The 55,305-nt window shown below is 69.0% G+C and carries 54 protein-coding genes and 1 other RNA gene (2 of these 55 only partly in view); 22 read left to right on the plus strand and 33 right to left on the minus strand.

Going from position 1 to position 55,305, the window contains the following annotated elements; all coding sequences use genetic code 11:
• The 3 genes in view from yidC to J2X36_RS07915 are tightly spaced (at most 49 nt apart) and all read left to right on the plus strand, a layout consistent with a single transcriptional unit that may run on beyond the window.
• Positions 1 to 1,438, plus strand: partial view of a membrane protein insertase YidC gene (gene yidC, locus J2X36_RS07905; RefSeq protein ID WP_310348005.1) — the 3' portion only. The gene continues 407 nt to the left of window position 1, outside the view; the window shows 1,438 of its 1,845 coding nt (coding positions 408–1,845); its start codon lies beyond the left edge, outside the window; it ends in the stop codon at positions 1,436 to 1,438.
• Between the two features lie 49 nt (positions 1,439 to 1,487).
• Positions 1,488 to 2,141, plus strand: coding sequence for a ribosome biogenesis GTP-binding protein YihA/YsxC (gene yihA, locus J2X36_RS07910; protein ID WP_310348008.1), 654 nt, complete (start codon positions 1,488 to 1,490; stop codon positions 2,139 to 2,141).
• A gap of 12 nt (positions 2,142 to 2,153) precedes the next feature.
• Positions 2,154 to 2,537 (plus strand): DUF423 domain-containing protein, encoded by a 384-nt coding sequence (locus tag J2X36_RS07915; RefSeq protein ID WP_310348011.1) that lies wholly within the window; start codon positions 2,154 to 2,156, stop codon positions 2,535 to 2,537.
• 3 nt (positions 2,538 to 2,540) lie between these two features.
• Here the strand turns inward: J2X36_RS07915 and J2X36_RS07920 are convergent, their stop codons facing one another.
• The 3 genes from J2X36_RS07920 to J2X36_RS07930 form a co-directional block, all read right to left on the minus strand.
• Positions 2,541 to 4,448, minus strand: coding sequence for an EAL domain-containing protein (locus J2X36_RS07920; RefSeq protein ID WP_310348014.1), 1,908 nt, complete (start codon positions 4,446 to 4,448; stop codon positions 2,541 to 2,543).
• Between the two features lie 348 nt (positions 4,449 to 4,796).
• Positions 4,797 to 6,272: a TIGR00366 family protein gene (locus J2X36_RS07925; protein ID WP_310348017.1), complete on the minus strand. Its 1,476-nt coding sequence runs from the start codon at positions 6,270 to 6,272 to the stop codon at positions 4,797 to 4,799.
• A gap of 119 nt (positions 6,273 to 6,391) precedes the next feature.
• Positions 6,392 to 8,347: an EAL domain-containing protein gene (locus tag J2X36_RS07930; protein ID WP_310348020.1), complete on the minus strand. Its 1,956-nt coding sequence runs from the start codon at positions 8,345 to 8,347 to the stop codon at positions 6,392 to 6,394.
• 367 nt (positions 8,348 to 8,714) lie between these two features.
• On the opposite strand from J2X36_RS07930, the gene J2X36_RS07935 reads away from it, so the two are divergent.
• Positions 8,715 to 9,278, plus strand: coding sequence for a sugar O-acetyltransferase (locus J2X36_RS07935; RefSeq protein ID WP_310348023.1), 564 nt, complete (start codon positions 8,715 to 8,717; stop codon positions 9,276 to 9,278).
• Positions 9,279 to 9,303: 25 nt separating this feature from the next.
• Here J2X36_RS07935 and J2X36_RS07940 read toward each other — a convergent pair whose 3' ends face one another.
• The 3 genes from J2X36_RS07940 to clpB form a co-directional block, all read right to left on the minus strand.
• A complete protein-coding gene (locus J2X36_RS07940; protein ID WP_310348026.1) occupies positions 9,304 to 10,449 on the minus strand; it encodes an endo alpha-1,4 polygalactosaminidase in 1,146 nt (381 codons plus the stop codon).
• A gap of 233 nt (positions 10,450 to 10,682) precedes the next feature.
• Positions 10,683 to 11,366: a metallophosphoesterase family protein gene (locus tag J2X36_RS07945; RefSeq protein WP_310348030.1), complete on the minus strand. Its 684-nt coding sequence runs from the start codon at positions 11,364 to 11,366 to the stop codon at positions 10,683 to 10,685.
• Between the two features lie 79 nt (positions 11,367 to 11,445).
• On the minus strand, positions 11,446 to 14,076 hold the full coding sequence (gene clpB, locus J2X36_RS07950) for an ATP-dependent chaperone ClpB (protein WP_310348033.1): 2,631 nt from the start codon (positions 14,074 to 14,076) through the stop codon (positions 11,446 to 11,448).
• A gap of 199 nt (positions 14,077 to 14,275) precedes the next feature.
• Here clpB and J2X36_RS07955 point away from each other — a divergent pair, with 199 nt between their 5' ends.
• Positions 14,276 to 15,052, plus strand: coding sequence for an MOSC domain-containing protein (locus J2X36_RS07955; protein ID WP_310348035.1), 777 nt, complete (start codon positions 14,276 to 14,278; stop codon positions 15,050 to 15,052).
• A 27-nt stretch (positions 15,053 to 15,079) separates the two neighbouring features.
• Here J2X36_RS07955 and J2X36_RS26840 read toward each other — a convergent pair whose 3' ends face one another.
• The gene (locus J2X36_RS26840; protein ID WP_405029750.1) at positions 15,080 to 15,460 is read right to left on the minus strand and encodes a hypothetical protein; all 381 of its coding nucleotides are present in this window, start codon (positions 15,458 to 15,460) and stop codon (positions 15,080 to 15,082) included.
• Positions 15,461 to 15,503: 43 nt separating this feature from the next.
• Positions 15,504 to 15,713, minus strand: coding sequence for a hypothetical protein (locus tag J2X36_RS07965; RefSeq protein ID WP_310348038.1), 210 nt, complete (start codon positions 15,711 to 15,713; stop codon positions 15,504 to 15,506).
• A 365-nt stretch (positions 15,714 to 16,078) separates the two neighbouring features.
• Here J2X36_RS07965 and argB point away from each other — a divergent pair, with 365 nt between their 5' ends.
• The 3 genes from argB (at position 16,079) to J2X36_RS07980 (ending at position 18,244) form a co-directional block, all read left to right on the plus strand.
• Positions 16,079 to 16,972, plus strand: coding sequence for an acetylglutamate kinase (argB, locus tag J2X36_RS07970; RefSeq protein ID WP_132252991.1), 894 nt, complete (start codon positions 16,079 to 16,081; stop codon positions 16,970 to 16,972).
• Between the two features lie 121 nt (positions 16,973 to 17,093).
• Positions 17,094 to 17,837 (plus strand): pyrimidine 5'-nucleotidase, encoded by a 744-nt coding sequence (locus tag J2X36_RS07975; RefSeq protein ID WP_132252993.1) that lies wholly within the window; start codon positions 17,094 to 17,096, stop codon positions 17,835 to 17,837.
• Positions 17,834 to 18,244 (plus strand): metallopeptidase family protein, encoded by a 411-nt coding sequence (locus J2X36_RS07980; RefSeq protein ID WP_310348044.1) that lies wholly within the window; start codon positions 17,834 to 17,836, stop codon positions 18,242 to 18,244. The genes J2X36_RS07975 and J2X36_RS07980 overlap by 4 nt, the downstream gene beginning before the upstream one ends.
• A gap of 3 nt (positions 18,245 to 18,247) precedes the next feature.
• On the opposite strand, the gene J2X36_RS07985 is transcribed toward J2X36_RS07980, so the two are convergent.
• The 4 genes from J2X36_RS07985 to J2X36_RS08000 all read right to left on the minus strand — a co-directional run bounded on the left by J2X36_RS07985 (position 18,248) and on the right by J2X36_RS08000 (position 21,973).
• Positions 18,248 to 19,495 carry a peptide ABC transporter permease gene (locus J2X36_RS07985; protein ID WP_310348046.1) on the minus strand — a complete coding sequence of 416 codons (1,248 nt, stop codon included), beginning with the start codon at positions 19,493 to 19,495 and terminating at the stop codon, positions 18,248 to 18,250.
• 170 nt (positions 19,496 to 19,665) lie between these two features.
• Positions 19,666 to 20,190 (minus strand): DUF2937 family protein, encoded by a 525-nt coding sequence (locus J2X36_RS07990; protein WP_310348049.1) that lies wholly within the window; start codon positions 20,188 to 20,190, stop codon positions 19,666 to 19,668.
• 72 nt (positions 20,191 to 20,262) lie between these two features.
• On the minus strand, positions 20,263 to 21,273 hold the full coding sequence (locus J2X36_RS07995; protein WP_310348051.1) for a WD40 repeat domain-containing protein: 1,011 nt from the start codon (positions 21,271 to 21,273) through the stop codon (positions 20,263 to 20,265).
• A 37-nt stretch (positions 21,274 to 21,310) separates the two neighbouring features.
• Positions 21,311 to 21,973 (minus strand): YoaK family protein, encoded by a 663-nt coding sequence (locus J2X36_RS08000; RefSeq protein ID WP_310348053.1) that lies wholly within the window; start codon positions 21,971 to 21,973, stop codon positions 21,311 to 21,313.
• Positions 21,974 to 22,178: 205 nt separating this feature from the next.
• Here J2X36_RS08000 and J2X36_RS08005 point away from each other — a divergent pair, with 205 nt between their 5' ends.
• Positions 22,179 to 22,607 carry a response regulator gene (locus J2X36_RS08005; RefSeq protein ID WP_132253006.1) on the plus strand — a complete coding sequence of 143 codons (429 nt, stop codon included), beginning with the start codon at positions 22,179 to 22,181 and terminating at the stop codon, positions 22,605 to 22,607.
• Between the two features lie 36 nt (positions 22,608 to 22,643).
• Positions 22,644 to 23,015 (plus strand): photosystem reaction center subunit H, encoded by a 372-nt coding sequence (locus J2X36_RS08010; RefSeq protein ID WP_132253008.1) that lies wholly within the window; start codon positions 22,644 to 22,646, stop codon positions 23,013 to 23,015.
• 60 nt (positions 23,016 to 23,075) lie between these two features.
• Here the strand turns inward: J2X36_RS08010 and J2X36_RS08015 are convergent, their stop codons facing one another.
• From J2X36_RS08015 to J2X36_RS08085, 15 genes are all read right to left on the minus strand, one after another.
• A complete protein-coding gene (locus J2X36_RS08015) occupies positions 23,076 to 23,747 on the minus strand; it encodes a DUF2939 domain-containing protein (RefSeq protein WP_310348059.1) in 672 nt (223 codons plus the stop codon).
• A gap of 29 nt (positions 23,748 to 23,776) precedes the next feature.
• Complete coding sequence (locus J2X36_RS08020; protein WP_310348064.1) at positions 23,777 to 24,334, minus strand: RNA pyrophosphohydrolase; 558 nt, start codon at positions 24,332 to 24,334, stop codon at positions 23,777 to 23,779.
• A 60-nt stretch (positions 24,335 to 24,394) separates the two neighbouring features.
• The gene (locus tag J2X36_RS08025; protein WP_310348067.1) at positions 24,395 to 25,627 is read right to left on the minus strand and encodes a divergent polysaccharide deacetylase family protein; all 1,233 of its coding nucleotides are present in this window, start codon (positions 25,625 to 25,627) and stop codon (positions 24,395 to 24,397) included.
• 254 nt (positions 25,628 to 25,881) lie between these two features.
• Entirely contained in the window at positions 25,882 to 27,204 is a 1,323-nt protein-coding gene (locus J2X36_RS08030) for a S41 family peptidase (protein WP_310348069.1), read from the minus strand.
• The gene (locus J2X36_RS08035; RefSeq protein WP_405029751.1) at positions 27,204 to 28,559 is read right to left on the minus strand and encodes a murein hydrolase activator EnvC family protein; all 1,356 of its coding nucleotides are present in this window, start codon (positions 28,557 to 28,559) and stop codon (positions 27,204 to 27,206) included. The genes J2X36_RS08030 and J2X36_RS08035 overlap by 1 nt, the downstream gene beginning before the upstream one ends.
• Positions 28,560 to 28,575: 16 nt before the next feature.
• Complete coding sequence (gene rlmH / locus J2X36_RS08040) at positions 28,576 to 29,076, minus strand: 23S rRNA (pseudouridine(1915)-N(3))-methyltransferase RlmH (RefSeq protein ID WP_132256365.1); 501 nt, start codon at positions 29,074 to 29,076, stop codon at positions 28,576 to 28,578.
• A gap of 10 nt (positions 29,077 to 29,086) precedes the next feature.
• Positions 29,087 to 29,467, minus strand: coding sequence for a ribosome silencing factor (rsfS, locus tag J2X36_RS08045; RefSeq protein ID WP_132256367.1), 381 nt, complete (start codon positions 29,465 to 29,467; stop codon positions 29,087 to 29,089).
• Positions 29,468 to 29,622: 155 nt separating this feature from the next.
• A complete protein-coding gene (locus tag J2X36_RS08050) occupies positions 29,623 to 30,225 on the minus strand; it encodes a nicotinate-nucleotide adenylyltransferase (RefSeq protein ID WP_310348072.1) in 603 nt (200 codons plus the stop codon).
• A 27-nt stretch (positions 30,226 to 30,252) separates the two neighbouring features.
• A complete protein-coding gene (locus J2X36_RS08055; RefSeq protein WP_310348074.1) occupies positions 30,253 to 31,551 on the minus strand; it encodes a glutamate-5-semialdehyde dehydrogenase in 1,299 nt (432 codons plus the stop codon).
• A 116-nt stretch (positions 31,552 to 31,667) separates the two neighbouring features.
• On the minus strand, positions 31,668 to 32,789 hold the full coding sequence (proB, locus tag J2X36_RS08060) for a glutamate 5-kinase (RefSeq protein WP_310348077.1): 1,122 nt from the start codon (positions 32,787 to 32,789) through the stop codon (positions 31,668 to 31,670).
• 126 nt (positions 32,790 to 32,915) lie between these two features.
• Positions 32,916 to 33,953, minus strand: coding sequence for a GTPase ObgE (gene obgE, locus J2X36_RS08065; RefSeq protein WP_310348081.1), 1,038 nt, complete (start codon positions 33,951 to 33,953; stop codon positions 32,916 to 32,918).
• A 103-nt stretch (positions 33,954 to 34,056) separates the two neighbouring features.
• Positions 34,057 to 34,683, minus strand: coding sequence for a GNAT family N-acetyltransferase (locus J2X36_RS08070; RefSeq protein WP_310348084.1), 627 nt, complete (start codon positions 34,681 to 34,683; stop codon positions 34,057 to 34,059).
• A gap of 197 nt (positions 34,684 to 34,880) precedes the next feature.
• Positions 34,881 to 35,147 carry a 50S ribosomal protein L27 gene (gene rpmA / locus J2X36_RS08075; RefSeq protein ID WP_132256381.1) on the minus strand — a complete coding sequence of 89 codons (267 nt, stop codon included), beginning with the start codon at positions 35,145 to 35,147 and terminating at the stop codon, positions 34,881 to 34,883.
• A gap of 43 nt (positions 35,148 to 35,190) precedes the next feature.
• The gene (rplU, locus tag J2X36_RS08080) at positions 35,191 to 35,523 is read right to left on the minus strand and encodes a 50S ribosomal protein L21 (RefSeq protein ID WP_109891637.1); all 333 of its coding nucleotides are present in this window, start codon (positions 35,521 to 35,523) and stop codon (positions 35,191 to 35,193) included.
• A 192-nt stretch (positions 35,524 to 35,715) separates the two neighbouring features.
• Entirely contained in the window at positions 35,716 to 37,260 is a 1,545-nt protein-coding gene (locus J2X36_RS08085; RefSeq protein WP_310348090.1) for a helicase HerA-like domain-containing protein, read from the minus strand.
• Positions 37,261 to 37,401: 141 nt separating this feature from the next.
• Here J2X36_RS08085 and J2X36_RS08090 point away from each other — a divergent pair, with 141 nt between their 5' ends.
• Together J2X36_RS08090 and J2X36_RS08095 are read left to right on the plus strand one after the other, a co-directional pair.
• Complete coding sequence (locus J2X36_RS08090) at positions 37,402 to 37,788, plus strand: DUF2267 domain-containing protein (protein ID WP_132256387.1); 387 nt, start codon at positions 37,402 to 37,404, stop codon at positions 37,786 to 37,788.
• Between the two features lie 206 nt (positions 37,789 to 37,994).
• Positions 37,995 to 39,014: a GNAT family N-acetyltransferase gene (locus J2X36_RS08095; protein ID WP_132251953.1), complete on the plus strand. Its 1,020-nt coding sequence runs from the start codon at positions 37,995 to 37,997 to the stop codon at positions 39,012 to 39,014.
• A 3-nt stretch (positions 39,015 to 39,017) separates the two neighbouring features.
• On the opposite strand, the gene J2X36_RS08100 is transcribed toward J2X36_RS08095, so the two are convergent.
• The 3 genes from J2X36_RS08100 to J2X36_RS08110 are packed head-to-tail and all read right to left on the minus strand — an operon-like array spanning position 39,018 to position 41,742.
• Entirely contained in the window at positions 39,018 to 39,887 is an 870-nt protein-coding gene (locus tag J2X36_RS08100; protein WP_132251956.1) for an SDR family oxidoreductase, read from the minus strand.
• The gene (queG, locus tag J2X36_RS08105; protein WP_310348356.1) at positions 39,884 to 41,020 is read right to left on the minus strand and encodes a tRNA epoxyqueuosine(34) reductase QueG; all 1,137 of its coding nucleotides are present in this window, start codon (positions 41,018 to 41,020) and stop codon (positions 39,884 to 39,886) included. Before queG ends, J2X36_RS08100 begins: the two co-directional genes overlap by 4 nt.
• 29 nt (positions 41,021 to 41,049) lie before the next feature.
• Positions 41,050 to 41,742, minus strand: coding sequence for a glutathione S-transferase family protein (locus J2X36_RS08110; protein ID WP_132251958.1), 693 nt, complete (start codon positions 41,740 to 41,742; stop codon positions 41,050 to 41,052).
• A gap of 245 nt (positions 41,743 to 41,987) precedes the next feature.
• On the opposite strand from J2X36_RS08110, the gene J2X36_RS08115 reads away from it, so the two are divergent.
• The 4 genes from J2X36_RS08115 (at position 41,988) to J2X36_RS08130 (ending at position 45,941) form a co-directional block, all read left to right on the plus strand.
• Positions 41,988 to 42,791: an undecaprenyl-diphosphate phosphatase gene (locus J2X36_RS08115; protein ID WP_132252069.1), complete on the plus strand. Its 804-nt coding sequence runs from the start codon at positions 41,988 to 41,990 to the stop codon at positions 42,789 to 42,791.
• A gap of 134 nt (positions 42,792 to 42,925) precedes the next feature.
• The gene (locus J2X36_RS08120; RefSeq protein WP_310348095.1) at positions 42,926 to 44,794 is read left to right on the plus strand and encodes a methylmalonyl-CoA mutase subunit beta; all 1,869 of its coding nucleotides are present in this window, start codon (positions 42,926 to 42,928) and stop codon (positions 44,792 to 44,794) included.
• 143 nt (positions 44,795 to 44,937) lie between these two features.
• Complete coding sequence (locus J2X36_RS08125) at positions 44,938 to 45,318, plus strand: hypothetical protein (protein WP_310348097.1); 381 nt, start codon at positions 44,938 to 44,940, stop codon at positions 45,316 to 45,318.
• A gap of 191 nt (positions 45,319 to 45,509) precedes the next feature.
• Positions 45,510 to 45,941, plus strand: a complete 432-nt coding sequence (locus J2X36_RS08130) for a hypothetical protein (protein WP_310348101.1) — start codon at positions 45,510 to 45,512, stop codon at positions 45,939 to 45,941.
• A gap of 88 nt (positions 45,942 to 46,029) precedes the next feature.
• Here J2X36_RS08130 and J2X36_RS08135 read toward each other — a convergent pair whose 3' ends face one another.
• Positions 46,030 to 47,568: a YifB family Mg chelatase-like AAA ATPase gene (locus J2X36_RS08135; RefSeq protein WP_310348104.1), complete on the minus strand. Its 1,539-nt coding sequence runs from the start codon at positions 47,566 to 47,568 to the stop codon at positions 46,030 to 46,032.
• Between the two features lie 117 nt (positions 47,569 to 47,685).
• On the opposite strand from J2X36_RS08135, the gene J2X36_RS08140 reads away from it, so the two are divergent.
• The 5 genes from J2X36_RS08140 (at position 47,686) to J2X36_RS08160 (ending at position 52,352) form a co-directional block, all read left to right on the plus strand.
• Positions 47,686 to 47,946, plus strand: a complete 261-nt coding sequence (locus J2X36_RS08140; RefSeq protein WP_132251971.1) for a PepSY domain-containing protein — start codon at positions 47,686 to 47,688, stop codon at positions 47,944 to 47,946.
• Between the two features lie 52 nt (positions 47,947 to 47,998).
• Positions 47,999 to 48,094, plus strand: an RNA gene (ffs, locus tag J2X36_RS08145) — signal recognition particle sRNA small type.
• Between the two features lie 66 nt (positions 48,095 to 48,160).
• On the plus strand, positions 48,161 to 49,966 hold the full coding sequence (locus J2X36_RS08150) for a DNA polymerase III subunit gamma/tau (RefSeq protein WP_310348109.1): 1,806 nt from the start codon (positions 48,161 to 48,163) through the stop codon (positions 49,964 to 49,966).
• A gap of 60 nt (positions 49,967 to 50,026) precedes the next feature.
• Positions 50,027 to 50,350, plus strand: coding sequence for a YbaB/EbfC family nucleoid-associated protein (locus J2X36_RS08155; RefSeq protein ID WP_132251976.1), 324 nt, complete (start codon positions 50,027 to 50,029; stop codon positions 50,348 to 50,350).
• A gap of 88 nt (positions 50,351 to 50,438) precedes the next feature.
• Complete coding sequence (locus J2X36_RS08160) at positions 50,439 to 52,352, plus strand: CHASE3 domain-containing protein (protein WP_310348112.1); 1,914 nt, start codon at positions 50,439 to 50,441, stop codon at positions 52,350 to 52,352.
• A 54-nt stretch (positions 52,353 to 52,406) separates the two neighbouring features.
• Here the strand turns inward: J2X36_RS08160 and J2X36_RS08165 are convergent, their stop codons facing one another.
• On the minus strand, positions 52,407 to 54,026 hold the full coding sequence (locus tag J2X36_RS08165) for a phosphoenolpyruvate carboxykinase (RefSeq protein WP_310348116.1): 1,620 nt from the start codon (positions 54,024 to 54,026) through the stop codon (positions 52,407 to 52,409).
• A 411-nt stretch (positions 54,027 to 54,437) separates the two neighbouring features.
• On the opposite strand from J2X36_RS08165, the gene recR reads away from it, so the two are divergent.
• Positions 54,438 to 55,043: a recombination mediator RecR gene (gene recR / locus J2X36_RS08170; protein ID WP_132251982.1), complete on the plus strand. Its 606-nt coding sequence runs from the start codon at positions 54,438 to 54,440 to the stop codon at positions 55,041 to 55,043.
• 4 nt (positions 55,044 to 55,047) lie between these two features.
• Here the strand turns inward: recR and J2X36_RS08175 are convergent, their stop codons facing one another.
• Positions 55,048 to 55,305 carry the 3' portion of a GAF domain-containing protein gene (locus J2X36_RS08175; RefSeq protein ID WP_310348120.1) on the minus strand. The gene runs 252 nt beyond the window's last position, so only the last 258 of its 510 coding nucleotides appear in the window; the start codon falls outside the window, past its right edge — the gene reads right to left on this strand; its stop codon occupies positions 55,048 to 55,050.

Below are 55,305 nucleotides of genomic sequence, written 5' to 3' on the forward strand. Positions count from 1 at the left end.
AACCGAGACGCCCTACTATGCCGAGTTCGGATGGGTGGGCCAGAATGCGGGCGCGCTGCCGACGAACGAGACGGTTTGGAAGGCGGATGGGGAGGTGCTGTCTCCCGGCAAGCCCGTCACGCTCAACTGGGAGAACGGCGCCGGCCTCGTGTTCCGCCGCATCCTCGCCGTCGACGACAAGTTCATGTTCACGGTCCGCGACGAGGTCGAGAACAAGGGCGGGAATGCGCTGACCCTCTTTCCCTACAGCCTTGTCTCGCGCTGGGGTAAGCCGCACACCCAGGGCTATTACGTGCTGCACGAGGGCCTGATCGGCGTGCTCGGCGCTGATGGCCTGCAGGAATACACCTACGACCACCTTGCCAAGGAGCCCGCCTACGGTGGCCCGACCACGAAGGGCAAGGCGTGGGCAAACGTGACCGGTGGCTTCGTCGGCATCACCGACAAGTACTGGGCCGCCGCAGCGATCCCCGATCAGGCGACCGCCTATACCGGCGCCTTCACCGAGCGCTCGGAGGGCGCGACCAAGGTCTACCAGGCCAGCGTGCGCGCCGACGGCCGCAGCGTCGAGCCGGGCGCCACGGTCGCCTCGACCCAGCGCCTGTTCGCGGGCGCCAAGGAGGTCAACACCATCAATGCCTACGAGCGGGACCTGAGCATCAAGCAGTTCGATCTGATGATCGACTGGGGCTGGTTCCACTTCATCACGAAGCCGATGTTCCGGGCGTTGGACTTCTTCTTCCACCTCTTCGGCAATTTCGGTGTCTCGATCCTCGTCGTGACCCTGATCCTGAAGATCTTCTTCCTTCCGATTGCCAATCGCTCCTACGTCTCCATGGCCAAGATGAAGGCTGTCCAGCCGGAGATGCAGTCGATCCGCACGCGCTATGCGGACGACAAGATGAAGCAGCAGCAGGCGATGATGGAGCTCTACAAGAAGGAGAAGATCAACCCGGTCGCCGGTTGCTGGCCGGTCTTGATCCAGATCCCGGTCTTCTTCGCGCTCTACAAGGTCCTGTTCATAACGATCGAGATGCGGCACGCGCCGTTCTTCGGCTGGATCCAGGATCTTGCAGCACCCGATCCGACGAGCATCCTGAACCTCTTCGGCCTGCTCCCGTTCGCGGCGCCCGACTTCATCCATCTCGGCATCTGGCCCCTCATCATGGGTGTGACGATGTTCGTCCAGATGAAGATGAATCCCGCGCCGCCGGACCCGGTTCAGGCGCAGATCTTCACCTTCATGCCGATCATCTTCACGTTCATGCTGGGCTCGTTCCCGGCGGGTCTGGTGATCTACTGGGCCTGGAACAACCTCCTCTCGGTGATCCAGCAATACGTCATCATGCGCCGCAACGGCGTGAAGGTTGAGCTTTGGGACAATCTGAAGAGCACGTTCCGCCGCTCGTCATCCGAGAAGGCGGCGGCCAAGAGCTGACCGTGAGGGCATCCAGGGCCGCGGCGTGAGCCGCGGCCTCGCTAGCGACATGACAGATTCTTCCGAGATCGATCCCACCCTCATCGAGGCCGGCCGTCTGCTCTTCGCGGGTGCGGCCGACTTCTTCTCGGCCGCGCCCTCCCTGGGCAGCCTGCCCCCGATGAAGGGTGTCGAGATCGCCTTCGCCGGCCGCTCGAACGTCGGCAAGTCGAGCCTCGTGAACGCGCTGACCGGACGGACCACGCTCGCCCGCACGTCGCACACGCCGGGGCGCACGCAGCAGCTCAACTTTTTCGACATTGGCGGCCGCTTCACCCTCGTCGACATGCCGGGCTACGGCTTCGCCGCGGTCGAGAAGGCCAAGGTCGCCGCGTGGACGGAGCTGATCCACGCCTTTCTGCGCGGCCGGGCCAATCTCGCCCGGGTCTTCATGCTGATCGACAGCCGCCACGGCCTCAAGGCGATCGACACCGATGTCCTCGACGGCCTCGACAAGGCGGCGGTGAGTTATCAGATCGTGCTGACGAAGGGCGACGAGCTCAAGAAGTCGGAGGTCGAGGCGCGCATCCGCGGCACCGAGGCTGCGATCGCCCGCCGTCCGGCCGCCTATCCCGACGTGCTCCTGACCTCGAGCCGTGATTCCCGCGGGATTCCCGAGCTGCGGGCGAGCATCGCTCGGCTGATCGCCGAGCATGGCGGCTGAGGCGTCCGCGCGATGACGCCGAGCCTTGCCGATCGCCTCCTCCTTGCCCTCGGCGCGTCCGCGGGACTGCTCGGCGTCGTTGGCAGTGCAGCGGCCGCGCACAGGCCGACGGAGGGCGATTCGCTGCGCATCGCGGCGCAGTTCCTCCTCTTCCATGCGCCCGCCATTCTCGCGATCGTCGGCCTCGGTCGCGCCGGCTTGATGGGTCCGCTCGTCGCGCGAGCCGCCGCGGCGATCCTGCTCCTCGGCCTCGCCCTCTTCTGTGGGGACCTTGCCTTGCGGGCGCTCGCGCAAGTCCCCCTGTTCCCTAAAGCGGCGCCGAGCGGCGGCATCCTGCTGATGCTCGGCTGGCTCCTGGCTGCTCTCGCTCCGCTGCTGCCTCGCCGCGGACGCTGAGGATCAGGCCGCCGGGATGACTTCGGTGCGCACTCCGGAGCCGGGGGCGCGCGGTGTCCGCGCGAGGCAGGCCGCCTCCTCGGCGGGCATCGGCTTCGCGAAGTAGAAGCCTTGCATGCTGCGGCAGCCGAGGCGACCGAGCAGCATCATCTGCGTGTGGGTCTCCACGCCTTCCGCAACGCAGTCGATCCCGAGTTGCTGGCACAGTCCGATCACCGACCGCACGATGTCGCGGCAGGTGCGGTTCGTCAGGATCTCGCTCGTGAAGGACCGGTCGATCTTCAGCTTGTCGATCGGCAGCCGGTGAACGTAGCTTAGGCTGGAGAAGCCCGTGCCGAAATCGTCGAGGGCGATCGACACCCCGAGTTCCTTGAGGGCGTCCAAGGTCTGCTTCGCGGCTGCGAAGTCTCCGATGATCGCCGTCTCGGTCACCTCGAAGGCGATCCGGCCAGGTGTGACGCCGCTCGCACGGACGATGTCGGCGACCCGAACGGCGAAATCCGGCATCGTGATGTCGCGCGCTGACAGGTTGAAGTAGAGGTGCACGGTCGGCGGCCATGTCGCGGCAGCCTCCAGAGCTTTGGTCAGCAGCACGTCGGTCATCAAGCCGATGAGGCTGGTCTTCTCGGCGGCTGTCACGAACTCGACGGGTGAGATTGCCCCGATCTCCGGGCTGGTCCACCGGGCGAGAGCCTCGAAGGCGATGATGCCATCGCGCTCCGCATCGATCACCGGCTGGAAGACAAGGCTCAGCTCGCGCCGGAAATCCGCGTTCCGCAGGGCTGCCGCCACACGATTCGCGCGGCTCATTCGTTCCTCCTGCTCGCGGGTGAAACGCTGGCAGCTTGCTCGCGGATCGAGCTTGGCTTCGCGGAGGGCGTAGTGGACCTGCTCGTGAAGATGAGCCGCATCGCTGCTCGCAACCTGCGCGCTCGCGAGTCCGATCGAGACGCCGATACGGACGATCCTATCCGGCAAAAGGAAGGGCGCCCGCAATTCCTCTTCGATCTCTGTGCAGCGTGCGAACGCCTCGTCTCCGCTCAGTCCGAGCCCGAAGATCAGGCCGAATTCGTCGCCGCCGAGGCGACCGAGGGTGTGCGGGGCGCCGCAAATGCCGACGAGCCGGAGCGCGGCCTCCCGGAGGATCTCATCCCCGACCGCGTGGCCGTACATCTCGTTGACGGTCTTGAAGCCGTCGATGTCGATGACCGCGAGGTGAATCTCGGCATCGGGAGCAGCCGACGCGACGATAGCCTCGAGATCCGCGAAGAAGCTGCGCCGGTTCGGCAGGCTCGTCAGAAGGTCGAGCCGAGCTAGATTTCGTGCCTCCGCACTGACACGTTTCAGCTCGCCATGCTGCCCGACCAATCGATGGAAGCTCTTCGAGTACAGCAGGATGAGGTACAGGACCGCCACGCCGCTGACCAGAAAGGTGACCGCCGCCGCCTGCATCGTGTCGCTTCCGATGGCCATGGAGGCGATGGAGACGGGAACGAGGCCCGAAAGGGCAGTGAACCCCGCCGAGCGTACGTGCATGAGGCTGACCGCGCACAGGATGATCGTGAATGCGTCGTAGAACAGCCCCAGCATCCGCAATTCCGGAGTTCCGTAGGGGGCGAGGCTGAAGCTCCACGCGCAGGTCGCCAGCACGAGAAGGCCGGTCAGCAGGTTGACCTTGATGATCTGCCGGTTCGCCGTCGCCGGCCTGGTTTCGCGTCGGGCGAGCTGCAGATGACGGCCGCTCCGGAGGGTGAAGGCGAGGAGCAGGACGGCGAGCGGGCCTGCGGTCAGCCAGAACGGAGCAACGTCCAGATAGGCGTAGCTGAGAAAGAGGGCGTTGCAGCTGTGCACCGCGTAGAAGAAGGGCGCATTTTTCGAGAGTGCCCTCGCCTGCGCGAGCCTGACGCGCAACGTGGTCTCGGTCGCTGCCGGGACGGTCTCATGGGGTGATAAGGCCATCTTCGCCAATGCCATCGACCGATCAAGTACGGTAGTTTGATCGACGGTCGCACTGAACTGACAAGGAACAATGAATATCCGTAGGAAAGGTATCTCTCTCGGAATGCTAGTCTCAGAACATTAAATGTTTAAAGATACCTGATCTTCGCAATGCTGGTCATCGCACCTGCTGTGCTGCTGAAATCAGAGGTTGATTGCGAGCGTCATGCGGCCGATCTGACGTGGTGAGATCGGCCGCGATCTGTCGGCATCCTTAGAGGACATCCGCCGAGCAGGTTTACCCGCGATCTGCGGTACAGGTCAGCCGGGAATCACCGGCGGGTGATAGGTCAGCGTGAAGGCGAGCGCCCAGAGGAGGAACAACACCACCGGCAAATGGATCAGCAGTTGCAGGAAGCTGAAGCCGACGATATCCCGCGCCTTGAGGCCGAGGATCCCTACCAGGGGCAGCATCCAGAACGGATTGATCAGGTTGGGCAGGGCTTCGGCGGCATTGTAGACCATCACCGCCCATCCGAGATGGACCTTCAGCTCGTTGGCCGCCTGCATCACGTAGGGCGCTTCGAGCAGCCACTTGCCGCCGCCCGAGGGGACGAAGAAGCCCAGCACCGCCGAATAGACGCCCATCGAGAGCGGAAAGCTTCCGGTGGTGTTCAGGCTGACGAAGGCGTGGGAGATGACGTCCGACGTCGAGACACCGGCACTGTTCTTGGCGCCGGTCAGCATGGCGCTGATCGCCGCGTAGAGCGGGTACTGGATCAGGATGCCGGCGGTGGCGGGCACGGAACGCGCGACCGCAACCAAGAACCTCTTCGGGCGCCAGTGCAGCAGCAAGCCGAGCGTCAGGAACAGGAGGTTGTAGGTGTTCAGGTTCGAGATCGCGGTAATCCAGGATTGCCGCGCGAATTCCTGAACGATCCAGCCCGCCGCGATGGCGACGAGGAGCACGGTGAGGAGCGGCGCGTGCTCCAGCCATTCGCCCGGCTGTTTCGGACGGCCGAGATCGTCGCCCTCCTTGGCGACATCGACGTTCAGATCCTCGGCGGTCACCGCGTTCGCCGGACCGGGGGCCGACACGTAGGCGATGGCCACCGAGATGACGAAGAGGATCAGCGCGACCAGCATGGATTGCCAGAGAAAGATCGTCTCGCTGAACGGGATAACGCCGGTGATGGCGAGGAGCGCCTTCGGCAAGCTCGCCGGGTTCGCCTGGAGCTGCGCGGCCGAGGAACTGAGACCGAGGGCCCAGGTGGCACCGAGGCCGAGATAGGCCGCAGCACCCGCCGCTCGGTAGTCCATGCGCAGGTCCGTGCGCCGCGCCAGCGCGCGGGCGAGGAGGCCGCCGAAGATCAGGCTCAGGCCCCAGCTGAGGAACGAGGAGAGCATGGTGGCGGCCGCGACGAAGCCCACGGCGCCGCGCCCCGACCTGGGGAGGCGAGCGAGGCGGTCGATCAGGGCCTGAACGGGTGGCGAGGTCGCCACGACATATCCGCCGATCGTGACGAAGACCATCTGCATGGTGAAGGGGATCAGGCTCCAGAATCCGTCGCCGAAGCTCTTGGCGACCGCCATCGTCGGGGCGCCGTTGAGCAGGGCGCCGAGTGCCACGATCACGACGGCGATGGCGACGAAGATGAAAGCGTCCGGAAACCAACGCTCGGCCCACGCCGTGAAGCGGATGCCGAGCTGCGCCAAGCGGCCCTCCTCGCGGCCGGTGGCCGGCGCGCCGGGTGGGTGCGGTGCGATCTGTCCGCTCTCTGTCGTCTGGTTCTGCATCGAGCGCCTCGTCCGGGCTCGAGTCAGGATCGGGCCCACGGCGCCACTCTCGCGGAGGCCGGGCCGCGCCTCAAGCGCCGCCGCGACCGGCGGCGCCGGATCCCCTGACAATCCGCCGCTCATGCGGCGCAGGCGGTTCCCGGGACGAGGGCGGAATCGGCGAAGCGCTCCAGGAACCCGGCCACGCGCTCGATCGGCATCGGCCTGTGGAAGTAGAAGCCCTGCATGGTCTCGCAGCCGAGAGACCGCAGGAGAGCCATCTGCCCCGCGCTCTCCACACCCTCGGCCACGCAGCCGAGGCCGAGATTGCGGCTCATGAGCAGCATCGTTTCCACGATGTCCTGGCAGACCGGGACGCTCTCCATCTCGCTCGTGAAGGATCGGTCGATCTTGAGCCTGTCGAGGGGCAGGCGATGAACGTAGCTGAGGCTTGAGAAGCCGGTGCCGAAATCGTCGAGCGCGATGCGGCAACCGATCGCCTTCAAGCCCTCAAGGTTCGCTTTGGCCTGCTCGAAGTCACCAATGAGCGCGGTTTCCGTCACCTCGAAGGTGATGCGCTCCGGTGTGACGCCGCTCTCGGCGATGATGCGCCCCATCCGGCGCACGAGATGGGGCGAGATGATGTCGCGCGCCGACAGGTTGAAGGAGAGCCCGATATCAAGGGGCCAGAGGGATACCGGGGCCAGCGCCTTCCGAAGGAGGAGTTCGGTGATCGGTTGAATCAGGTCCGAGGATTCGGCCACCGGGATGAACTCCGAGGGCGAGACCAGTCCGAGAAACGGGCTGTGCCAGCGCGCAAGGGCCTCGAAGGCGACCACCCGGTTGCGCACCACGTCCACCATCGGCTGCATCAGGACAAGGAGTTCCGCCTCCAAGTCCGCCTGGCGCAGGCCCTGCACGATCAGGTCTCGTCGCCGCAGGGCTTGGTCGAGATCCTGCGTGAACACGATCGTCGATCCGCGGGCATTCGCCTTGGCATGGTAGAGCGCGCTGTCGGCCCGCTCGATGATGCGGTCGGGCTTGTCCTCGTGGGCGAGCGCCGCCGCGAAGCCGATCGTCGCACCGACATGGACGACGCCCTTGGCGAGGCGGATCGGCTGCGACAGGGCTGCCGCGAGCGATGCTCCCAGTTCGGCGGACGGTACGCACCCGTTGGGTGCCGCGACGACGATACCGAATTCGTCGCCGCCGAGGCGCGCCAGGAAGACATGCTCGTCGCAGAACGCGTGCAGGCGGCTGCCGATCTCGCGAAGCAGCGCGTCCCCTGCCGGATGTCCGTAGGTGTCGTTGACGGGCTTGAACCCGTCGAGGTCGATCAGGCCGACCTGGACCTCGAAGCCGCTTTCCTTCCGTTCGCCCAGAACAGCCTGCAACTTCGAGAAGAAGCTGCGGCGGTTCGGGAGGTTCGTGAGGAGGTCGACGTTGGCGAGGCGCAGATTGTCGTCGCTGAGCCGCCGAAGTTCGCTCGTCTGCTGCACCAGCGAGGTGAAGACCCGATGATACACGAAGACGAGATAGGAGGTCGTGACAGCAAGCGCGAGGAACGCGACCGCGATGGCGCGCAGCGTCCCGTTGCCCGTCGCGAAGAAGTACAGGCTCGCCGGGAGTGCGATCGTCACGGCCATCAGCGCCGCCGAGCGGACATGCAGCAGGCCGAAGACGCAGGCCATGATCCCGAACACGACGAAGAACATCACGTGCATGCGCGTGTAGACGTCGCCGAAGCTCATCAATGCGAGGCACCAGATCAGGAGCGAGACCAGCAGCACAACGACCATCGCGTTGAGCATGCGCAACTGCCGGTAGGCGACCGCCGCATCGAGCGTGGCCTTCGAGAGCCGATGATAGGCCCGACACCGGATGACGGACACGGATCCCACGACCGCCATCGGGAGGTAGGTGAGATACGCCGGCGCGACACCGGCATGCGTGTAGACGAGCAGCGCGGCGTTGAGGGTCATGATGCCGAAGAAGAGCGGCGCCTGTCGGCTGACGGACTTGATCTGCGCGATGTGCAGGTCCGGACGATCGGGCGCTATCCGGAACAGGCTGAGGAAAGTAACGAGATGTCGCATGCTTGTCGTCTCGTGACTGCTCTGGACAGCATTCTCAGCGCGCCGTGTTGACGTTTAGCATTCAACGCGTGAAGGCCCGCTTGATCGACACGAGGTGAGTCAATCTGCTTTCGAGCAGATTATGCTCATCGCTATCGAATCTGACAGCGCACTCGCCGAGGCGATCGGATGATGTGGCGGAATTTGCTTCAATCTGCCGGGGCGCTGACGGCGCGTGAAGTCAGGGATTTCAGATCCGCGCGCCAGCCGCAGTTTATGTCCCCCAGCCTCGAAATATCACCGATCCGCGAGCGCGCTTCAGATCGTGTGGTGCCCGTGCGATGGGAGTGGTGAAGCCCTGCGGAAGGGCGGCGAGGCGGGGAGCGCGATGAGTCGGACCGAGAAAGAGAAGATGCTCGCGGGTGATCTCTATCACGCGGGATGTCCTGAGCTTCAGGCCGATCTTGCGCAGACCCGGGCTTGGCTCGTGCGCTACAATGCCTCGCTCGGTCTCCCGGCGTCGGACCGGCGGCGGTTGCTCGCCGAGCGCCTCGCCGAGGTGGGGCCGGATGCGGTGATCCGGCCGCCCTTCTTCTGCGATTACGGCTACAATGTCGCGCTCGGCACCGGCGTCTTCCTCAACTTCAACTGCGTGATCCTCGACGTCGTCTCCGTTCGGATCGGCGATGGCACCCAGATCGGGCCGCTCGTGCAGATCCTGACCGCGGACCATCCGCGCGATCCGGAGGTCCGGCGGTCCGGCCTTGAGTTCGGGCGGCCGATCAGCATCGGGCGCAACGTCTGGATCGGCGGCGGGGCGATCATCCTTCCCGGCGTCACCGTCGGCGATGACGCGATCATCGGAGCCGGCAGCGTGGTCGCGCGCGACGTGCCGGTGGGGGCCACGGTGGTCGGCAATCCCGCCCGCGCCGTGGCGCCCCGTTCTGCCTGACCTCGCTGTCGGGCAGACGCCGCGGTCAGGCGGCGTCGTGGTGGCCGTGATGGTGGCCGCCCCAGCCATGCTGCAGGTAGAGGCCCATCGGGTCGAGGCCGGCATCGACCTCTCCCGATCGATGCGAACCGCGCCCGGAGCCGCAAGCCTCGTCGGAGCCGCGGAAGACGAAGGAATCGTCGAGGCTCGCCAGCGGATCCTCACCGCCGGAATGACCGTCATGCCGGTGGTGATGAGCGCCCGGGCGTTCGTCAGTGCCGCGCTCGGTCCCGTCTTCGGGAGCGGGCGTGGGTGGCGTCCCGGCAATCGGCGCATCAGGCCCCGTGACCGGATCCGCCGGCGCAGGGGATGCCGGCTCGGCAGGGTTGGTGGGCGCGCCGACGCCGGGTCGGACACCCTCGTAGTCGATGCCGTCGAGGTCGAGATGGGCCACGTAGCTGCCGAGCCCGTCGCGGTCGGCCTGGGCGTGAACATCGGCGACCTTGTCCGAACCGCTGACGTACTCGATCGCGATGACGTCCTTTCCGGCGGCGAGCATCTTGTTCATCAGCCCGAGGCTGTGGGCGGTCTCGTCTGAGGGCTGCTTTTGGCCGGAATCGGTGTAGTAGAGATTTTCCTTGAACATGCCGTCTATGGCATTGAAGTAGGTGTCGTTCGTCAGAAGTTCTTCCGCGTTGTTCACCCAGATCTTGAAATTCGGATTCTGAGCCCGCGCATGATCGGCTAGGTATTTCACGAGGTCGGCCATTGCCTGAGCCGGGTCGGCGACGTGGCTCTTCGCCCAGGCGGTCTGATACTCGTCGACGACATCGAAATAGGCGCCATCGTAGCCTGCCTTAACGAGGTTATCGACGTACGTCGTCGCGACCTGCCTCCAGGCATCCGTCCAGTACGCAACCTCGAAGTTTCCCTTCCATTGAGGATTCTCCGGTCCGAGCGCCGAGGCCGGAATCGTCTTGAAATAGTCGCGGTATGTCTCCGCTTCGCCGATGCTGAAATAGCCCAGCAACAGGTGCGGGTCGGCCGAACCGCCTCCCATCTGCGTCACCTGATCCCGCGTCCACAGCGTGCCGTCCTCGTCGTAGGCGTCGATCACGCGAACGTCGAAGGGCGAGGCTGCGACTTGCGCGGGCGAGATGCCCTGCAGAAGATAGAGGCCAGTCTTCGGCATTTAATCCTCGTTAATAACAAATGAAGGGCGCGCTTTACAAGAATCAATTGTGGCGAAACGGCGGCACAGCAAACATCTGTGATCAACGGTACTCATTCGGACTGAGAAGATTTGCTGAAATGTCTGCGAGTGAGCCGAGTGAAATACCTTGGCTGAGAGCAGGTTATCCGCAATTGCTCGGGTTCCGCCTCATCGGACGGCCAGGCTCATCAATCCGAGAGCCGGTCAGGACATCATCCCTTGTACCGGCGCGCGGTGGCGCTGAGGAAATCCACGGCCGGGCCCTGCCGATCGGTGAACACGCCTGCTGTCAACGCGCCGCCGTAGACTGCAGCCGTGTCGAGGTTCGTCCGGTGGCGCTGCACGTCCGGCTGGCCCGATGACAAGGGCGTATGCCCATGCACGACGTGCCGGCCGAAATCGAAATCCTGGGACAGGAAGGGTTCACGGATCCAGATCCGGTTCTGGATGTCGGGATCGGGCGGCGTGCAGCCGGGCCGGAAGCCCGCATGGACATACCAGCGCTGTTCATCCTCGTGCACGCTCGGAAGGGTCTCGATCCAGTCGAGCACGTCGCCCGGAAAATCCTCGATCGCGTCGAGGCCGAACGAGGCGAGCGTCTCACCCCCGCCATTGCGAAGCCAATGCTCGGTGGCGCCCGGGGTGTGCAGGCAGGCGAGCAGCATCGCTTCGTGATTGCCGAGGAGGCAGGTCACCCGCTCCGGATCGTTCCAGTGAAGGCGCCTGACCATCCGGATCACGCCCGCGCTGTCCGGACCGCGGTCGATGTAGTCCCCGAGGAAGACGAGGTGGTGGGGCCGGCCTGCCCGGTGCGCCTCGATCTTTGCCAGGAGGGCCTCGAGCAATTCGCAGCAGCCGTGGATGTCGCCGATGGCGTAGGTGAGAGCGTCGGTCATCGCCCCACACTGTTCCCGCGCGGGCGCACAAAGAAAAGCCCCGGCGATCCACTGAGGATCGCCGGGGCACATCGTCGGCTCAATTCAACGTGGCATTCGCCGGGCGCCGCTCAGCGCCGACGGTGGTGTCGCCGAGCATCAGGCCCATGGGACCGACATGCACCGGCACCGTCTCGCCGTCATGCACCTTGCCGGACAGGATCAGCTCGGCGAGCGGATCCTGCACGTTCTTCTGGATCACCCGCTTCAAGGGTCGCGCCCCGTAGGCCGGGTCGTAGCCCTTGTCGGCGAGCCAGGTGCGGGCCTCCTGGTCGACGTCGAGGGTAATATTGCGCTCCTCGAGCAGGCGTCCGAGCCGGGCGAGCTGGATGTCGACGATCGCGCCCATCTCCGACCGCTTGAGGCGGTGGAACAGGATGATCTCGTCGACCCGGTTCAGGAATTCCGGCCGGAAGTGGCTGCGCACCACGCCCATCACCTCGTCGCGCACCGCATCGGTGTCCTGCCCCTCGGGCTGGTTCACGAGATACTCGGCCCCGAGATTCGAGGTCATGATGAGGAGCGTGTTGCGGAAGTCGACCGTCCGCCCCTGCCCGTCCGTGAGCCGCCCGTCGTCGAGCACTTGGAGGAGCACGTTGAACACGTCCGGATGGGCCTTCTCGACCTCGTCGAACAGGACGACCTGATAGGGACGCCGGCGCACGGCCTCGGTCAGAGCTCCACCCTCCTCGTAGCCGACATAGCCCGGGGGCGCGCCGATGAGCCGGGCGACGGCGTGCTTCTCCATGTATTCCGACATGTCGATGCGCACGAGCGCCGTATCGTCGTCGAACAGGAAGCCGGCGAGCGCCTTGGTCAGCTCCGTCTTGCCGACGCCCGTCGGCCCGAGGAACATGAACGATCCGATCGGCCGGTTCGGGTCCTGCAGGCCGGCGCGCGCCCGGCGGACCGCCGTGGCGACGGCCTCGACCGCCTCGCGCTGGCCGACGACTCGCTTCGACAGGGCCTCCTCCATGGCCAGGAGCTTCTCGCGCTCGCCCTCGAGCATCTTGTCGACGGGCACGCCGGTCCAGCGGGAGACGACGCCGGCGATGTGGGTCGGCGTCACCGCCTCCTCCATCATCCCGTCACGCGCCACCGCGCTCTCGGCCTGCGCCTCGATCTCGGCGAGCTGCTTCTCCAGCCCCGGTATCACGCCGTAGGCGAGTTCGCCTGCGCGCTGGTATTGGCCCTGGCGCTGGGCGTTGGCGAGGTCGGTTCGGGCCTCGTCGAGCTTGCGCTTCAAGTCGGCCGCGGCGCCGAGCTTGTCCTTCTCCGCCTTCCAGCGCGCGGTGATCGCGGCGGATTGCTCCTCAAGGTCGCCGAGCTCCTTCTCCAGCCGTTGGAGACGGTCGCGGGAGGCGGAATCCGATTCCTTCTTCAGCGCTTCCGCCTCGATCTTCAGCCGCACGATCTCGCGGTCAATGTTGTCGAGTTCCTCGGGCTTCGAGTCGACCTGCATGCGCAGGCGCGAGCCAGCCTCGTCGACGAGGTCGATCGCCTTGTCGGGCAGGAAGCGGTCCGTGATGTAGCGGTTCGAGAGCGTCGCGGCCGCCACCAGCGCCGAGTCCTGGATGCGGACGCCGTGGTGCTGCTCGTACTTCTCCTTGATGCCGCGCAGGATCGAGATCGTGTCCTCGACGGTCGGCTCGGACACGAAGACGGGCTGGAAGCGCCGCGCCAGGGCCGCATCCTTCTCGACATGCTTGCGGTACTCGTCGAGGGTGGTGGCGCCGACACAGTGCAATTCGCCGCGGGCGAGCGCGGGCTTCAGGAGGTTGGAGGCGTCCATCGCCCCATCCGCCTTGCCGGCGCCGACTAGGGTGTGCATCTCGTCGATGAACAGGATGATGCCGCCCTCCGCGGCCGTGACCTCGGAGAGCACGCCCTTCAGCCGCTCCTCGAACTCGCCGCGATACTTCGCGCCCGCGATCAGCGCGCCCATGTCGAGGGCCAGCAGCGACTTATCGCGTAGGGATTCCGGCACGTCGCCGTTGACGATGCGAAGCGCCAAGCCCTCCACGATCGCCGTCTTGCCGACGCCGGGCTCACCGATCAGGACCGGGTTGTTCTTGGTGCGCCGGGACAGGACCTGAATCGTGCGGCGGATCTCCTCGTCCCGGCCGATCACGGGGTCGAGCTTACCCTCGCGGGCCGCCTCGGTCAGGTCGCGGGCGTACTTCTTGAGTGCGTCGTAGGCGTTCTCGGCGCTCGCGTTGTCGGCGGTCCGGCCCTTGCGCAGCGCGTTGATCGCCGCGTTGAGCGAAGCTGCGGTGACGCCCGCGGCGGCGAGCGCGCGGCCGGCCTCCGTGTCCTTCTCCACTGCCAGCGCGAGGAGCAGGCGCTCCACCGTCACGTACGAGTCGCCCGCCTTCTCGGCGGCCTTTTCGGCGGTGTCGAACAGGCGCACGAGTTCTCGCGTCGCCTGCGGGGGCGCCGCATTGCCCGAGACCTTGGGCTGCTTGTTCAGCCACGCCTCGACCTGCGCGAGCGCCACGCGGGACTGGCCGCCGGCCCGGTCGATCAGGCCCGAGCACAGGCCCTCGGGGTCGTCGAGCAGCACCTTGAGCAGGTGGCCGGGCTGCAATTGAGGATGTCCCTCGCGCATCGCGAGGTTCTGCGCCGCCTGGACGAAGCCGCGGGCGCGCTCGGTGTACTTCTCGAAATTCACGTGTCTGCACCTCCCCGTACCGGCGATCCGCCGCCCGCCCCGCGGCACGGCCTCGCCGAAACGCCGCCCTCCGGCTCATGCCGCAGAGGGCCCCAGCGCCACTGGGCCGCCGGTCTCCGGGATGTGGTGTTGCAATTCGGCACCACAAGGGTTCGGCCGGGACTTGCGCGCCGGAGAATTTCAGGGTCACGCTTCGCACATGGCTCAGCGTCCGACCCTCCACCTCTCCGCCCTCTACCGCTACCCGGTGAAGGGGTTCAGTCCGGAAGCGCTCGATGCGGCGAGCCTGGAGACGAGCGGATACTTCCCGGGCGACCGCCTCTACGCGATCGAGAACGGGCCTTCCGGGTTCAACGCGGTGGCGCCGCGCCACCTGCCGAAGATCAAGTACTTGATGTTGATGCGCGACGAGGCCCTGGCACAGCTTCGGACACGCTACGACGACGCCACGGCGACGCTCCATGTCGAGGGCGGCGGCGAGCGCTTGTGCGCGGATCTCTCGACCGTGCAGGGGCGCGCGGTCCTGGAGGATTTTCTGCGTCGCTTCATGCCGGGCGCTTTGCGCGGCGAGCCAAGGGTGCTGACAGCGCCGGAGCAGTACCGCTTCACCGATTCTCGGACCGGATTCGTCTCCCTCATCAATCTCGCGAGCGTGGGCGCCGTCGAGGCGATGGTGGGCCGGCCGGTCGACCCGCTGCGCTTCCGCGGCAACCTGTTCGTGACAGGCCTGGAGCCCTGGGCCGAACTCGGGATGGTCGGTGCGGTCCTCGAAGGACCGGACGGCTTGCGCCTCCGGCTGACGAAGCGCACCGAGCGTTGCGCGGCGACGAACGTCGACCCCGCGACCGGGGAGCGCGACGTGGAGATTCCCTGGAGCCTGGACCGGCACCTCGGCCACCGCGATTGCGGTGTCTATGCCGAGGTCGTCGCAGGCGGAACGCTGCGGGTCGGCGACGCGCTCACAATGACCGGGTGAGGCGCGCCCTCCCCTGTCTTGCGCCGCTCATGAGGCGCGGCCCGCGGTCCGCACGGGATCTGCGTGGCGACGCTCGCAGCTGATCTTGAGATATCGCTGATCGCCACCCGGGAGCCCGGCTGCGGCGGCAATCGTCTGGGCCTGCAGCAGGCACTCCATCGGCGTGCGGGCGGGGGTGACGATGACGTCGAGGGCGGTCTCGCGGGAGCAGTCCCGGGCGAGCAGTGTGCCGGCGCAGACGAGCGCGACGGAGAGCAATTCAGGCATGACGGACCCCTTGATCGCGATGACGAGAAGGTCCGCGGTGGTGCTCTGGCGTTCGAGCCGCCGCGTGATTGTTGCCTCGGCGTGTCCTCTCTGTTCTCGTTGACCGACGAAGCACGCCTGGTGCCACGTCGGTGTCTGCAACGTCCGATGCGGCCCGCTCAGGGAGGGCCGGCCTTTCCGGACCTCAGTCCCGCACGGTCAGCCATGCCGGCTCCGGATCCTCCGAGGGGATCAGCGCGGCCACGGCGTCGAGGTCGACGGTGAAGTTCTGCGTTAAGAGGTGCCAGATCTCCGCGGAACTCGCCGCTTTCAGGCGGATGCCCTCGACAGCGGTCGAGAGCAGGTTCGCGTTCGTCAAAACAGGGCGGGCGACAAGCGGATCGGCGTTCAACATCGGAGAATTGGTCCTGTTCGGCTCCGTCAGAATTCACCGACATGGTTAACAAGTCGTTTACGGTTCGAAAACCCGGTTCCGCTCCATAAAGATACAACTTTTGATCACTAATTCTGCTTCAGGTCAGTAGAGCCCTGGGATCGCGCCGATACAGATACAGCGCAGGCTTGTCGAACTTCGGCGGCTCTCGCACTCACGTTGCGCCACGTGGGATGCTGCCCACCAGGCCGGAGACGCCGAGCCGCTCGCCGTCTCGTGATTCGTGGCCGATCGATTCGCGCGCCGCAGGCTTCGCAGGGCGCCCCGCGTCATGTAGAAGCCCGCGCGCGTCCGCCGTCCCTCTTCCAACGGTTTCAGAGGCACCGATGACCGATCTGCCGAACGTGCACGTGCGTGCCGAAGTTCTGGCTCAGGCCCTGCCGCACATGCAGCGCTACGATCAGGAGATCGTGGTCATCAAGTATGGCGGCCACGCCATGGGCGACCGGGCGGCGGCGGAGGATTTCGCCGAGGACGTCGTGCTTCTCGAGCAATCCGGCCTGAAGCCGATCGTGGTGCATGGCGGCGGCCCTCAGATCGGCCGGATGCTGGAGCGCCTGGGCATCCAGTCCGAGTTCCGCGGGGGCTTGCGCGTCACCGACGAGGCCACCGTCGAGGTCGTCGAGATGGTCCTGGCCGGCTCGATCAACAAGCAGATCGTGGGCTGGATCTCCGCGGAGGGCGGGCGGGCCATCGGCCTGTGCGGTAAGGATGGCAACATGGTCCGCGCCAAGCGAGCGATGCGGACCATGAAGGATCCGGAGAGCCAGGAGGAGAAGGCCCTCGATCTCGGCCTCGTCGGCGAGCCGGAGCACGTCGAGCGCGGCGTCCTCGATGCGGTGCTGAAGGCGGAACTGATCCCGGTGCTCGCTCCCGTCGCCTACGGGGCCGACGGCCTGACCTACAATGTCAACGCCGACACCTTCTCGGGCGCCATCGCCGGCGCTCTGAGGGCGAAGCGCCTCCTTCTGCTGACCGACGTGCCCGGCGTCCTCGACAAGGACAAGAACCTGATCCCCGAACTGACGGTGGAGGATTGCCGGCGCCTCATCGCCGACGGGACGATCACGGGCGGCATGATCCCGAAGGTCGAGACCTGCATCTATGCGATCGATCAGGGGGTCGAGGCGGTGGTCATCCTCGACGGCAAGGTGAACCATGCGGTGCTGCTGGAACTGTTCACAGATTACGGGGCGGGAACCCTGATCCGCCGGAATTGATCCGGTCGCACCGGCTTGGGAGCGTCCGGGACGGCCCGGGCGCTTTCCTTTTGCGGCCAAGGCGTCCATCTTAAGGAGCCCGGCCGACGCCTCGCGGCGTCCCAAGCTGAAGCGCAAATCCTTGTTCTCTCCGGCCAGCAGCCACTTCACCACCAGCGACGCCAGACGATTCGAGGGCGTCGATACCTGGGTGTTCGACCTCGACAACACGCTCTACCCGAGCGATGCGCGGGTCTGGCCCCAGGTGGACGAGCGCATCACGCTCTACGTCATGCGGCTCTACGGCCTCGACGGTCTCTCCGCCCGGGCCCTGCAGAAGCATTTCTATCACCGCTACGGCACGACGCTGAAGGCGTTGATGATCGAGGATGGCGTCGAGCCCCACGACTTCCTCGATTTCGCTCACGACATCGACCATTCCTCGATCAAGCTCGATACCGCCCTCGGCGATGCGATCGAGCGATTGCCCGGCCGCAAGCTGATCCTGACGAACGGGTCCCGCCGCCATGCGGAGAACGTCGCGGGGAAGCTCGGCATCCTCGACCATTTCGAGGACGTGTTCGACATCGCGGCGGCCGACTTCGTGCCCAAGCCGGAGCGCACGACCTACGAGCGCTTCCTCACCCGCCACGGCGTCGATCCGCGTCGCTCTGCCCTCTTCGAGGACATCGCCCGCAATCTCGTGGTGCCGCACGACCTCGGCATGGCGACGGTTTTAGTGGTGCCGCCGGTCCTCGACCCGTTCCGCGAGCGCTTCGAGCAGGAGGCGGTCAAGGAGCCGCACATCGACTACATCACGAACGACCTCGCCGGGTTCCTGGCCGATCGCGTGCTGCCCTCGGACGGCACGGGGCGAGCGGCGTGAGCGCGCTCGCGGAGGCGAAGGCGCCGAGCCTCGCCGAGATCGAGGAACTCGCCTTCGCCGCCTACGAGCGATTGCCGGAGGCGTTCCGCAGGCTCTGCGCGGGCATTCAGATCCTCGTCGACGACTTTCCCGACGAGGAGACGATCACCGAAATGAATTGCGAGAGCGAGTTCGACCTGCTGGGGCTGTTTCGGGGGATCGGCCTCGCCCAGTCCGGCGAGATCGCGACGGGGCAGATGCCGAACATGGTTTGGCTCTACCGGCGGCCCCTCCTCGACTACTGGGCCGAGCACGACGAGACCCTCGGGCACCTCGTCACCCACGTCCTCGTCCACGAGATCGGCCACCATTTCGGCCTGTCGGACGCGGATATGGACGCGATCGAGGCGGCCGTCGACGCGCCCTGAGCCTCAGGGCGAGCCGGGCTCGCGATCCTCGCGGATGCGCCGCAGCAGGCTGATCTTCGGCCGGCGCGAGCGGAACTGGCCCCGCTGGATCGAGACGAAGACGAGGATCGCGACGGTCAGTGTCGTGAACCACCACATCACGGCGAGCCCGATGCCGATGCAGGCGATCGTGTAGGCGGTGGCGATGGCCGCCATCGCGCCCGGGGCCAGCGCCGGAGCGTTCTGCCCGATCCGGTGGATCGAGGCGTAGAGGGCGTAGGCCGCCGCGAAAGCGCCGACCACCCCGAGCTCGTACCAGAACTCGAACAGCATCGTGCTGGGGGCATTGCCGGGCAGCAGGTTGTAGGCGCGTCCGCGCAGGGCCGTCTCGAAGCCGTGGCCGGTGAACAATCGCACGGGTTCCGACGTCACCACCTTCTGCCACGCCTTGAGCGAGAGCACGCCGAGATTGCCCGATCCCAGGATCGTCGCGCCGATCGGCCGGCCGATGAAGGGGATGAGCGGCGCCAGCGCGAGGAGCGCCGCGGTGATCGCCGCCGTGAGCGCCACGCCGACGCGGGGGCTGACGGTCGTGAGGAGGAAGGCGCAAGCCCCGACCGCCAGAGCGATGATCTGCGTCGCCTTCGGCGAGGCGGCGATGGCGGCGGCCACGATCAGCGCGGTGACGAGGGCTTCGCGGTCGCGGTGGCGCGAGCGCAGCCAAGCGATGGCCGGCCATACGAGCAGCGAGAGCATGATCAGGCCGCGGTCGAGGATCTGATCGTCCTCCACGCCGCTCCGGACCAAGCTGTCGCCGAACAGGCCGATCATCACAGCCACGATGCCGCCCGCCGTGACCCCAAGCGGCAGCAGGTAGAGATTGGCGGAGCGCATCCTGTCCGGCAGGGCGAGGTAGCCGGCGAGGGTCAGCAGGATGGTGGCCAGGATGTTCAGCACGCGCTCGGCGGCCGAGCCGAGAAAGGGCGTCCAGGCGAGCGACAGAGCCGCCCAGAGGAGCACGAGGGCCCCGGCCAGGAAGGCGGGCGAGCGCACGAGAGCGGCGAGGGCCGGGCGCAGCGAGCGCTGCCGCCCGTCGAGGGCGCTCGCGAGGATCAGCAGGACGATCGCGATCGGTGTCAGGACGACCGTCGCACGCCGGCCCACCTGCGCGACCACCGGGATGATCACGAAAAGGCCGAAGAAGCCGACGCGACGCAGGAGGGCCGCCGCATCGAGCGCCGGATCGACGGTGGTGTTGGACGCGCGCGACATGATGCGACTGACAGACCGTGAGCCGGCGCGGGGGCCTCCGACCGCGCGTGCCGTTCTCTCCTAGAGCAGGCGAAACCGAGCGGCTGTAGACCCTGGGCAACACATACTGTCACAGCCGCCGCCGGCTGTGCAGGCCACCCCCGCGCTGATCGCTTGGCAAGGCGCCTCGGTCAGGCCGCGGACGTCTCGGGCCGTGGGCGCCGCCGCATGGCGCGTCGTCCGACGTCGGAGAGAACCCTCAATCCGCCCCAGGCTGCGAGGAAGCCGATCAGACCGGCGACGATCCCGTCGGCCGTGGTCGGCACAGCCGGCCGATAATCCTGGTAGGTCGCTCGGGCGACCGCCATGTCGGGATCGCGGATCACGGCTGCCAAGCGCCCGAGCGGGCTCGTCGCCTCCCGCAGGGCCTGCTGCTGGGCGCTGAGCTGGGCGAGGCGCTGGATATCGGCCCGCGCCGCCTCGCCCCGCCGGGCGACGAGGCTGTCCGGGTTGGTGCGCAGGCGATCGACGGCGCCCTCGCGGCTATTGCCGGTGGCGCGGGCATCTGATTCGAAGGTCTCGACGCTCCGGCGCAACTCGTCGACGGCGCCCCCGAGGCGCTGGGCATATTGCTGCGCGAATTCGGGAGCCTGCGCGGCGATGACGCCTCCGAGGAGCCCGAGGGCGAGCCCCAGCGTGCGAAAGACACGGAACACGAATCCACCTCTCTAAGCGTGTCCGGAGAAGAGCACGGCGCGGCGGCTGGTTCCAGCCGACGCGGTCGTTCGTCAGCCCGGCAGTGTCAGGAGGCCGGCCTGACCGTCCGCCGACCCGAAGGCGAGACGTGCGCCGCGCGCGTCCCAGGCGAGGGCCGAGATCCCGCTGCCCTTGACGGCCGGGCGTACCAGAAGCTCCGAGGCGTCGGTGAAGCGCACGAGCAGGATGCAGCCGTCCTCGTAGCCGATGGCGAGGACGGGCGCCTTCGGGTGGAAGGCGACCCGCGCGACGCGGGCGGGGCGCACGCCGCATTCCCGCGGAGCCTTGCCGGTCGGCCCCTCCTTCGAATCGAAGGGCCAGACGATCGCGGCCTCGGCGCCGCTGGTGGCGAGCCAGTGTCCGTCCGCCGACCACGCGGTCGAGCGCACCTTGCCCGGATAGCCCGACATGCGCATGTGGCCGCGATCGGGCTGGAGGCGCCAGCCGTGAAGGGCGTTCTCCTGCATCGTGGTGATCACGAAACGTCCGTCCGGCGACCACGTGACGTCGATGTGCGATCCCTTCCATTCGATCACCTCGGGCGGCGTCTCGTGGTTCGGGTACCAGAGGCTCGCGCCGTTGTAGTGGGCCACGGCGAGGCGATAGCCCTTGGGCGCGAAGGCGAGGCCGCGGGCGCTGGAGGGAGCCTGGAACGTGCGCTCGCGGCCCTTGGCGTCCCGGGCGGATACCTGTCGTCCGGCCGAGTAGGCGACCGCCCCGTCCGGATGGACGGCCAGCGCATCGATCCAGGCACCCCCCTTGGCGGCGGCGATCTCCGTCAGGCGGCCGTCGGCGCGGATCTCGACGACGCGGCCGTCGTCGCCTCCCGTGACGAGCCGGGCCGCGTCGCCCGCTGCGCAGAGAATGGCGCCCTCCGGATGCGCGGCGAGGCGTTCGTCCGCACCCTCCCGGTGCAGCAGGACGCCGCCGTCGCCCAGCGACAGGGCGAGCGTGTCCTTCAACCAGTGCGCGGCGGTCACGTGGGCCCCCGCCTCGATCGGCGCGACGTGGCTCGTGAGGGAGGGAGCGGCAGTGGCGGACATGGTGTCGGATGACCTTCGGCAGCGGGAATGATGGGGATCAGGCAGCCTTGGCGGCCGGACCGAGTGCGACGTGGAGAGCCGCGGCGACGGCGAGAAAGCCCGTGAGCGCTGCGGGGAACGCGAGGGCGAGGAGGCCGAACGAGCCATAGGCTTGCGCGCCGCCGAAGGCTCCAAGGAGGAGCGCGCACCAGACGGCTCCGTCACCCACCCAGCCGTAGCGGGGCCCGCGACCGGTCAGGGCGAGCGCGACCTTCTGCCCGAAACTGAACAACGCGCCTGTCACGAAGGTCGTGCCCGCGCGAAAACCCTGAACCTGCACGAGGACCGCGTTCTGCGTGCCCATGGCCAGCGCCATGAAGAGCGAGGCGAGGCCGAGATCCGGCGTGGCGAGACCGAGGGACAGGGCACCGAGCACCGTCAGCGCCTCGAAGGCCAGGACGACCGGGCTTGCCCAGCGCGGGGGCACCACCAGGGAGAGCCCGCTGCCGAGCACGGATCCGACGAAGAACATCCCGATCAGGAGGCAGGGCAAGATCGCGTGGCGCCACTCGCCGTGGCCGAGGGCGACCGAGAATTGCGTGGTGTTGCCGCTCATGAACGAGGTGTAGAGCCCCCCGAGCCGGATGAAGCCGAGGGCGTCGACATAGCCTGCCGTCGCCGTCAGCGCGAGACCATAGGCTAGCTGCCAGGAACGGTTCATGAATTCATCCGCGCCGAGGGCTCGGGTAACCCCCTGTTAACCATTTCGGGCGCTCCATCGGGGCGGCGCGCGCAGGGTTAAAGCTTCGCTCACCAAACCTCAGCAATTCGATGGGAACACGGCGAACGCCGGGACGGGGCCTCCGTTGGTCACCCGATCCGGCAGCGGGACTGTTGACCCGCGCCGGGTGAGTTGGAGTTGCGTCATGATCCCCCACGCCTGCGCTGCCTTCTCCGTCCCCGCCTTCCTCGACGGCGCGATCGAGACCATCCTCGTGGTCGAGGATGAGGCCATCGTCTGCGAACTCGCCGCGGAGGCGCTGTCCGACGAGGGCTACCGGGTCCTCACCGCGGCCGACGCGCTCGAGGCCGAGGCGATCCTCGCGCGCGAGAGCGTCGATCTGCTCTTCACCGATATCGATCTCGCCCGCAACACGAACGGCATCGCGCTCGCCCGCTATGCCCGCCAGGACCGGCCGGATCTGCCCGTCGTCTATACGTCGGGCGGGCGCGGGAGCCTTTCGCAGGGCGAGGCCGTTGCGCAATCGGTCTTCGTTCCGAAGCCCTACCGCCCGAGCGATCTCGTCGCCCTGACGAACGACATCCTCCGCCGCAGCCATCCCCATCACGCCTGAGCGGCCCCGCACCGGCCGCCAGCCGGAGTTCGATCGATGAGACGCCTCGCCCTGTTCCCTCTTCTCCTGCTCGCCTGCCCTGCCGAGGCCGCCTGCGACCTCAAGGGGATCCGGCTGGAGGAGCGGATCGCCGAGAAGACCGAGCTGCGCGAGGCCGCCAACAAGCAGACGGTCCGCGATCTTCGCACGCTGCGCGATGCGGCGATCGTCCTCGACGCCTACAAGTACGGTGCCGAGTGCGAACGCCTCGTCGAGATCGTGAGGGCGCTTGCCGCCAATCCCGAGAAGGCGATCGAGCAGGGCGGCGATACCGACGAGGAAAAGGCCGAGAGCGTCGAGGAGACCCGCGAGCCGAAGGCGCCGCCGGCCGCCGCGGGCTCCGACAAGGACCCGGCGAAGCCGCGCTGAGGCGGCAACGGTGGCGTTACCCCGTCACGACGGCCGGTCCATTCCGGCGTCGCCGCAACGCTAGGGCGGCGGCGATGCGGGAGCCCGGTCTTCGGGTTGCGCCACCGGGTCCTTCGCTTTCTCGCCGGCCCGCATGCGGGCGAGCGTGCGCGCGAGCTTCTGTGCCATCTGAGCGCGCAAATCCTCCGTCACCTCGATATCGACGAGGCGCCAGGACCAGGCCCGCAGGCGAAGCCGGATCCTGAACTGACGGGCACGGGGTGCCTCCGGCGGGACCGCGACGACGACCGTCCGGAACCCGCGCATCTCGGTGGCGAGATAATACGCCGCGAGCCGCTCCAGGCCCTCGATGCGCAGGCCCGAGGCGGCACCCGCGCCCGGCGCCTTCGCGACGTCGAGGCTTCCCGGCCAGCCGTCGTCCAGCAGATCGACCACGGTCTTGGCCGTGACCATGGTCTCGGCAAGAGCCAAAGCGAGGCCGACCGCGGCCTCGTTCAGCTTCTGCTGATCGCGCGGATCGAGGTCTCCGCTCTCGCTGATCGCTGCGCGGGCGGCGCTGGCAGTCTGGCGCACCAGGGAGAGCCGCAGGGTCCGGAAATTCACGTGGCGATCGATATACGCGACGTCGCGCGCCTCGACCGCCCGGGCGAGGCTGTAGAGAGAGACGAGCGGCGTCAGCGTGAAGACGAACCAGGCGAGGGCCAGGACGACCGGGACGTACCACCAGCGCATGCCGGTCCCTCAAGCCCGCGGGGCCGGGCTCAACGGCCCGCGTGCCATGTGGCAAGGTCCGAGAAGGCCGCGATCACGCGCTCGTAGACGGGACGCTTGAACGGGATGATGAGGCGGGCGAGATCCTGCAGCTCCGCCCAGCGCCAATCCTCGAACTCGGACCGGAAACGGCCGCCACCGGGCCGCTCGACGTCGATCTCTGAATCCTGCCCGAGGAAGCCGAAGGCGAACCACTTCTGGGTCTGTCCGCGATATCGGCCCTTCCAGGCCTGCTTCATCACGTCGGGCGGCAGGTCGTAGGGAAGCCATCCCGGCATCTCGGCCAGGAAATGCAGCGAGTTCTGCGCGACGTTCGTCTCTTCGTAGAGTTCGCGCATCGCCGCCGCGCGCGGATCCTCGTCCGGATCCACTCCGCCCTGCGGCATCTGCCAGGAATAGTCGCCGGACACATGCTCGGGGCCGCCCTCCTTGCGACGGCGGCCGATGAACACGAGCCCGGCCCGGTTGACGAGGGTGATGCCGACGCAGGGCCGGTAGGGAAGGTCGGTCGGAGCCGGGTGTTGGCCGGCGGGAGGCTCAATCGTCATCGCCGGCGACCATAGCAGCCGGCCCCGCGGCGGCAACGTCCGCGAGTATCCGTGCCGCGCCTATTCCGCTCGGGACAGTCGGGTTCCGGCGCCTGGCGTGCGGAGGGCCGCGCTGACCGGCACCAGGCGGATGCCGCGCGCATCGAGATCCTTCGCCCAGCGCGCGACGCGCTCGATGGTGAGCGGCTGGGCGCCCGCCGAGGCGAGCACGAAGCCCTTCGCCCGCGCCTGGGCCTCGAGGCGAGCCAGTTCCGCGTCGATCGCCTCGGCCCGCGGGACGGCATCGAGAACGATCTCGGCCCGTGCGGCCGGGGCCTTCGTCTTGGCGGCGAGGCTCGCGACGAGCGAGCGCTGAGCGGTGCCGTCGTCGACGAAGCCGAGGCCGCGGGCGGCGACTTCGCGCAGCAGCGGCTCCAGGGACGTCCCATCGGTGATCAGCTTCGAGCCCATCAGGTTCGCGAGACCGATCGCGCCGGGTACGCGGCTCATCACCCAGGCCAGACGGTCGGCATTCTCCGCAGGACGCGCGCCGGTCAGCAGGGTCTGTGGGCCGGGATCGCTGTCGGGATAGTCGAACGGCTCCATCGGCACCTGGACCATCACCTCGTGCCCGAAATCGCGGGCGCGAGCGGCGCTGCGCTCGACCTCACCGTAGGGTGAGAACGCGAGGCTGACCTGCGGCGGCAACTTCACGATGGCGCTGGCCGTCGCTGCCTGCCCCGTACCGAGGCCGGTGAGGAGGATCGCGATGCGCGGGCCCGAGCCGGGCTCCTCCGGCCGCGCGTACAGGTCGAGTGGGCGCAGCCGCCCCTCCCCGACCTTCGGCATAGCGCCGTGGCGACCGCGCTCGACGAGGCGGGCATCCGGCGCGGGCGCGAGCTTCACCGAAACTGTCGGCACGCGGATCACCACCGCCTCGCTCGGCGCGGCACTCCCCGAGGGCCGGAAGACCGTGACGCCGGAAGCGCTCTCGACCTCCTCCGCGCTGCGCTGCAACGGCGGAGCCGGTTCGGCCTCCGCCATCCGCGGCTGCTCCAGGGATGCCGGGCGCGGCTGGTCGGCGGGCGCCTCGCGCAGGGCGATCTCCGCATGCGTTCGGGGCTCCCCGCCGCGGGGATCACCGACGACGAGGAGAATGGCGAGGGCTCCGGTCGGCAGAGCCGCGAGACCGGCGTAGACGTGCGCAGGGCGCAGGCGCGCGCGCAGCCGCGCCAGCCGGCCCTTGAGGCTGGCATCGGCAGGTTCCGGCACTCCGAGCGGCCGGGTCAGGATATCGTCGGAGGGCAGGCTCACCGCATCCTCGGCAGGCGGGCGGCCGCCCTGGCGCCGACGAGCGCGCAACGGTCCCCCGCCGCCATTGCGGGGCGTCATGGTTAACGTTCGGCTAACGGCGGATGCGAGGGCGCCGGCTCGGCCTCGCGCCGGTACTCGAAAGGCTCGTCGACGGCCCCAGCGGCCGCTCGCGCGATCCGCCGGAACGAGAAGCCCCCGCCCGAACGGGTCGGGCGGGGGCTTCGAGCGGTGTCAGGTCGCGCTGGGCGGCGCGCTCAGTTCGGCAGGCTCGGCTTCTGGGTGTTCGCTGCGCCCTTCTGGATGCCGCGCAGGAAGTCGAAGGCGGCGGTCAGCTGCTTGTCCTTGGCCGGGTCCGGCGGGATGTAGGCCGAAGAGCCGCCGCGCTCCTCCGTGTCCTTCTGCTTGAGGTGACCCTTCAGGCCGGCCTCACCCTTGGTCTCGTCCTTGCCCTTCAGCTCGTCGGGCACTTCCTGCAGCACCTCGAGGTCCGGCTCGATGCCCTTGGCCTGGATCGAGCGTCCCGACGGCGTGTAGTAGCGGGCGGTCGTCAGGCGCAGGGCGCCACTGCCGCCGAGCGGGATGATCGACTGCACAGAGCCCTTGCCGAAGGAGCGCGTGCCGAGGATGGTCGCGCGCTTGTGATCCTGCAGGGCGCCGGCCACGATCTCCGAGGCCGAGGCAGACCCGCCGTTGACGAGGACCACGACGGGCTTGCCCTTCGTGATGTCGCCCGACTTCGCCGAGAAGCGCTGCGTCTCGTCCGGGTTGCGGCCGCGCGTCGAGACGATCTCGCCGCGGTCGAGGAAGGCGTCGGAGACCATCACCGCTTGGTCGAGCAACCCGCCCGGGTTGTTGCGCAGGTCGATGACGTAACCCTTGAGCTTGTCCTGGCCGATCTCGGTCGTCAGCTTGTCGACCGCGTTCCGCAGGCCGTCGAAGGTCTGCTCGTTGAACTGGGTCAGCCGGACGTAGCCGATGTCACCGCCCTCGGCGCGGGAGCGCACCGGCTTGATCTTGATGACGTCGCGGGTCAGCGAGACCTCGATCGGGTCCTTCGCCTCCTTGCGGCTGATCTTGAGCTTCACCGAGGAATTGACCGGGCCGCGCATCTTGTCGACCGCCTGGTTCAGGGTGAGGCCCTGGACCTGCTCCTCGTCGATCTGCGTGATGATGTCGTTGGCGAGCAGCCCCGCCTTCGAGGCGGGCGTGTCGTCGATCGGGGTGACGACCTTGATCAAGCCGTCCTCCATCGTGACCTCGATGCCGAGGCCGCCGAACTCGCCGCGCGTCGTCGTCTGCATGTCGCGGAAGGCCTTCGCGTCCATGTAGCTCGAATGCGGGTCGAGCGAGGTGAGCATGCCGTTCACGGCCGCTTCGATCAGCTTCGCTTCCTCGGGCTTCTCGACATAGTCCGTGCGGACCTTCTCGAAGACGTCACCGAACAGGCTGAGCTGACGATAGGTTTCGGCGGAGGCGGCGACCGCGCTCGGACCGGAGAGGAACTGGGTCTGCGTCGCCAGCATCGACGTGCCCGCGCCGAGGAGCGCGCCGAGCATGACCAGGGACATCTTGCGCATTATCCGCGAACCTTCTCGCTGGGGCCTTTCGCCCACCAAGGCTCCGGGTCGATGGAGCCGCCGTCTTTCTTGAACTCGACGTACAGGACCGGATCGCTTCGGTCACCCTCGCCAGCCTGCGGGCTCGCCGCCCCTTCTCCCATGCTCGCCACCGGCTCCCCGGCGAGCACGAACTGGCCGACCTCGACGTTGATCTGATCCATCCCTGCCAACAAGAGATAGTAGCCATCGCCCGCATTGATGATCAAGAGACGGCCGTACGAACGGAACGGCCCCGCGAAGGAGACCCACCCGTCTGCCGGTGATGCCACGACGGCCTTCGGGCGGGTCGAGAGCGAAATGCCGCGCGTCATCCCGCCATTGCCGTCTGGCTGGTTGAAGGCGCGCAGGAGCCGCCCGCTGACAGGCTTCGGCAGGTCGCCCCGTGCCTCGGCGAAGCGGATCTTGGGGGCGAGCCGGGCCGGATCCTTGAAGCCCGCCGCCGCGAAGCGCTCCTGCGTCAGCCTCGCCTCGCGCGATTCCGCGTTCCGCGCCTCCTCGGCGGCGCGTCGGGCGGCGAAGACCTCCCCCTGCATGCGGTCGACGAGATCCCGCAGGCTCTTGGCCTGCACGCCGAGCTCCGCCGCGCGCAGGCGCTCGGCGGCGAGGCCGCTCTCGACCTCGGCGAGGCGCGCCCGCCGGGCGGTGACGAGGGCGTTGAGGCGCTGCTGTTCCCTGGCCCAGCCCGCGAGATCGTTCCGGAGACCTTCCTTGTCGGCGGCGATGAGGCCGCGCAGGCGCACGAGCTCGGCGAGGTCGCTCGCCAGCGTCTCGGCCTCCCCGCGCAGTTCCGGCACGATGGCGCCGAGCAGCATCGAGGTGCGGATCACCGCCAGGACGTCCTCGGGCTGAACCAGCACGGCCGGAGGCGGCCGTCGCCCCATGCGCTGGAGAGCGGCCAGGATCTCGGCGATGACGCCCCGCCGCCCCTCCAGCGACCGGCGGATCGCCGCCTCGCTGGCGCCGAGATTGCGCAGGCGCTCCTCCAGCCGGCTCATCCGGTCCTCAGTGGCCTGGGCTTGGCGCGTCGCGTCGAGCAGGGCAGCGTTGAGCTTCGCCCGGTCGCCGCCGATCGCGGCGATCTCCGCCTCGAATTGCGCACGCGCACTGCCAGAGGCCGTAAGTGCTTCCTCGATCCGCTTCAGGTTCTCCGTCCGCCGGTCACGCTCCTCGACGGCTGCCCGGATCTTGTCGGCTTCGGATAGAGGCGCCGGTGCTTGCTGCCAGGCCGGCGTCTGCGCGCACAACGGCCCGCCGCTCAGGAGCAGCGCGAGCCCGATCCACCCCCCATGTCGGAGTTGCGCCCCGCGCGCCATCCTGCCCTACCCGCCCCTATGATCCGTCCGGGCCGCCCCGATGATACGGGTGGCCGGCCAGGATCGTGAGGGAGCGATACAGCTGTTCTAAGGCAAGAACCCGCACGAGACCGTGCGGCAAGGTCGCCGCCCCGAAGGAGAGGATCAGGTCCGCGCGGTCGCGTACGCTCGGATCGAGGCCGTCCGCCCCGCCGATCGCCACGAGGAGGGCCGCCTTGCCCGAATCGCGCCAGCCACCGATGCGCTCCGCGATCCGCTCGCTCGACAGGTCCGAGCGTCCGCGTTCGTCGTAGGCGATGAGGATGCCGCCGGTCGGGCAATGGCCGAGCAGGTGCGCGCCCTCTTCGGCGCAGCGGTCGGGCGCGCGGCGCGCGCGGCTCTCGACGATCTCGATCATCTCGCAGGCTGGGATGCCGAGGCCGCGGCCGACCTGTCCCGCACGGTCCCGGTAACGGGCCGCGAGATCGCGCTCGGGACCGGCCTTCAGGCGTCCGACCGCGGCGACGGCGAGGCGCAAGGCTGCGGCGTCAGCCGGCCATCCGGCCGACCGGCCGGTCCGCGCCCCACATCTTCTCGAGGTTGTAGAAGCCGCGCACCTCCGGGCGGAAGATGTGGACGAGCACGTCGCCCGCATCAATGAGCACCCAGTCGCAGGCCGGCATCCCCTCGACCCGGGCCGTGCCGAAGCCCTTGTCCTTCATGTCCTGGATGATCTTGTCCGCGATCGCGCCGACGTGGCGCTGCGATCGGCCGGACGTGATGATCATCGTGTCGGCCAGCGAGGTCTTGCCGGCGAGATCGATCTCGATCGTTTCCTCGGCCTTCATCTCGTCGAGGCAACCGAGTGCGAGATCCTTCAGATCTTGGGCCCTGGCCAGGGCGGTGGTCTCGGAACCGTTGGTTCCCATGTCGAGCGTCTCGGACAGCGTCCTGGTTCCTCAGGTCAATACGGAGGCGCGACAACATTCGCGCGCGTCCCTGAGATTGGAGGGTTCGCGGACGGTTTTCAATACGCATGCCCGCTTCGTCCCGACGATTCGGCGCCTGTGTCGCTTCGAACCGGTCAGGCCGCGCCCATCCTGCGGCGGATCGCGGTCGACGAGAGGTCGGATCGCGGGCCGTGCAGGTAGACCCAGGCCGGAGGTCGCGCCATGGCGAGCCGCCCCGCTTCCGCTTCCGGCAGCCGGAAGCGCTGAAGTGTCTGCGCAGCGCGGGCATTCGGTGCGCTCAGGGTGAAACCCGGCCGGTCCACGACGGCGACCGGCACCATGGCAGCGATGTCGCGAAACCCCTTCCAGCGATGAAATGTCGCGAGGCTGTCGGCGCCCATGATCCAGACGAAGTGCAGGTCGGGGCGCCGCCGCAGGAGGAAGCGCAGGGTATCGCGCGTGAAGCGCGCCTCGATCTCGGCCTCGAAGGTCGTCACGGCGATGCGCGGATCGGCGGCGACACGCCGTGCCCCGGCCGCCCGTTCGGCGAGCGGGGCAAGGGCGCCGAGGCTCTTCAGAGGATTGCCGGGCGTGACCAGCCACCAGACCCGGTCGAGCCGGAGGCGCCGGAGGGCGGTGAGACTGACGTGCCGATGACCCGCATGAGCCGGGTTGAAGGAGCCGCCGTACAGCCCGATCCGCTGGCCCGGCGCGGCGGACGGCAGGCGCGGGATCACCGCGGCGTCAGGCCCGCATCCGGAGGCTCACGGCCTTGTCTGGCCGTTGCCGTGCACCCGGTACTTGAACGTGGTCAATTGCTCGACACCGACGGGCCCGCGGGCGTGCATGCGTCCCGTCGCGATGCCGATCTCGGCGCCGAAGCCGAACTCGCCGCCGTCGGCGAACTGTGTCGAGGCATTGTGCGTGACGATCGCCGAATCGACCTCGGCGAGGAAGCGCGTCGCCTCCCCCTGATCCTCGGTGATGATCGCGTCGGTGTGATGCGAGCCGTTCGCCTCGATGTGCTGGATTGCCGCATCGAGCCCTTCGACCACGCGGGCCGAGATGATCGCGTCGAGGTACTCCGTGCGCCAGTCTTCGTCCGTGGCGGAGGTGACGCGAGGATCGACCGCGCGGACGGCCTCGTCGCCGCGAACGGCGCAGCCGGCGTCGAGCAGGGCGGTCACGAGGGGAGCGAGGTGCGTATCGGCGCAGGCGCGGTCGACGAGCATCGTCTCGGCCGCGCCGCAGATCCCGGTGCGGCGCATCTTGCTGTTGAGAAGCACGGTGCGGGCCATGCCGAGATCGGCGGCGGCCGCGACGTAGACATGACAGATGCCGTCGAGATGGGCGAAGACGGGCACCTTGGCTTCCGCCTGGACGCGCTCGACGAGGCTGCGCCCGCCGCGGGGCACGATGACGTCGATGGCGCCGCCGAGGCCCGTCAACATCGCGCCGACCGCCGCACGGTCGCGGGTCGGCACGATCTGGATGGCGTCCGCCGGCAGGCCGGCCTCGACCAAGCCCTCGCTCATCGCGCGCGCGATGGCCATCGCGCTCCGGTGGCTGTCCGACCCCGCCCGCAGGATCGCCGCGTTGCCGGCCTTCAGGCAGAGGGCGCCGGCATCTGCGGTCACGTTCGGCCGGCTCTCGAAGATCACGCCGATGACCCCGAGCGGAACCGCGATCCGCTCGATCAGCAGGCCGTTCGGCCGCTCGAAGGCCGCGAGCTGGCGCCCGACCGGGTCGGCGAGCGCGCCGATCTTCTCCACCGCGTCCGCGATCGCGGCGATGCGCTTCTCGTCGAGGGTCAGCCGGTCGATCAGCGCCGCCGACTGGCTCGCGGCCTTGGCCGCCGCGACGTCGCGGGCGTTCTCGCGCAGGATCTCGGCGCCACCGACGCGGATGCGCTCCGCGATCGCGCGCAGCGCGATATCCTTCGTCTGGGCCGAGGCGAGCGCCATCTGCCGGGCTGCCGCCCGTGCGCGACGGCCGATCGCGGCCATCTGCGTATCGAGGTCGTCGGCATCCGCAAAATCAGATTTCAGGTTCAGAGCGGGCACGGCGGCCGATCCTCGCGCAATCCTCGCGGCCGCTGAGTTCCGTGGCCGCCTCACCGAGAACCCGTCTATGCACGGCGTTCCGATCCTAAACAACCCGCCCGCGCAGCGCCCCTGCCCTACTCCGAGAACATCGCCATGTCGTCGCGGTGGACCATCTCGGCCCGTCCGGGATGGGTGAGCAGCTCCGCAATATGGCTGCTCGGGCGCCCGATGATGAGGGCTGCCTCCGAGCTGTCGTAGGCCACCAGGCCACGGCCGAGGGGGCGGCCCTTGAGGTCGCGGATCAGCACGGCGTCGCCGCGCCCGAAGCTGCCCTCGATGGCGCGCACGCCGACCGGGAGCAGGCTCGCGCCGCCCTGCAGGGCGCGTACGGCGCCGTCATCGATGATCAGGCTTCCGCGAGGCTCCAACGAGCCGGCGATCCAGGTCTTGCGGGCAGCGGTCGGTGTCGATCCCGACAGGAACCACGTGCAGCGCCCGCCCCCGACGATCGTCCGCAGCGGGTTCTTCTCGCGGCCATCGGCGATGATCATGTGGGTGCCACCCCCGACCGCGATCTTGGCCGCCTCGACCTTGGTGCGCATGCCGCCGCGGGACAGTTCGGAGGCGGGTCCGCCTGCCATCGCCTCGATTTCCGGCGTAATCCGCTCGACGACGGGCAGGTGCCGGGCGTCCGGATCGACATGCGGCGGCGCGGTGTAGAGGCCGTCGATGTCGGAGAACAGCACCAGCACGTCCGCGCCGATCATGGTAGCGACGCGTGCGGCGAGGCGGTCGTTGTCGCCGTAGCGGATCTCGCTCGTCGCCACCGTGTCGTTCTCGTTGACGACCGGCACGGCGCGGACTTCGAGGAGCTTCAGGGTGGTGGCGCGGGCGTTGAGGTAGCGCCGCCGCTCCTCCGTGTCCCGGGGCGTCACCAGGATCTGCCCCGCCACGATGCCGTGATGGCCGAGCGCCTCGGCCCAGTGGCGCGCGAGCGCGATCTGGCCGACCGAAGCCGCAGCCTGGCTCTCCTCCAGACGGAGCGCCCCCGGCGGGAAGCCGAGCACCGTGCGCCCCAGGGCGATGCTGCCCGAGGAGACAACGAGCACGTCGACGCCGCGGGCGTGTAGCTCCGCGATGTCCTCGGCGAGCGCGGCGAGCCAGGCGTGCCGCAGGCGGCCGCGGGCCCGGTCGACGAGCAGGGCCGAGCCGACCTTGATCACGACGCGGCGGAAATCTTCGAGGCTCGGAATCATGTGCGGAGTATGTGTGCGGGCTCGAAATCCGTGTGCACGAACTCGCTGCCGTTGAACAGCGGCGGCACCCGATGGGTCCTCGCCACGGTCGAAGCCATCGGAAGTCTGGTCGGTCAGCCTAGCACGTCACGGCTGCCAGCCGATCGAGGCTGCGGACGCCTCGGCCTCCGCGGCGCCGGCGGCGTCGATCTCCGCCATCACCGCCCGCAGCGCCTCCTGCACCCCCCGCCCCGTGGCCGAGGACAGGATCAGCGGCGTGCGCTTGGCCGCCCGCTTCAGCCGCGCGACCTGCTCCTTGAGCGTGTCCGGATCGAGGGTATCGGCCTTCGAGAGGGCAACGATCTCCGGCTTCTCGGCAAGCTCGTGGCCATAGGCCTCGATCTCCCCGCGCACCAGCTTGTAGGCCTTGCCCGCATGCTCGCTCGTACCCTCGACGAGGTGCAGCAGCACCCGGCAGCGCTCCACATGCGCGAGGAACTTGTCGCCCAGGCCCACGCCCTCGTGCGCGCCCTCGATCAGACCTGGGATGTCGGCGAGCACGAATTCACGCCCGTCGGCCCGGACCACGCCGAGGCCGGGATGCAGCGTCGTGAAAGGATAATCCGCGATCTTGGGCTTGGCCGCCGTCACGGTGGCGAGGAAGGTCGACTTGCCGGCGTTGGGCAGCCCGACGAGGCCGGCATCCGCGATCAGCTTGAGGCGCAGCCAGATCCACTGCTCCTGGCCCTCCAGGCCGGGATTGGCGTGTTTCGGCGCCCGGTTCGTCGACGTGGTGAAATAGGCGTTGCCGAAGCCGCCATTGCCGCCCTTGGCGAGGCGCACGCGCTGGCCGATCTCGGTCATGTCCGCGATCAGCGTCTCGCCATCCTCCGCCAGGATCTCGGTGCCCGCCGGCACCTTCAGCACCACGTCCGCGCCCTTCGCGCCGTGGCGGTTCGAGCCCATGCCGTGCTCGCCCTTGCGCGCCTTGAAATGCTGCTGGTAGCGGTAGTCGATCAGGGTGTTGAGGCCCTCGACGCACTCAACCCAGACGTCGCCGCCGCGGCCGCCGTCGCCGCCGTTCGGCCCGCCGAACTCGATGAACTTCTCCCGCCGGAACGAGACGCAGCCCGCACCCCCGTCGCCGGAGCGGATGTAGACCTTGGCTTCGTCGAGGAATTTCACGGCGTCAGGCTCGTCATCGGGTCGACGCCCGCGCGGTCGTGCGCGGACGCGTTGGGGCAAGGTGTGGGCCGGGCGGCCGGAATGCCAGGGCGCCCGGCCGTGATCATGCGTGGACGGCCAGGAGCACCGACCGCTCGGAGAAGGCCGCTCCCTCGCCGCCATTCCGGCGCTGCCACATCCGCCTGTCGAGGCGGAAGCGGTCGACCGGAAGGTCGCCGCCGCGCGCCGGGAACGGCGCGAGCGCCGTGTCCTCATGCGCGAAGCCGCACTTCTGGAGGACGCGCCGGGACGCTGCGTTCTCGACGCGGGCGGCCGATGTCAGCACCCGGCCCGGCGTATAGGCGAAGTACGCCTCCACCATCGCACCGACCGCCTCGGTCACGAGGCCATTGCCCCAGTGCGGAGCGCCGAGCCAGTAGCCGAGATGGGGGCCGGCCGCCGTCGGATCGGGCTCGATCGCGACGATGCCGATCAGACTCTGCGGGCGACCGCGCGGGGCGATCGCCATCACGAGGGAGCGGCCCTCCGTGTTGCCCCAGCGTGCCTTGACGATGAACCCGTCCACCGTCGTCCGGTCGAGCGGGTGCGGGATCCGGGCCGTCATCTCGGACACGGCCCGGTCGCCGGCGAGGTCCACGATCGCCTCCGAATCGGCGGCACAGGGCCAGCGCAGCCAGAGCCGGCGGGTCTCCAGGCGGAAGACGTCGTCGCGGGTGAGATCGGGGAACATCGTCGCGGGCTCCGGTCGCGGGCGGACAGACCGCCTCAGGCCTTCGGACGAAGAAAGGGGAAGATGGCATCCCATCCTCCCCCGCATTCCGTTCGCAACCCGGGCCCTGTGTCGGGCCCTCGAGGGAGCTTCGGATCCGCCGGTTCGGTGTAGGACACCGGCGGGAAGCTCCTTCGTCCGTCGAGCTTGCCAGCCGTTTACTCGGCCGCCTCTTGCACCGGTACGACCGCTACGAAGGCGCGGCCGCGCTTCGTCTCGAAGCGGACGCGGCCGTCGGTGAGGGCGAACAGGGTGTGATCCTTGCCCATGCCGACGTTCGTGCCGGGGTGCCACTTGGTGCCGCGCTGCCGGATGATGATGTTGCCGGCGATCACGGCTTCCGAGCCGAACTTCTTGACGCCGAGGCGCCGGCCTGCCGAGTCGCGGCCGTTGCGGGACGAGCCGCCTGCTTTCTTGTGTGCCATGGAAATCTACTCCGGATTCGAGGGAGATCGCGGCGAGCGGAGCTCAGCCCTTGGCGCTCTTCGAGCCGGCGTCGATGCCGGTGATGCGCACGACCGTGTGGTGCTGCCGGTGGCCGCGCTTGCGGCGCGAGTTCTGCCGGCGGCGCTTCTTGAAGGCGATCACCTTCTTGTCCCGGCCGTGGGAGACGATCTCGCCCGTGACGCTGATGCCCGACAGGAGCGGCGCGCCGACCTGGGTGGCGTCTCCGTCCGTGAACAGCAGCACCTCGCCGAAGGTGACGCTGGAGCCCGCCTCGCCCTCGAGGCTGGCGATGGTGATGGTGTCGTTGGCGGCGACGCGGTACTGCTTGCCGCCGGTCTTGATGACTGCGAACATCGTTCTCTCTCGTGTTCCGATCGGCCTCCGGGGTCGCCCCCTGGACCGGCTTTTTATCAGTTCGTCCCGACCGGCAGGGTGGCCCGCGGCGAAACGCGAAACGCGCGGACTTCTGCGAGGAAGCCGCGCGTGGTGGCCGGTGGATAGGCCGGAGCGGTCGCGATTGTCAATCTCGCGTGCCCGGCCGACGCCCTACTTCTTCATCAGGCCGCCGAGCACGTTGCGCAGGATGGCGTTGCCGACCTGGGTGCCGACCGAGCGCGCCATGGAGCGGGCGGCGTTCGTCACCACCTGCTCGGCAAGGCTCGGAGGCGGCCGGCGCCCGCCCTTGCCCTGCGGCGCGGGCTTCGAGCCGAGAACGCCGCCCAGCATCCCGCCGAGGCTGCCGAGCAGACCGCCGAGGCCGCCCTCAGACCCTTGCGCGGCCTCCGCCGGCGCCGAATCGAGGCCCTTTCGCTTGGCGAGCATCTCGTAGGCGCTCTCGTTGTCGACGGTCTCATCGTACTTGCCGCGCAGCGGGCTCCTCGCGACGAGGTCGGCGCGCTCGGCAGGGGTCAGCGGGCCGACACGTCCCTGCGGCGGCGCGACCAGCGCCCGTTCCACCACCGAGGGCGTTCCTTTCGCCTCCAGGAAGCTCACGAGCGCCTCGCCGACGCCGAGTTCGGTGATCGCCTTGGCGACATCGAAGCCGGGATTCTGCCGGAAGGTCTCGGCGGCGGCCTTCACGGCGCGCTGGTCGCGGGGGGTGAAGGCGCGCAGCGCGTGCTGCACCCGGTTGCCGAGCTGGCCCAGCACCGTCTCCGGAACGTCGAGGGGATTCTGCGTCACGAAGTAGACGCCGACGCCCTTCGAGCGGATCAGGCGCACGACCTGCTCGACCGCATCGAGGAGCGGCTTCGGGGCGTCGTTGAAGAGGAGATGCGCCTCGTCGAAGAAGAAGACCAGCTTCGGCTTGTCGAGGTCGCCGACCTCAGGCAGTTCCTCGAACAGCTCCGACAGCATCCACAGCAGGAACGACGCGTAGAGGCGCGGCTTCTGCATCAGCTTGTCCGCGGCCAGGACGTTGACGAAGCCCCTGCCCTCGCGGTCCGTGCGCATGAAGTCCGAGAGGTTCAGCGCCGGCTCGCCGAAGAACTTGTCGGCCCCCTGGTTCTCCAGCATCAGCAGTTGGCGCTGGATCGCGCCGACGCTCGCGGCCGAGACGTTCCCGTAGGTGCCCGAGATCTCCTTCAGGTTCTCGGTGAGGAAGGTGAGGAGCGCCCGCAGGTCCTTGAGGTCGATGACCGGCCACTGGTTCTCGTCGGCCACCCGGAACGCGATGTTGAGGACGCCCTCCTGCGTGTCGTTGAGTTCGAGGAGCCGCGCCAGCAGGAGCGGGCCCATCTCCATCACGGTGCAGCGCATCGGGTGGCCCTGCTCGCCGAACAGGTCCCAGAAGACGGTCGGGAATCGGTCGGGCTCGTAGGTGATCCCGAGTTCCTCGGCCCGCTTCACGAAGACGGGCTTCGCCTCGCCGGGTGCGGCGAGACCCGAGAGATCGCCCTTGATGTCGGCGGCGAAGACGGGGACACCCGCATTCGAGAACCCCTCGGCCATGACCTGCAGGGTCACGGTCTTTCCGGTGCCCGTCGCGCCCGCGACGAGGCCGTGGCGGTTGGCGAGGCGGAGCGTCAGACGCTCGGGCTTGCCGGTGTCGCCGCTGCTCTTGCCGATGAGAATTGTGCCGTCGTCCGCCATCGCGCCCTCGCCCGATCGATTGCGCTCAAGGTTATGCCGCCGGGGCGATCCGTTTTCCAGATCTTGTCCCCGCGGCGGCTTGATTTCGCAGGGCGCAGGCCCGAAGGACGTGGGATACCGTACCCTCAGGAGCCCGCCCCGATGGAAGAACTGATTGCCCGCGTCACCGCCCGCACGGGCCTGGACGCCGCGACGGCGCAGACCGCGATCGGCCATATCCTCGCCTTCCTCCAGAAGGAGGGCCCGGCAACCGAAGTGAGCCAGCTTCTCGCCGCGATGCCCGGCTCCGAGAGCCTGATCGCCGAGTCGAACGGGACCGAGGGTGGCGGCGGCCTGATGGGCATGCTCGGCGGCATGATGGGCGGCGGTGTGATGGCGCTCGGCCAGAAGCTGATGTCGGCCGGCGTGCCGATGGGCCAGATGCAGCCGCTCGGCCAGGAGCTCTTCGCCTACGGCCGCGAGAAGGCCGGCGAGGACGTGATGGGGCCGATCGTCGGCTCGATCCCCGGCCTCAACCAATTCGTCTGAGCCGCCCCGCCCGCCCGCGAACGCTTCGGCGGCTACGCGTTCGGGGCCGGTTCCGGACCGAGCCGCAGCGGCTGCCAAGTCCTTGATGCGCAAGGCGTGCGGCCGTCATAAAAGCGTGCGCGCTTCGTGGTGTTGTCGCATCCGCGAGGCCGGGGCCTTCCATCCCGGGGGGTAGGCCCCGCCGACACCCGAGGGCAGGCTGAACCATGGTCGCGAATTTCGCGCGGGGCGCTTCCGCGGCTTGGCTGAGCGGCTGGGAGAAGGGCGTGAACGGCCCGATCACCCGGCTGAAGCAGCGGAGCGCCGCGGTCGGCCTTCCCGGCTTCGGCGGCCGCAGCCTGATCCCGCCCGGCGCCACGCCGATCCGCTTCGGCGAGCGTTTCCGGGCACCCCTCGCCACTCCCGGCCTCGATCCGAGTCTCGGGCGCATCGGCAGCCTCGAGGTGCGGCTCGCCACCCGGAAATCGGAGGTGCGCCGCGCCCAGCGTCTGCGCTTCCGCGTCTTCTACGAGGAGATGTCGGCGATCCCGAACGGCATGGCGATGCTCTCGCGCCGGGATGTCGACGATTACGACGCGATCTGCGACCACCTCCTCGTCATCGACCACGCGGCGACCGAGGCGAAGCCGTTCCGCAAGGCGCGGCCGAAGGTGGTCGGCACCTACCGCCTGCTCCGGCAGGACATGGCGGACCGGCATTTCGGCTTCTACACGGCCGGCGAATACGACATCGCGCCGCTCCTCGCCGCCAATCCCGGCAAGCGGCTCCTCGAGCTCGGGCGCTCCTGCGTCCTGAAGCCCTACCGCACCAAGCGCACGGTCGAACTCCTCTGGCACGGCATCTACGCCTACGTGCTGCACCACCGGATCGACGCGTTGATCGGCTGCGCGAGCCTGGAGGGCACCGACCCCCAGCGGCTCGCGCTGCCCCTGAGCTTCCTGCACCATCACGCCCGCGCAGCCGAGAATTGGTGCGCGCAGGCGCTGCCCGGTCGCTACGTGCGCATGGACCGGCTCGCCCGCGAGTCCGTCGATCCGAAGGCGGCCCTGCAGGCGCTGCCTCCGCTGATCAAGGGGTATCTGCGGGTCGGCGCGACCTTCGGCGACGGCGCCGTGGTCGATCACCAGTTCGGCACCACGGACGTGTTCGTGGTGCTCCCCGTCACCGCCATCGCGGCGCGCTATCTCGGCCATTTTGGGCCTGCCGCGAACCGTCACGCGGCCTGAGCGTCACGCGGCCGCGTCGTCCTTCAGCGCGGCGAGACCCTCGCGGTAGGTCGGGTAGCGGAGCGCCACGCCGAGGTCCTCCCGCAGCAGGCGGTTCCGCACCCGCTTGTTCTCCCCGTAGAAGCTGCGCGCCATCGGGCTGAGATCCGCCGTCTCGAAATCGACGGTCGGCGGTACCGGCAGGCCTGCGAGACGGGCGGCGTATTCCGTGACGACTTGCGGCGGTGCGGGCTCGTCGTCCGTCACGTTGTAGACCGCGCCGCTGCGGGGCTTCTCCAGCGAGGCCGCGAGCGCCGAGGCGATGTCGTCCACGTGGATGCGGTTGAAGACCTGCCCCGCCTTGACGATCCGCTGCGCCTTGCCCTCGCGCAGCTTTACGAAGGGGTTCCGGCCCGGGCCGTAGATCCCGGAAAGCCGAAAGACCTGCACCGGCTTTTCGGTCTCCGCTCCGAGCGCGAGCCAAGCCCGCTCCACGGCGAGCCGTTCCTTCGAGCGGGCGCTGCGGGGGGCGGCTTCGGTCATCTCGTCGATCCAGGCGCCGCCCTGGTCGCCGTAGACGCCGATCGTCGAGAGATAGCCGATCCAGGCGATCCGGCTCGCCCGGATGGCGTCGGCGTAGCGGGCGAGCACTGTGTCGCCGTGCGGGCCGGGCGGGGCCGAGATCAGCAGAGCGTCGGTGTCGGCAAGGTCATCCGCGATGCGCGGATCGTCCGTTTCCGGCCCGAAGGCCCTCACGGGAAAGCCGGCCTCGGCCTCGATCGCGCGCGCCTTGTCCGGGTCCGTCACCGTGGCACGGATCGCGGCGAAGCGGGCCCGCTCGCGCTCCGCGAAGTGGCGGGCGCTGAAGCCGAGGCCGAAGACGAACAGGTTCATGAAGCTGGGGTCTCCCCGTCAGAAGCCGCGAGCACGGCACGCCACTCCTCGCGGACATGCGCGTCCGCCTCGTCCTTCCCTGATCGGGCATGCAGGCCGGCGCAAGCCTCGGGGCCGAGCAGGCGCCCGCAGGCCCAGACGGCCATCCCGCGCACGATCGGCGCCGGATCGTCGAGGCAGCGCGCGGCCTCGGCGGCGAGTGCCGGATCACCCGAATTCCCGATCGCGATGAGAACGTTGCGCAGGAAGCGGTCGCGGCCGGTACGCTTCACCGGCGTATTCGCGAAGAAGTGCCGGAAGGCCGCCTCGTCGAGGCGGGCGAGCTCGCGCAGGGCGGGGGCGCCGAGATCCTCCCGCGCGGCGAGCCGGCCCTCGTGCGCGGCCTCCGCAAACTTGTTCCAGGGACAGATCGCGAGGCAGTCGTCGCAGCCGAAGACGCGGTTGCCCATCGGCGCCCGGAACTCGGCGGGTATGGGGCCCGTGTGCTCGATCGTCAGGTAGGAGAGGCAGCGGCGGGCATCGAGGCGGAACGGATCCGGGAAAGCCGCGGTCGGGCAGATGTCGAGGCAGCGGCGGCAGGTGCCGCAATGCTCCGGCTCCGGCGTGTCGGGCTCGAGATCGGCCGCGCTGTAGATCGCGCCGAGCAGCAGCCAATTGCCGAAGTCCCGCGAGACGAGCACCGTGTGCTTGCCCTGCCAGCCGAGGCCCGCGGCCTCCGCCAGCGGCTTCTCCATCACCGGCGCGGTGTCGACGAACACCTTCACCGGCCGTCCGGACTTGGCCGAGAGCAGGCCGCCGAGCTCCTTGAGCTTGCCCTTCATCACCTCGTGATAGTCGCGGCGCTGGGCGTAGGCCGCGATGGCGCCGCGGTCGCGCCGGCCGAGGATGTCGAGCGGGTTCGTCTCGGGCGCGTAGCTCATCCCGAGCATCACGACGCTGCGCACCTCCGGCCACAGGCCCGCGGGCGCGGCGCGCGCCTCCGCTCGCTCCTCCATCCAAACCATCTCGCCGTGCGAGCCCGAGCCGAGCCAGGCCGAGAGGCGTCCGGGCAGGTCGGGCACGGAATCGGGGCGGGCGACCCGCAGGATGTCGAAGCCGAGGGCGTGGGCGCGGGCCTCGACGAGGCGACGCAGGTCCGCCCCGTCGAGGAGGCGTCGGGCGTTCAGAAATCCAGGTCCGCGTAATGGTCGGCCGGCGCCATGCCCGGTACCCGGTCGGCCAGCAGCGCGCGGAAGGACGGGCGCGACTTCAGCCGCGCGTACCAATCCCTCGCGATCTCGCTCTCGTCCCATGGCACGTCGCCGAGATAGTCCACGCAGCTCAAGTGGGCGGCCGCCGCGAGATCCGCATAGGTCAGATGGTCGCCCGCGATCCAGCGGCGGCGCTCCATCAGGTAGCCGATATACTGGAGGTGATAGCGCACGTTGATGCGCGCCGCGCGAATGGCGTTCATGTCCGGCGGGCCGCCGCCGTCCGCGCTCGTCATGAAGCGCTTGGAGATCTTCTCCAGGACCAGATAGCCCGTCACCTCGGCGTGGAACTTCACGAGGAACCAGTCGAGCAGGCGCCGCACCTCGACCCGGTCGGGCGTCGCCTCGGGCAGGAGCCGGCGGCCGCTGAGGCCGAGCCCCCGCGTCTCGTCGAGATACTCGGCGATGATGCCCGCACCCGGCACCGCGAGACCGGTCTGCTCCACGAGGACAGGCGTCGTGCCGGCCGGGTTGATCAGGAGGAACGCCTCGCGACGCTCCCAGGCCCGCTCCTCCACGAGGGTCGGCTCCATGCCCATCTCGGCGAGGACGAGGCGGATGAAGCGGGAGTTGGGGCAGAAGGGAGAGTGGTGAAGCGTCGCCATCGAGGCCGAGATCGGACGGGGGGAAGTGCCGGCGGGACGCGCCCAGCGCATGGCCAAGGCGGACCGTACGCGGGATGAGAGTTATTGCTCGATCGTTGCCGCCTCATTAACACGCTCGAGTCGCGACGGTAACCGCCCATCAACCCTGATCGGCGAACGCTGCCGGCCGGTGCGGTCCCGCGCCGTGAACCCGTCCGCCGAGGCCCCGCGGGCCGTCCCCAGCCGAGAAGTCGAGGCACGAGATGATGGATGCGATGAGCATCACGAAGGCGGTCGTGCTCGCCGTCGTGGAAGGTGCCACCGAGTTCATCCCGGTCTCATCCACCGGCCACCAGCTCCTCGTCGGGCACTTCATCGGCTTCCAGTCGCCGAACAACACCTTCGAGGTACTGATCCAACTCGGCGCGATCCTGGCGATCCTGGCCGTGTATTTCCGCCGCCTCCTCGGCGTGGCGACGGCCCTGCCAAGCGATCCGAAGGCACGCCGCTTCGTCCTCGGAATCCTGATCGCCTTCCTGCCCGCCGCCATCATCGGCGGCATCTTCTCGAAAGCGATCAAGTACTACCTGTTCAATCCCTGGATCGTCTGCGCGACGCTCGTGGCGGGCGGTCTCGTCCTGCTCGTCATCGACGACATGGACCTCGAGGTGAAGAAGACCGACGTCTACGACTTCACCGTGCCGATGGACCTGAAGATCGGCATCTTCCAGTGCCTCGCCATGATCCCCGGCGTCTCGCGTTCGGGCGCCACGATCGTCGGGGCGATGCTGATGGGCGCCGACAAGCGCTCCGCCACCGAGTTCTCCTTCTACCTCGCGATGCCGACCATGGCCGGTGCCTTCGCCAAGGATCTCCTCGACAATTACAAGAACCTCTCGCGGGACGATGCCGGCCTGATCGTGATCGGCTTCGTGGTGGCCTTCCTCTCGGCGCTCTTCGTGGTGCGCACGGTGCTCGACTACGTCTCCCGCCACGGCTTCTGGTTGTTCGCGTGGTGGCGCATCATCGTCGGCTCGCTCGGCTTCGCGGGATTGATCATCCTCGGCTGAGGGCGCGATCGGTCTTCATGGCGATTGCCTCCGCCGAACGCTCGTGCCAGGGCTCTGGCCGAGACTTGGCAGGATGACATGGCGGGCGAGCTGTCACGCCCATGCGCCTGCCCCAGACCGCGCAGGGCCTTTCGATGGAAGACAGACCGCTCGCCGACCTTTTCGAGCCCGCCACCCGCGAGCGTTGGCTCGGCCTCGTCGAGGGCGTCCTGAAGGGCGCCGATTTCGAGAAGCGCCTCGTCTCGAAGACCGCAGACGGCATCCGGATCGAGCCGCTCTACGACGCGGCCGAGGCTCCCGCCCAGCCGACGCGCGCCCCCGGCCCCTGGCGCGTCGCCCAGCGCGTCGACCATCCGGACGCGGCGGCCGCCGGCGCCCAGGCCCTCGCTGATCTCGAAGGCGGCGCGGATGCGCTGACGCTGGTCTTCGCCGGCGCGCGGGCCGCACGCGGCTACGGCCTCACCGCGACGAGCGTCGAGGATCTCGACACGGCGCTGAAGGGCGTGATGCTACCGCTGATCGGGCTGCGGCTCGATGCGGGGGCCCGCGGCCAAGAGGCAGCCGCCCTCGTCAAGGCGCTCGCCGAGCACCGCGGCGACGCGCTCGCGGATCTCGACCTCGATCTCGGCATCGACCCGATCGGCACGCTCGCCGCGGCCGGCACCCTCGGGGCGGTGTGGGACGAGGTGGCGCCGACGCTCGCGGCGACGCTGACGGATTTCGACGCCGCCGGCTTCAGGGGCCGCGCGCTGCTGGCGGATGGTCGCCCTTACCACGAGGCGGGTGCCAGCGAAGCGGCCGAACTCGCCGCGATCCTCGCGACCGCCGTGGCCTACCTGCGCGCGCTCGAGGCCGGGGGCCACGATCTCGGGCGGGCTCGGGACGCGATCGCCGTGCTGCTGGTGGCCGACGCCGACGAGTTCCTGACCGTGGCGAAGTTCCGCGCCATGCGCCGCCTCTGGGCGCGCGTCGAGGCGGCCTGCGGGCTCGACCCGAAGCCGCTGCGCCTGCACGCCGAGACGGCTTGGCGAAACATGACGCGCCGCGACCCCTTCGTGAACATCCTGCGCGCGACGATGGCCTCCTTCTCCGCCGGCATCGGCGGAGCCGATTCGGTGACGGCCCTGCCCTACACGCAGGCGCTCGGGCTGCCCGACGGCTTCGCCAGGCGGGTCGCCCGCAACAGCCAGATCGTTCTCATCGAGGAGTCGAGCCTTGCCAAGGTCTCCGATCCGGCGGCCGGAGCGGGCGGGTTCGAAGCGCTGACCGCGGAACTGACCGACGCCGCCTGGGACGCGTTCCAGACGATCGAGCGCGAGGGTGGCATCGTCGCGAGCCTCAGCCTCGGCAAGCTGCAGGGCCGGATCGACGAGATGCGCCAGACCCGCGCGCGGAACGTCGCGACTCGGCGCGAGGCGCTCACGGGCGCAACCGAATTCCCCTTCCTCGCGGAGAAGCCGGTCGCCGTGCTCGACGTCGCGCCCGTCGCGGCTCCCGGCGGCGCGGGCTTCGGCGCGGGCGAAGCCGTGGCCTGCGAGGCCTTGCCCTCGTCCCGCCTCGCCGAGCCCTACGAGGCGCTGCGCGATGCGTCCGACGCCTATCTGCTGAAGACGGGGCGGCGCCCCACCGTCTTCCTGGCCAATCTCGGCCCCCTCGCCGCCTTCAACACGCGGGCGACCTTCGCGGCGAACGCCTTCGCCGCCGGCGGGATCGAGGCGGTGGGCGATGGCGGCTTCGCCGACGCCCCCTCGCTCGCGGAGGCCTTCGCCTCGTCCGGGGCGCCCCTCGCCTGCATCTGCTCATCGGACAAGATCTACGAGGAGCAGGCTCTCGCCGCAGCCGAGGCGCTCGCCGCGACGCGGGGTGCTACGATCTACCTCGCCGGGAAGCCCGCCGATCTCGTCGAGCCGCTGAAGGCGGCCGGGGTCCATGCCTTTCTCCACGCCGGCTGCGACCTCCAGGCACTGCTCACCGAAGCCTTGACGCGCGCGACCCGGACCTGAAGCTCGGCAGGCAACCTCCCGGGCGCTGACGAGTTACCGGAACGTTCAGGCGTCATGCCCGGATGTGCTGGCGCGCGTCCGGTCCGTGGCATCCGCATCACGAAGGGCCGGGCAGCCGTGCGCCGCCCCCGGACAGGGATACCATGAGAACAGCGATCATCGCCGCGGCCGCCATCGCCGTCGCCGGCATCGGAACCGCCGAGGCCGCGCGCAAGAAGGTGCAGGTTCCCAACCGCTACGATGGCAGCTGGAGCATCGAGGTCATCACCGTCGACGGTCCCTGCGACCGGGCCTACCGCTACGGCGTTCAGATCGAGCGGGGCGAGGCCCGCTACGCCGGCGGCGACTTCCAGATCTCGGGCCGGGTTGCGGCGAACGGCGCGGTGCGCGCGGTGATCTCCCGCGGAACGGACAGCGCCAGCGTCGTCGGGCGCCTCGCTCGCGACGGCTACGGCAACGGGACCTGGACGACGAACGGCGGCATCGCCTGCCGCGGCCAGTGGAATGCCGAGCGCCGGGGGTGAGTTCGGAGCTCCCGTGCAAGGGTTAAGGGAGAGTTACCGGAACCCACGGGCATCGCGTCACATGTGATCGGTCGGAGACAGAGGCAGGGCAAACACGATTTCGCGCCGATCGTCGCGTGAGAGGCCCTGTTCGTGACGCAATCGTGAGGGAATACTGGTGACGGTCTGGTTCGCATCTCAGGCTCGTCTCCATGAAAGCACTCGCTCTTGGGCTCATCGCAGCCTCTCTCGTCTCGGTCGTCGGCGCTGAGGCGCGCCCGAACGGGCGGAGCCGCATCGACGCGGCACAGGTTCTCGCTCCCTTGGAAAGGGCGGCGACCGACTGTTTCGCCGAGACGGTGATGGCCAATCCCGGCGCCATGAACCATGCCCGCGCGGGCGAGTGGTACAAGGCGGCCGGCGTGATCGGCTTTCTCTGTCGGCCCGAAGTCGATGCCATGACGGCGGCCCACGACCAGCTCTTCGGCCCCGGAAGCGGAGCGCGCTATTTCAAGGGCGGCTACGCCAAGCATCTCGACCGCGCTCTCGCGGAGCGTCTGCAGCCCTTCCTGGAGCGCAAGGCCGTGGCGAGCGCCGAGCCCCCGGTCGACCATGCGGCCGCAGGCGACGCCACAGAGCATTGATCGACGCGGCAATTTCACCCTGAATCCATTTCGGCCGCGCCTCTCGTCCTGAGCGATCGGCAAAACACCGACGGCTCGTGAGCCGAGTTCAGGCCGCGGCGGCGGGCTGCTCGCCTCGGCCCCGGTAGGATAGCGCCTCGGCGAGGTGGACGCGCCGTACCTGGGCCTCGCCGTCGAGATCGGCGAGCGTGCGCGCGACCCGCAGCGTCCGGTGGAAGCCCCGGGCCGACAGGCGCATCGTCTCCGCCGCGCCGCGGATCAGCGCGGCGCCATCGGCATCCGGAGCGGCGACGGCCTCGATGACGGGCGCCGGGCAGGTGGCGTTCGTGGTGGCAGGGGGCAAGCCGCGGGCGGCGTAGCGTACCGACTGGAGGTCCCGCGCGGCGGCGACCCGTGCGGCAACCTCCGCCGAGCCTTCGGCGGGGTGCGGCAGGATCAGATCCGCCGCCGTGACGGCGGCGACCTCGATGCGCAAGTCGATCCGGTCGAGGAGCGGGCCGGAGATGCGGGCGCCGTACTGCGCCATGCAGCGCTCGTTGGGGCCTCTCCGGCAGGCATAGCCCGGCTCGAGCCCCTGCCCGCAGCGACAGGGATTCATCGCGGCGACGAGCTGGAACCGCGCCGGATAGGAGGCCCGGTGGTTGGCCCGCGCGATCATCACCGCGCCGGTCTCCATCGGCTGCCGCAGGGCGTCGAGGGTTTGCGGGTTGAACTCGGGCAATTCGTCGAGGAACAGCACGCCGCCATGTGCGAGGGAGATCTCCCCCGGCCTCGCTCCGATCCCGCCGCCGACGAGCGCCGCCATCGAGGCGGAGTGGTGCGGCTGCCGGAACGGGCGACGGTTGGAGAGCGCACCCTCCCGTAACTCGCCCGCCACCGACTGGATCATCGACACGTCGAGGAGTTCGCGGGGCGTCAGGGGCGGGAGGATCGACGGCAGTCGCGCTGCGAGCATCGACTTGCCGGCGCCCGGAGGCCCGTTCATCAGCAGGTTGTGGCCGCCGGCCGCCGCGATCTCGAGGGCGCGCTTGGCGCTTTCCTGACCCTTGATGTCGCGCAGATGCGGCATCGGGCCGGCCGGCGCCGCGATTGAGGGCTCCGGGCGGGCCATGATCTGGCTGCCCTTGAAGTGGTTGGCGAGCTGGATGAGCGAGCGCGGCGCCAGCACGTCGAGGTCCCCGCCCGCCCACGCCGCCTCGGACCCCGTCGTGGCGGGGCAGATCAGGCCCTGGCCGCGCGCGTTCGCGGCCATGGCGGCCGGCAGCACGCCGTTCACCGCCGTGATCGTCCCATCGAGCGCGAGTTCGCCCAGCACGCAGTAGCCGCCCAGCGCGTCGGCCGGCAGCGCGCCGATCGCCGCCATCACGCCGAGGGCGATCGGCAGGTCGTAGTGCGAGCCCTCCTTCGGCAGATCGGCCGGCGCGAGGTTGACGGTGATGCGCTTGGCCGGGAGCGCGAGGCCGGAGGCGATGAGGGCGCCGCGCACGCGCTCCCGCGATTCGGCAACGGCCTTGTCGGGAAGGCCGACGACGGTGAAGGAGACGGAGCCGGGAATGATCTGAACCTGCACGTCGACGGCGCGCGCCTCGATCCCCTCGAAAGCGACGGTGGCGACGCGGGTGACCATGGGCGGATGTCCTCGGGAAGCGTGACCGAGGGTAGGGATCGTTCGTTGCGGACGCAACGAGGGAACCGTGTCGGTCCTCGTTGGTTCATCGGCCGCCAACCACGAGAGGAAACCGCCATGCGTCCGATCACCGCCGCCCTCGCCCTTGCCCTCGCGACCGCCGCCTGCGGCGGGGCGCTTGCCGACGAGAAGCTCCCCCCGGACCAGCAGACCAAGGTCGAGGCCATCCTGAAGCAGGAGGGCTTCACCAAGTGGAAGGAGATCGAGCTCGACGACGGCATGATCGAAGTCGACGACGCGATCGACGCCAACGGCAAGCAGTTCGACCTCAAGCTCGATCCGAAGACCCTGGCGATCGTCAAGCGCGAGGCCGAATGAGCCTGGGCGGGCGCGGCTTGCGTTCGCGGCGGCGCCCGGCCATATAGGCGGCGGGAGGTTGGTGAGGGACGTTTCACTCGCCAACCGGGTCAGGTCCGGAAGGAAGCAGCCCTAACGAGACCGAGCGGGTCTTTGTCAGCCTCCCACCCGTTTCCACCGCCGGCGCGTCGCGGCTAAGCCGTGACCGGGCGGTCAGCAGCCCCAGCCAGACCGCATGGACGTGAGCACCGGCACGCAGGACGACGAGCCGGGTCTTCCGGGCTTTCCCGCCGCCCCGTCCGCGGCCTCGCCCTACCGGGTGCTCGCCCGCAAATACCGCCCCCAGACCTTCGACGACCTGATCGGCCAGGGCGCCATGGTGCGCACCCTCGCCAACGCCTTCGCGGCCAAGCGCATCCCGCAGGCCTGGATGCTGACGGGCGTGCGCGGTGTCGGCAAGACCACGACGGCCCGCATCCTCGCCCGCGGCCTGAACTACGCCCGATCCGGCGAGCCGGAGGCCGGCCCGACCATTACGATGCCGGGTCTCGGGCTGCATTGCCAAGCGATCATGGAATCCCGGCACATGGACGTGCTGGAGATGGATGCCGCCTCGCATACGGGCATCGACGACGTGCGCGGCATCATCGACGGCATCCGCTACGCGCCGGTCTCCGCCCGCTACAAGGTCTACATCGTGGACGAGGTCCACATGCTCTCCGAGAAGGCGTTCAACGCCTTCCTGAAGACGCTGGAGGAGCCGCCGCCCCACGCCAAGTTCGTGTTCGCCACGACCGAGATCCGCAAGGTCCCGGTCACGATCCTGTCCCGCTGCCAGCGCTTCGACCTGCGCCGCGTCGAGGCCGAGACCCTGTCGGCCCATCTCGCCCGCATCTGCGAGGCCGAGGGCGTGGGCGCGGAGGCCGAGGCGCTCGCTGCCATCACCCGGGCGGCGGAGGGCTCGGTCCGCGACGCGCTCTCCCTTCTCGATCAGGCGATCGCGCACGGAGCCGGCACCGTGACCGCGGCGAGCGTGCGCGACATGCTCGGCCTCGCCGATCGCGGGCGCATCGTCGACCTGTTCGAGGCGGTGATGCGCGGCGACATCCCCGCCACCTTCGCCGAACTGCGCGGCCAGTACGAGGCGGGCGCCGACCCGTCCGTCGTGCTCTCCGATCTCGCCGGCTTCACGCACCTCGTCACCCGCCTGAAGCTGGTGCCGGAGGAAGCCGGCGCCGACCCGACCCTCAGCGAGGTCGAGCGAAGCCGCGGTGCCCAGTTCGCGGGCAAGCTCTCGGTGCGGGCGCTGTCGCGGGCTTGGCAGATCCTGCTCAAGGCCGTCCCCGAGGTGCAGGCCGCCAGCCGTCCCCTCGCCGCCGCCGAGATGGCGCTCGTGCGCCTCGCCTACGCGGCGGACCTGCCGACCCCGGACGAAGCCCTGCGCCAGCTCCGGTCGACAGAGGCCGGCCGCGGCGAGCCGCCGGCCCAGCCGGCAACTGCCCCGCCCGCTCCCGCCCCGACTTTCGCGCAGGCGGTCGGCGCCGAGACCGCAACGCGCCCGGCGCTCGCGGCGGCGCCCGCGCCCTCCGCGCAGCCCGGTCCCCGGCTCGCCCGATTCGAGGACGTGGTGGCGCTCGCCGGCGAGCGCCGGGAGATCGCCCTCCAGATCGCCCTGCAGCGCGACGTCCACCTCGTCCGCTTCGAGGAGGGCCGGATCGAGTTCCGCCTCGCGGAGGGCGGGCGCCAGACCATCGCCAACGATCTCGCCCGCGCCCTCGACGCCTGGACGGGGCGCCGGTGGATCGTCGCGCTCTCCAAGGATGCGGGGGCGCCGACGCTGGACGCGCGCGCCAAGGCGGCCACCGAGACGCGGCACCAGAACGCTGCGGCCCACCCGCTCGTGCGCGAGGTCCTGTCCCGGTTTCCCGGCGCCCAGATCGTCGACGTGCGCGAGAAGGCGCAGGAGGAGGCCGCGACGGCCGAGGCCGAGATCCTCGGGGTCGAGGATGCCGCGCAGGCCGAAGGCGACGACGAGCCGTAGCGCTCGGGGACCGACCTGCCTACATCACTCCTGACCGCCACTCGAACCGGGACCGATCCGATGCGCGACCTGATGGGCATCATGAAGCAGGCTCAGGCCATGCAGGAGAAGATGGCCAACCTGCAGACCGAGCTCGACGCGGTCGAGGTCTCGGGGGCCTCCGGCGGCGGCGCCGTCCGGGTGACGATGACGGCGAAGGGCCTCGTCAAGGGGGTGTCGATCGACCCCACGCTGATGGTCGCCGACGAGCGCGAGATCCTGGAAGACCTCGTCGTCGCCGCCGTCAACGACGCCCGCGGCAAGGCCGAGCAGACCGCGCAGGAGCGGATGGCCGAGCTGACCAAGGGCCTCCCCCTGCCGCCCGGCATGAAGCTGCCCTTCTGAGCGGGGACGCCTTGGGCCGCTTACGGCCCGGTTTGGTACGACGTCCCGTTCCGGCGGATAGTTCGGCCTGATTTCCGCTGATTCGGTCATGTCCGACGCCCGCCTCTCTTCTCCGAAATCCGGCGCGGGCCCCGTCCTCGGCCACGCGCGGCCGTTCAGCGTCGCGCCGCTCATCGCGGGCTTCCTGCTCCTCGTCGCGGTCGTCGCGGCGACCGGCGGCCTGATCGCCATGCAGCGCGGCAACGTTGCCGACACCCGCCGGACGGTCGAGCTGCGGGCCTCGGTGCTGCGTCTCTTCTCGATGCTGCAGGACGTGGAGACGAGCCAGCGCGGCTATCTCCTGACGGGCGAGGACGCCTATCTCGGCCCCTTCAACGAAGCGCAAGCGCAGATCACCACGGCCCTCGACCGGATCGCGGACGCGACGATGGAGGAGCCGGATTTCGGCGCGGCGCTTAACGAATTGCGCACCGTCACCGCGGACAAGTTCGCCGAGCTGAGGCGCACGATCGATCTGCGCCGCTCCGGCGAGACCGAGACGAGCCTCTCCGTGGTCCGCTCCGGCGAGGGCAAGCGTCTGATGGATCGCGCGCGCAGGATCATCGAGCGCCTCGAGACGGAGGTCGACGCCCGCCTGCGCAGCCGCCAGGACGGCGCGGCGCGCACTGCACGCTTCCTCCAGGTGGCGATCGCGGCCGCCGTGCTGCTGGCGGTGTCGCTCGCTGCCTACGCCCTGTTCGACGCGGCCGCCCGCAACCGGCGCATCGCCGCCGCCCACGGGGAACTGGCGAAGGCGCACGAGGCCCTCCTGCGCATCTCGGCCGAGCGAGCGCGGCTCGAGGAGCAGTTGCGCCAGTCCCAGAAGATGGAGGCGATGGGGCAGTTGACCGGGGGCCTCGCCCACGACTTCAACAACATGCTCGCCATCATCATGGGCAACCTCAACCTGCTGAAGCGCCGGATCGAGCGCGGCGAGGGCCGGCTCAACAGCTACGTGCAGCAGGCGCTGGAGGGCGGGGCGCGGGCGGCGACGCTGACGCACCGTCTCCTCGCCTTCGCCCGGAAACAGCCGCTCAGCCCCGAGCCCATCGACGGCAACCGCCTCGTGCCCGCCATGTCCGAATTGCTGCGCCGGACGCTCGGTGAGCGCGTGCGCGTCGAGACTGTGCTCGCGGGCGGCCTCTGGCCGACGAAGGTCGATGCCAATCAGCTCGAGAGCGCCCTGCTCAACCTCGCGGTGAATGCGCGCGACGCCATGCCGGAGGGCGGGCGCCTGACGATCGAGACGGCCAACGCGCATCTCGACGACGCCTACGCGGAGGCGCATCCAGGAATTCCGGCCGGCCAGTACGTGTTGATCGCGGTCACCGATACGGGGGCGGGCATGAGCCCCGAGGTGGCCGCGCGGGCCTTCGACCCGTTCTTCACGACGAAAGCGGTCGGTCAGGGCACGGGCCTGGGCCTGAGCCAGGTCTACGGGTTCGTGCGGCAATCCGGCGGCCACGTGAAGATCTATTCGGAGGCCGGTAGCGGCACGTCGGTGAAGATCTACCTGCCGCGCCTCGTCGTCGCCGAGGTCGCGGCGTCCGACGCTGGCCTCCGCGACATCCCGGTTCCGGAGGGTGATCCGCGCCACATCATCCTCGTGGTCGAGGATGAGGACGGGGTTCGCCGGATGGCGGTCGAGGCGCTGCGCGACCTCAGCTACACGGTGATCCACGCCACGGGCGGCGCCCACGCCCTGCGCCTTCTGGAGGAGCACCCGGAAGTGTCGCTTCTCTTCACCGACGTCGTGATGCCGGAGATGAGCGGCAAGGAACTGGCGGATGCCGCGCGCCTGCGGCGCCCGGACCTGCGCGTCCTCTACACGACGGGCTACACCCGCAACGCGATCGTCCACAACGGCGTCGTGGATGCGGATGTCCAGCTTCTCGGCAAACCCTACACGCTGGAGCAACTCGCCCGGAAGGTCCGGCAGGTGATCGCCGCGCAGGCGGCGTGAGCGCGAGCGCCCCCTCCCCGTGAGGGGAGGAGAGCGCCGTGGCGGATCCGGGCCTCAGGCCGCGATCGCCTGATTCGTCGGCTCGGCCGCCTTCACGTCGGGCTCCACATGCGCCTCGAAGCGCTTGAAGTTCTCGCGGAACATCGCGACGAGCCGCGCCGCGGTCTCGGCGAAGGCGGTCTTGTTGTTCCAGGTCTTGACGGGCTCCAGCACGTGGGGCTCGACGCCCGCAACCTCGACCGGCACCGCGAAGCCGAAATACGGATCGCGGCGGAACTGGCCTTGGCCGAGCGAGCCGTCGAGGGCCGCCGCCAGCAGCCGCCGGGTGACGCGGATCGGCATGCGCCGGCCGGTGCCGACGCCGCCGCCCGTCCAGCCCGTGTTGACGAGCCAGCAATCGACCTGATGCTCGGCGATGAGGTCGCGCAGCAGGTTGCCGTAGGTGCTCGGGTGGCGCGGCATGAAGGGCGCGCCGAAGCAGGTGGAGAAGGTCGCCTCCGGTGCCGTCAGGCCCCGCTCGGTCCCCGCCACCTTCGCCGTGTAGCCCGACAGGAAGTGGTACATCGCCTCCGCGCCCGAGAGCTTGGCGATCGGCGGCATCACGCCGAACGCGTCGCAGGTCAGCATCACGATGTTCTTCGGATGGCCGGCCCGGCCGGTGGCGCTCGCGTTCGCGATGAAATCGAGCGGGTAGGCGCAGCGGGTGTTCTCGGTCAGCGAGGCGTCGTCGAAATCCGGCACCCGGGTCTCGGGGTCGATCACGACGTTCTCCATCACCGTGCCGAAGCGCTCGGTGGTGGCGTAGATCTCGGGCTCGGCATTGCGCGAGAGCCGGATCGTCTTCGCGTAGCAGCCGCCCTCGAAGTTGAAGATCCCCTCTGGGCTCCAGCCGTGCTCGTCGTCGCCGAGCAGCATCCGCGAGGAATCGTTCGAGAGCGTCGTCTTGCCGGTGCCGGACAGGCCGAAGAACAGGGCCGACCCACCCTCCGCGTCGAGGGCGGCATTGGCCGAGCAATGCATCGGCATGACGCCCTTCTTGGGCAGGATGTAGTTGAGATAGGTGAAGACCGACTTCTTCATCTCGCCCGCATAGGCCGAGCCGCCGATCAGCACGATCTTCCGGCTGAAGTCGATCGCGATCACCGTCTTCGAGCGGCAGCCGTGCCGGGCCGGGTCGGCCTGGAAGCTCGGCAGATCGATGATCGTGAGGTCGGGCACGTAGGCGGCGAGATCCTCCCGATCGGGCCGGATCAGCAGGTTGCGGATGAACAGGGAGTGCCAGGCGAGTTCCGTGAAGACGCGCGCCTTGACCCGATGGGCGGGGTCGGCGCCGCCGTAGAGGTCCTGCGCGAACAGCTCCCGCCCTTCCGCGTGCTTCAGGAAGTCGCCGAGCAGCGTCTCGAACTGGTCGGGCGTGATGGCGCCGTTGTTCTCCCACCAGATCTCGGTCTCGGTGGAGGCGTCCCGCACCACGAACTTGTCCTTGGGCGAGCGGCCGGTATGGCTGCCGGTCGTCGCGACGAAGGCGCCGCCGCGGGCGAGCTTGCCCTCGCGGCGGGCGAGCGCCTCCTCGTAGAGGCGTGGCGCCTCCAGGTTCCAGTGGACGGCCTTGAGGTTCCTCAGGCCGATCGCCTCGGCGCCGTGGCCCGCGTTGAAGTCACCGATATGGGTCAAGAGCGTGTCTCCCGGGCACCTGATCGCGCCGTGTTCATCCTTCGGCATCGGTGCGATGCCGGGCCTCGCGAGGTGACGTCCATGCGGTCGTTCAGGCCCGCCGCACGCTGGTTCACCGCCTCTCGCTTCAAATCAATGTCGATAGGTCGAGAAGCTTTCCCGTCAATCAGACTTGCGTACGATGTCGAGACTGCGCGCTAGGATTGTCAGTCGAGATCAATCTTGGCGTGTCTCGAATGTCCGGTGGATGAACGGGTGCCGGGAGCGGCCCAAGGACGCGCGGACGGGAAAAGCCGCCCCCAATCCCCATCTTCATCACGGGCGAACCCGATTCCCCGCCGGACATTTGCCCGCTATGCCCTGCCGGTCACGCCCGGACGCGCCCGCGTCCGATCAGCCCATGGACGCCTGATGCCCCAAGCCGTCGCCGGTCCCGAGATCGAGCGCCTGATCCAGCTTCTCGCCCGGATGCCGGGTCTCGGCCCCCGTTCGGCGCGCCGTGCGGCGCTGCAGCTGATCAAGAAGCGGGACACGCTGCTGGGCCCCCTCTCCGAGGCCATGCGGATCGCGGCCGAGCGCATCGTGGTCTGCCACGAATGCGGGAACGTCGACACGAGCGAGCCCTGCACGATCTGCCGTGACGCGACCCGCGACCCGACGACATTCGTGGTGGTCGAGGATGTCTCGGATCTCTGGGCGCTGGAGCGCTCGGGCGCCGTGCAGGCGCGCTACCACGTGCTCGGCGGCGTGCTCTCGGCCCTCGATGGCGTGCGTCCCGAGCACCTCAACATCGCGCGCCTCGTGGAGCGCGCGAGCGACCCGGCGGTGAAGGAGATCATCCTGGCGCTCAACGCCACGGTCGACGGCCAGACCACGGCCCATTACGTGACCGAATCACTCGCTCATCTCGGCCTGACGATCACCCGGCTGGCGCATGGCGTGCCGGTCGGCGGCGAGCTCGACTACCTCGACGAAGGTACGCTATCGGCCGCCATCCGCAGCCGGACGGCGTTCTGAGCCCTCAGTGCAGGCAGAGGGTGCGCAGGTTGCCCTCGATCAGGTCGCGCATCAGAGCCATCACGTCGCGCTGCTGGTCGGTGTAGTCCTTCTCAGTCCGGTCGAGGACGCAGAGCGTGCCGAACAGGCTGCCGTCCGGCCAGCGGATCGGGTAGCCGAGATAGGTGAGCAGGCCGTGCCGCTCGAAGCAGGGATTCCCTGCCCAGGAGCGGATGTCGGCATGGGCATTGCGCACGTAGAGATGCGTGCCCTGGCCCAGCAC

Source organism: Methylobacterium sp. BE186 (genome assembly GCF_031457035.1).
In the GTDB taxonomy this organism is placed as follows: Bacteria; Pseudomonadota; Alphaproteobacteria; order Rhizobiales; family Beijerinckiaceae; genus Methylobacterium; species Methylobacterium segetis.

What these genes read in the sequence shown, in the direction of transcription:
- J2X36_RS08095 (WP_132251953.1), top strand. Translation starts at nt 37,995, where the DNA reads ATGGTCGCGAATTTCGCGCGGGGCGCTTCCGCGGCTTGGCTGAGCGGC.
- argB (WP_132252991.1), top strand. Translation starts at nt 16,079, where the DNA reads ATGACCGATCTGCCGAACGTGCACGTGCGTGCCGAAGTTCTGGCTCAG.
- J2X36_RS08120 (WP_310348095.1), top strand. Translation starts at nt 42,926, where the DNA reads ATGGAAGACAGACCGCTCGCCGACCTTTTCGAGCCCGCCACCCGCGAG.
- J2X36_RS08020 (WP_310348064.1), bottom strand. Translation starts at nt 24,334, where the DNA reads ATGACGATTGAGCCTCCCGCCGGCCAACACCCGGCTCCGACCGACCTT.
- yihA (WP_310348008.1), top strand. Translation starts at nt 1,488, where the DNA reads ATGACAGATTCTTCCGAGATCGATCCCACCCTCATCGAGGCCGGCCGT.
- J2X36_RS08030 (WP_310348069.1), bottom strand. Translation starts at nt 27,204, where the DNA reads ATGCGCAAGATGTCCCTGGTCATGCTCGGCGCGCTCCTCGGCGCGGGC.
- J2X36_RS08110 (WP_132251958.1), bottom strand. Translation starts at nt 41,742, where the DNA reads ATGGCGACGCTTCACCACTCTCCCTTCTGCCCCAACTCCCGCTTCATC.
- J2X36_RS07955 (WP_310348035.1), top strand. Translation starts at nt 14,276, where the DNA reads ATGGCTCAGCGTCCGACCCTCCACCTCTCCGCCCTCTACCGCTACCCG.
- J2X36_RS08135 (WP_310348104.1), bottom strand. Translation starts at nt 47,568, where the DNA reads ATGGTCACCCGCGTCGCCACCGTCGCTTTCGAGGGGATCGAGGCGCGC.
- J2X36_RS08150 (WP_310348109.1), top strand. Translation starts at nt 48,161, where the DNA reads ATGGACGTGAGCACCGGCACGCAGGACGACGAGCCGGGTCTTCCGGGC.
- J2X36_RS08010 (WP_132253008.1), top strand. Translation starts at nt 22,644, where the DNA reads ATGAGACGCCTCGCCCTGTTCCCTCTTCTCCTGCTCGCCTGCCCTGCC.
- J2X36_RS08125 (WP_310348097.1), top strand. Translation starts at nt 44,938, where the DNA reads ATGAGAACAGCGATCATCGCCGCGGCCGCCATCGCCGTCGCCGGCATC.
- rsfS (WP_132256367.1), bottom strand. Translation starts at nt 29,467, where the DNA reads ATGGGAACCAACGGTTCCGAGACCACCGCCCTGGCCAGGGCCCAAGAT.
- J2X36_RS07915 (WP_310348011.1), top strand. Translation starts at nt 2,154, where the DNA reads ATGACGCCGAGCCTTGCCGATCGCCTCCTCCTTGCCCTCGGCGCGTCC.
- J2X36_RS08090 (WP_132256387.1), top strand. Translation starts at nt 37,402, where the DNA reads ATGGAAGAACTGATTGCCCGCGTCACCGCCCGCACGGGCCTGGACGCC.
- J2X36_RS08070 (WP_310348084.1), bottom strand. Translation starts at nt 34,683, where the DNA reads ATGTTCCCCGATCTCACCCGCGACGACGTCTTCCGCCTGGAGACCCGC.
- J2X36_RS07965 (WP_310348038.1), bottom strand. Translation starts at nt 15,713, where the DNA reads ATGTTGAACGCCGATCCGCTTGTCGCCCGCCCTGTTTTGACGAACGCG.
- J2X36_RS07935 (WP_310348023.1), top strand. Translation starts at nt 8,715, where the DNA reads ATGAGTCGGACCGAGAAAGAGAAGATGCTCGCGGGTGATCTCTATCAC.
- J2X36_RS08015 (WP_310348059.1), bottom strand. Translation starts at nt 23,747, where the DNA reads ATGCGCTGGTGGTACGTCCCGGTCGTCCTGGCCCTCGCCTGGTTCGTC.
- J2X36_RS07930 (WP_310348020.1), bottom strand. Translation starts at nt 8,347, where the DNA reads ATGCGACATCTCGTTACTTTCCTCAGCCTGTTCCGGATAGCGCCCGAT.
- J2X36_RS08140 (WP_132251971.1), top strand. Translation starts at nt 47,686, where the DNA reads ATGCGTCCGATCACCGCCGCCCTCGCCCTTGCCCTCGCGACCGCCGCC.
- J2X36_RS08085 (WP_310348090.1), bottom strand. Translation starts at nt 37,260, where the DNA reads ATGGCGGACGACGGCACAATTCTCATCGGCAAGAGCAGCGGCGACACC.
- J2X36_RS08005 (WP_132253006.1), top strand. Translation starts at nt 22,179, where the DNA reads ATGATCCCCCACGCCTGCGCTGCCTTCTCCGTCCCCGCCTTCCTCGAC.
- J2X36_RS07985 (WP_310348046.1), bottom strand. Translation starts at nt 19,495, where the DNA reads ATGTCGCGCGCGTCCAACACCACCGTCGATCCGGCGCTCGATGCGGCG.
- J2X36_RS08160 (WP_310348112.1), top strand. Translation starts at nt 50,439, where the DNA reads ATGTCCGACGCCCGCCTCTCTTCTCCGAAATCCGGCGCGGGCCCCGTC.
- J2X36_RS07925 (WP_310348017.1), bottom strand. Translation starts at nt 6,272, where the DNA reads ATGCAGAACCAGACGACAGAGAGCGGACAGATCGCACCGCACCCACCC.
- J2X36_RS08115 (WP_132252069.1), top strand. Translation starts at nt 41,988, where the DNA reads ATGGATGCGATGAGCATCACGAAGGCGGTCGTGCTCGCCGTCGTGGAA.
- J2X36_RS08130 (WP_310348101.1), top strand. Translation starts at nt 45,510, where the DNA reads ATGAAAGCACTCGCTCTTGGGCTCATCGCAGCCTCTCTCGTCTCGGTC.
- J2X36_RS08100 (WP_132251956.1), bottom strand. Translation starts at nt 39,887, where the DNA reads ATGAACCTGTTCGTCTTCGGCCTCGGCTTCAGCGCCCGCCACTTCGCG.
- J2X36_RS07945 (WP_310348030.1), bottom strand. Translation starts at nt 11,366, where the DNA reads ATGACCGACGCTCTCACCTACGCCATCGGCGACATCCACGGCTGCTGC.
- J2X36_RS07940 (WP_310348026.1), bottom strand. Translation starts at nt 10,449, where the DNA reads ATGCCGAAGACTGGCCTCTATCTTCTGCAGGGCATCTCGCCCGCGCAA.
- proB (WP_310348077.1), bottom strand. Translation starts at nt 32,789, where the DNA reads ATGATTCCGAGCCTCGAAGATTTCCGCCGCGTCGTGATCAAGGTCGGC.
- rplU (WP_109891637.1), bottom strand. Translation starts at nt 35,523, where the DNA reads ATGTTCGCAGTCATCAAGACCGGCGGCAAGCAGTACCGCGTCGCCGCC.
- J2X36_RS07995 (WP_310348051.1), bottom strand. Translation starts at nt 21,273, where the DNA reads ATGTCCGCCACTGCCGCTCCCTCCCTCACGAGCCACGTCGCGCCGATC.
- J2X36_RS08155 (WP_132251976.1), top strand. Translation starts at nt 50,027, where the DNA reads ATGCGCGACCTGATGGGCATCATGAAGCAGGCTCAGGCCATGCAGGAG.
- recR (WP_132251982.1), top strand. Translation starts at nt 54,438, where the DNA reads ATGCCCCAAGCCGTCGCCGGTCCCGAGATCGAGCGCCTGATCCAGCTT.
- J2X36_RS08000 (WP_310348053.1), bottom strand. Translation starts at nt 21,973, where the DNA reads ATGAACCGTTCCTGGCAGCTAGCCTATGGTCTCGCGCTGACGGCGACG.
- J2X36_RS08035 (WP_405029751.1), bottom strand. Translation starts at nt 28,559, where the DNA reads ATGGCGCGCGGGGCGCAACTCCGACATGGGGGGTGGATCGGGCTCGCG.
- rpmA (WP_132256381.1), bottom strand. Translation starts at nt 35,147, where the DNA reads ATGGCACACAAGAAAGCAGGCGGCTCGTCCCGCAACGGCCGCGACTCG.